Below are 54,877 nucleotides of genomic sequence, written 5' to 3' on the forward strand. Positions count from 1 at the left end.
TCACCGCGGACCTGCGCCACCACCCGGCCGCGGAGTTCATCGCGGATCGCGCCCACCGTCCTCCCGCGCTGCTCGACGCGGCGCACTGGGCCACCGAGTGGCCCTGGTGCGAGCTGGCCGCCGCCCAGCTCGACGAGATCTCCGACCGGCACGGATGGGACCTTCGCGTCCACGTCTCCAAGACGGTCACCGACCCCTGGACCGCCCACGCGGCGTCCTCCGCCACCACTCACAGCTAATGGGAGCCCCCAACTGAACGCCGCGCCCGCCGACCAGATCCGACTCCTCGACGTCCAGGCCCTCGACGTCCGCCTGCAGCAGCTCGCGCACCGGCGGAAGTCCCTGCCCGAGCACGCCGAGATCGAGTCGCTGACCAAGGACCACGCACAGCTGCGCGACCTGCTCGTGGCCGCGCAGACCGAGGAGGGCGACTGCGCCCGCGAGCAGACCAAGGCGGAGCAGGACGTGGACCAGGTGCGCCAGCGCGCCGCCCGCGACCAGCAGCGCCTGGATTCCGGCGCGGTCACCTCGCCGAAGGACCTGGAGAACCTCCAGCACGAGATCGCCTCGCTCGCCAAGCGGCAGGGCGACCTGGAGGACATCGTCCTCGAGGTGATGGAGCGCCGCGAGGCCGCGCAGGAGCGGGTGGCGGAGCTGACCGAGCGCGTCGCCTCCGTCCAGTCGAAGATCGACGACGCCAGGGCGCGCCGCGACGCGGCCTTCGAGGAGATCGACGGCGAGGTCGCGTCGGTGACCAAGGAACGCGAGGTCGTCGCCGCCTCGGTGCCGGCGGACCTGCTGAAGCTCTACGACAAGCTGCGCGAGCAGCAGGGCGGCATCGGCGCGGCCAGGCTGTACCAGCGGACCTGCCAGGGCTGCCGGCAGGAGCTGGCGATCACCGAGCTGAACGAGATCCGCAAGGCGGCGCCCGACACGGTGGTGCGCTGCGAGAACTGCCGTCGGATCCTGGTGCGCACGGCGGAGTCCGGCCTGTAGGAGCGACAGGAAGCGACCAGAGGCGTACCAAGAGGCGACGAGAGTCGATAAGAGGCGTACGGCGTGCGGGAGTTCATCGTCGAGGCGGACGGCGGTTCCCGGGGCAACCCGGGGCCCGCGGGCTACGGCTCCGTGGTGCGGGACGCGGCGAGCGGCGAGACGCTCGCGGAACGGGCCGAGTTCATCGGCACGGCCACGAACAACGTCGCCGAGTACCGGGGACTGCTGGCCGGACTGCGCGCGGCCCACGCGCTGGATCCGGACGCGCGGGTACGGGTGCGGATGGACTCCAAGCTCGTCGTGGAGCAGATGTCGGGCCGCTGGAAGATCAAGCACCCGGCGATGAGACCCCTGGCGATGGAGGCGGCCGCGGTCTTCCCGGCCGGGCAGGTCACCTACGAGTGGATTCCGCGTGAGCAGAACAAGCACGCGGACCGGCTCGCCAACGAGGCGATGGACGCGGGGGGCCGGGGGGAGCAGTGGGAGCCGGCCCGGTCGGCGGCGGAGTCGACCGCCGGCACCACGGTCGCTGAACCGGAGGGGCCGCCGGGGGATGTGGGCGCGGGTGCGGCGCGGGCGAGGGCGGCCTTGGCCTTTGCCGCCTCGGCGAAGGGCTCCGCACGCTCGGCGAAGGCTCCTGCGGGCTCGGCACAGGCTCCGGCCGGCCCGGGGGAGCGGGAGGCGGCCGACATCCGGGCCGCTCGCAACGTCGCCTCGGCGCCGCCCGACCTCGGCGCCCCCACCACGCTCGTGCTGCTGCGGCACGGCGAGACCCCGCTCACCCCCCTCAAGCGCTTCTCCGGCAGCGGCGGCAGCGACCCGGGTCTCTCCGAGGTCGGCCGACGGCAGGCCGAGCTGGTCGCCGGGGTGCTGGCCGCGCGGGGGACCGTGCAGGCCATCGTCTCCTCACCCCTCGCCCGCTGTCGCGAGACGGCCGGTGTCGTCGCGGCCCGCCTCGGGCTGGAGGTCGGCATCGACGACGGGCTGCGGGAGACCGACTTCGGCGTCTGGGAGGGCCTCACCTTCGGCGAGGTCCGCGAGCGCCACCCGGACGACATGAACGCCTGGCTGACCGACCCGGAGGCCGCACCCACCGGCGGTGGCGAGAGCTTCGCGGCCGTCGCCCGCCGGGTCGCCGCCGCGCGGGACAAGCTGCTCGCCTCCCACGCGGGCCGCACCGTCCTCGTCGTCTCCCATGTGACGCCCATCAAGACCCTCGTCCGGCTCGCCCTCGGCGCGCCGCCCGAGGCCCTGTTCCGCATGGAGCTGTCCGCCGCGTCCCTGTCCGCGGTGGCGTACTACGCCGACGGCAACGCGAGCCTCCGCCTCCTCAACGACACGTCGCACCTGCGCTGACCGGGCGCCGCAAGGCCGCCGCCTCCCGGGCCAGTCCCTCGATCCGGGCCCAGTCCCGTCCGGCGATCGCGTCCTCCGGAACCATCCACGTACCGCCGACGCAGCCGACGTTGGGCAGGGCCAGGTACTCCGGGGCGTTCGCCGGTCCGATGCCGCCCGTCGGACAGAAGCGGGCCTGGGGGAGCGGCCCGGCGAGCGACCTCAGGAACGCGGTGCCGCCCGCCGCCTGCGCCGGGAAGAACTTCATCTCCCGTACGCCGCGTTCGAGGAGCGCCACGACCTCCGACGCCGTCGACACCCCCGGCAGGAACGGCACCCCGGAGCCCTGCATCGCCGCCAGCAGGGCATCCGTCCACCCGGGGCTGACCAGGAAACGCGCACCCGCCGTGACACAGTCGGCCACCTGCTCCGGCGTGATGACGGTCCCGGCCCCCACCACCGCGCCCGCGACCTCAGCCGCCACCGCCCGGATCGCCTCCATACCGGCCGGGGTGCGCAAGGTCACCTCGATCGCGGGCAGCCCACCGGCCACCAGGGCCCGCGCGAGCGGCACGGCGTCAGCGGCGTCCTGCACGACGACCACGGGGATGACGGGCGCGAGATCGAGCACCGGGTGGGCGGAGGGCGCGGAGGCCGGGGGCAGCGGCGAGGTCATGGGCGTCATCCTGCCCATGAACAGCATCCTGCGCAAAGGTCATTGCACATGATGCAACGTTGCGGTTTCTGCAACGCGCCACAGCTATCCGTCGGGTATGCCATACGCCGGGTATGCCATCCGTCGGGTCCGATCAGTGGATCTCCGTCACCACCACATCCAACGACCACGCCTTCCCCGCCCGCCCCGGAGTCTCGGCCTCCACCGCGTACCCCAGGTCCCGCAGCGCCTCCACCAGTTGCGCCGGATCCTTGGGCGCGGCCCCCGCCGTCAGCAGGGCACGGACGATCCGCCCCTTGGTCGCCTTGTTGAAGTGGCTCACGACCGACCGCTTCTCCACCCCGTCCACCACCTGGGAGTGCAGCACCCGCACGGTCGCCGTACGTCCCGCGACCTCCCCCTTCGGCTTCCAGGCGGCCGCGTACGCGGAGGACCGCAGGTCGAGCACCAGACCGTCACCGGACGCCTCGGGCAGGACGGAGGCCATCGGCGTCCGCCAGTACGCGCCCAGCGCCCCCAGCCCGGGCAGCCTGACACCCATCGAACAGCGGTACGAGGGGATCCGGTCCGTGACGCGGACGGCACCCCACAGCCCCGAGAACACGAGCAGCGACCTGGCGGCGCGCCGCTTGGCGGCAGCGTCCAGGGAGGCCAGGTCCAAGGCGTCGTAGAGCACGCCGGTGTAGACCTCCCCGGCGGGCCGCGCCCCCGCGGTCCGCAGCCCCGCGTTCTTCGCGACCTCCGCGCGCTGCCCCTCGCTCAGCCCGAGCACCTCGCGCGCCTTGTCCTCGTCCCCTGTGCACAGCTCGACCAGCTCGGTCAGCACGGCCTCCCGCGCGGCGGTCAGCCCCGGCAGGGACAGCGACTCCAGCTTCAGCGGGGCACCGTGTCCGGAGGACGCCTTGCCTTCGGAGGGCGGCAGCAGGACGAGCACGGGTTTCTCCTCGAACCGGGTGGTGGGGGCCTGCGTCAGGTTACGGGGTGCAGCGGCGGATCAGCACAGACGGACGCCGCGGCACGGTCAAGGCGCTGGAGTCGCGCACCACGGGGCGGACCCATGACGATGCCTTCGGGAACCGCGGCGTGGCACGGCTGGGCCGTCGAGAAGGCGGGCCCGACCAGGGAGACCGTGATCACGTACGTCAACCCGGCGGTCGCGGTGGCGGCAGGCGCGGCATTCCTGGGCGAGCCGCTGACGACGGGCATCATGACCGCCTTCGCTCTGATCCTGGCGGGCTCGGTGCTCGCGACGGCGGGACCGGCCACCGCACCGAAGCGGGCGCCGCGCCCGGTACCATGGTCCACACGGCAGACGAGCCGGGCGGACGGCCGCGTGGAGTCCCCTTGAGGGGGTGCTCCCCGAGGAACGTCCGGGCTCCACAGGGCAGGGTGGTGGCTAACGGCCACCCGGGGTGACCCGCGGGACAGTGCCACAGAAAGCAAACCGCCGGGGACCTCGGTCCTCGGTAAGGGTGAAACGGCGGTGTAAGAGACCACCAGTGCCCAGGGTGACCTGGGCAGCTAGGTAAACCCCACCCGGAGCAAGGTCAAAAGGAGTGCTGTAACAGGCGCTCTGCGCGGACGATCGAGGGCTGCCCGCCCGAGTCCGCGGGTAGACCGCACGAGGCCGGCGGCAACGCCGGTCCTAGATGGATGGCCGTCACCGACGGGGCCGCGAGGCCCCTTCGGGACAGAACCCGGCGTACAGCCCGACTCGTCTGCCGCCATCTGCGGCTTTGCCTGGGAAAGGGCCTCCGACCCGTGTCGGAGGCCCTTTCCACCCGGTCCGGGACGACGAGGGCCGGACAGTGGAGTCCGGCCGCACCGGCGTGATCTGGGCGTCCGGCAGGGCGCTGCCGTTCGACCGCCTGTATGCGCGGGGACCGGCGGGTGGCCATCCGGTCACGGGGCCGCCGACTCGGTCGCACCACCTCGGCCGCTGGACCGGGACCGGTGCGCCGGAGATCGCGGGTCGGGGGAGCGGGCCCGCCAATTGCCTTTGAAACAGGGGTTGTTGCTAAGGGTGCGATAAATTCCGCGCGCGGTAATCAGGGGTTATCGGTGGGGAATTCGCGGCGTAGCGTGGTCATCGATCGGGGCGCCTTCGAATGTCCCGCTCCGGGCAGCGGCGTCCGGTATCCGCGCCGCGTCATGAACCTTCTCACCTGTTCCTCGCCCGAGGAGGCGTATATGTCATGAGCGCTACAACAATTCCAGCCCGGCATATCCTGCGCGTCGTGAAGGGGCACGCCGAACCCGACGAGCTCGCCGCGCTCACCGCGGTCCTGCTGGCCCGCGCCGCCGCGCCGGCGCCGGATCCGGGTGATCGCGCCAGGGCGAGGCCCCGATGGCGCCGGCTGGAGCGTGAGCTCTCCTTCCGCGCCCCGCACAGTTGGCGTGGTTGACGCGGAAGTGGCGAAGCGGCCGCGGGCATCGAACGCCCGCGGCCGCTCCTCGTGTCGTCCGCTCCGCCGGGTGAGGACCGCCCGCCAGGTGACCAGGTGACCAGGTGATCAGGCGATCACCAGGTCGTCCAGCGGAGTGCGGCAGGCCGGCGGGAAGGCCGCGGACCGGCGGCGCAGCGGCCGCGGTCCGGCCGACCCGGGCAGCGGATCCAGTCCGGGCAGCGCGAGCAGTACCGGCGGCCGGGTCCAGTCCTCGGGCTGGACCGCCATGTCGAGCCGGACATGCGTTCCGCCGGTGATCTGCACCGGTCCGACGATGCCGACCAGCAGGGGATGTCCGCTGGTGAACGCGTTGGCCGTGTGGTCGCCCAGGGCGACGGCGTGCAGGTACCACACGCCGGGCGGCACGTTGTTCAGGGAGAAGGTGCCGGGGCCGTCGAGCATGCACCAGGCCGCCGGCTGTCCCTGGACGACAGGGCTGTCGAAGGCGCCTATGCAGAGGGGGGACAACGGTGTCCCCAGGACGTGGGCGGAGCCGGAGACGGAACTCACGGGGCCCGCCGGTGCGACCGGCGGGAGGACTCTCGGCTGCTCGGAGCATTCGCCCTGAGCGATGCGGCGGTAGTGGGTGGGGGAAATGCCGACGGATGCGGTGAACCGGCGGGAGAACGTGCCGGTGCTGCTGTAGCAGACCTGCGCCGAGACGTCGGCCACGTTGAGACGGGATTCGGCCAGCAGGCGCTTCGCCTCGTGCAGGCGGACCGCGCTGAGGAAGCGGCCCGGCGTCACACCCGTGATGCGGCGGAATACGCGAAGGAAGTAGAACTTGCTCACCATCACAGAGCGGGCAAGGTCATCCAGACCGAGGGGTTCGTGAAACCGCTCGCGGATGGTGATGACCGCGCGCTGTGCGAGGTGTTCCATTTCTGAGGGCTCCCTGATGTCTGATCGCTGGGCGATGTGGAGGAAAGTTCGACGGGTGGAGCTTCGTTCTCAATCCTTCAATGTCGTGGGCGGTCATGTCTTCTTCGTCCTTGTGGACCTTGAGCAGTTCGTACCGAACTTGAGTGGGGCAGGTTATGAGGGCGTCAATGACGGTTTGGTTGAATGCATGAACAAGGCGGCACGGCATGGCGAAAGGAAGCTGTGAAGAATCGGCCACGCCGGCGCGAAATCATCGCTCCGGGGACCGGGTGGGCGTGGCCGGATCGCGTGCGGTGGCGAGGTCGGGTGATCGGCCGAAATGGAGCGGGAATCAGTGCGAACGGCGACTGAGCGCCTTCCGCTCGCCGTGTCCGGAACGCACGGCGGATATCAGGCCGGGATGGCCGGATTCACATGGTTCACTGCGGTCAGGTGCTCGGACATCGCCCACAGCGCCGCCGCGGTCTCCGGGGCGTGGACCGTCTTGTGACCATGGCGCGGCGCCGGTGCGCCCCGCACCTGGGAGGGGGGCCCGAAGGGGCGAGGTACGAACCGCCGGGCAGATCCGGCACCGTGGCCACGTAGAGCGAGGGCCGGGCGCCCTTGATGGGCTCTTTCGCGGGCAGGGCGATGACCGGCGGGACCACGGCCCGCCAGCGCCGGCCGTGCTGGGACGCCTTGGTGAGCTCACCCGTGTCCGTCAGCCCCGGTATCGCGATCACGCCGCGCAACGGCAGCCCCTCCGCGGTGGCCCAGCGGTGCAGTTGCGCCGAGGAGTAGACGTTGGCGCGCTTGGACCGGGCGTAGGCGAGGTGGAGGCGGTAGTGGCGCTCGCCGTTGAGGTTGTCCAGGTCGCCCATCCGTGCCTCGGTCCAGGACGTGCCGTGTTTCGAGGAACTGACCATGCCGATCGCTCTCCCGTCCGTTGACCCGCCGAACTGATGGTGTGCTTCCGGGTGCTCGACTCCGGCGGCGGAACGGGAGAAGGAAAAACTTTGCCTAAATGAGATGCGTCAGCCCGAAAAGGCGAGCGATATGCGCCACTTGGCCAAATCGTTCGCTGGGCCGTCAGGGGCCCTCCTCAGGGCCGTCGCATTCTCCGGACACGCTGCATCCCCCGTTGCAAATCCGCCGGACGCCAGTGAGCCTCGCACAGGGACGGCGTCCGCGCAACGCCCTTACTGAGGTGCGCGTTTCGGCCACCACCGGGGCTGAGCAATCCGGAAGAAGACACCGCTCGGTGCGGCGCACCATACTCGGATGCGCCGCCGGGCCAGGACGGTGACGGGCATTCGCCGAGGAGGAACGCATGGGCGTGATGGGTGAACACGCGGTGGTGATTGGCGCTTCGATGGCAGGCCTGGTCGCCGCGAAAGCACTGGCGCCGCGGTTTCGCCAGGTGACGGTATTCGAGCGGGACACCCTTCCGGACCAGGCCGAAAATCGTCGCGCCGGTCCGCACGGCGGGCATGCCCCCGCCCTGCTGATCAGTGGCCGGCCGGCGCTCGAAAAGCTCTTCCCGGGTCTCACCGACGAACTGGTCGAGGGCGGCGCCGTCCTCTTCGATCGCGGCCACGACCTGCTGTGCCATCAGATGGGGGCGCCGCGGGTGCGGTTCGCCGGCGGCGGACTGGGGGTCAGGCTCAGCCGCGCCCACCTCGAACACGCCGTACGTGGCCGGGTGGCGGCGCTGGAGTACGCCGGCATCCGGGACCGCACCCCGGTGCACGAACTCGTCCTGGACCGCGGCCGGGTCACGGGCGTGGAGCTGGGTGAGGGCGAGCGCATACCGGACGACCTCGTCGTCGACGCGACGGGCCGGGGAGGTGGCGGGCCCGCCCCGACCCTCCAGCGGCACGGCTTCCCGGAGCCCGAGGTCGACACCGTGAAGATCGACGTGGGCTACACCACCCGGCTGCTGCACCGCAGTCCGGGCGACCTGCACGACGGGGCGCTGCTGTACCTGACGAGCGCCGTCCCCTGCGGGCCTCCTGGCCGTCCAGGGGCTTCGCGCACGCCGGCAGGCCGGCCATCTCCGGGGCATGCAGCCCTGCTCGCAGCCCGCCGCTCGCCGGCCCGCCGCTCGGCCTCGGGACCCGCCGACCGACCAGTCGCCGCGCGCGGGGCGCGTTCCGGGCCCGTACCGCATACGGTACCCCGGTAACAGAAGGCGACGAGCGACATGCCCGAGCGGACGGGACAGGGCACGGTGGGGGGGTCCGGCGTCTCCCACGAGGGGATCGCGGTCATCGGCATGGCCTGCCGGCTGCCCGGGGCGGCCGGCCCGGAGGAGTTCTGGAGACTGCTGCGCACCGGCACGGACGCGGTCACCGACGTCCCCGACGGACGCTGGGACATCCCCTCCGCCGAACCCGCGGGCAGGACGACCGGACCCGGCCCGGTCCGCCGCGGCGGCTTCCTCGACGCGGTCGACCTCTTCGACGCCGACTTCTTCGGGATCTCCCCGCGCGAAGTGGAGGTGATGGACCCTCAGCAGCGCCTCATGCTCGAACTGAGCTGGGAGGCACTCGAACACGCCGGTGTGGTGCCCGCCGCGCTGCGCGGCAGCGACACGGCCGTCTTCGCCGGCGCCATGGCCGACGACTACGCGCTCCTCCTCCACCGGTACGGCACCGCCGCCACCACCCGGCACACCCTGACCGGGCTGCACCGCAGCATCATCGCCAACCGCGTCTCGTACACACTCGGCCTGCGCGGCCCGAGCATCGTGGTCGACACCGGGCAGTCCTCCTCGCTCGTCGCTGTGCACATGGCCTGCGACAGCCTGCGCGGTGGCGAGTCGAGCCTGGCCCTGGCGGCCGGCGTGAACCTCAACCTGGCCGGCGAGACCACCCGTGCCGTCTCCGCGTTCGGCGCGCTCTCTCCCGACGGCACCTGCCGTACCTTCGACGCGGACGCCAACGGATACGTACGTGGTGAGGGCGGCGCCGTCGTCGTACTGAAGCGGCTCGCCGACGCCCTGACCGACGGCGACCGCGTCCACGCCGTGCTCCTGGGCAGCGCAGTGAACAACGACGGCGCCGGTGAGAGCCTGACCCGGCCCAGCGCCGACGCGCAGCGCGAGGTCGTATCACGGGCCCACGCGCGCGCCGGGGTGCGCGGCGCGGACGTGGCCTATGTGGAACTGCACGGCACCGGCACGAAAGTGGGCGACCCGGTCGAGGCCGCGGCGCTGGGCGAGGTCTTCGGGCCGGACCGCCCCGCACACGCCCCGCTCGCCGTGGGATCGGCCAAGACGAACGTGGGACACCTGGAGGGGGCGGCCGGCATCGTCGGCCTCCTCAAGGTGATCCTGAGCATCGACCACGGCGAGATCCCGCCCAGCCTGCACTATCGGAGCCCGCACCCGAAGATCGCGCTGAGCGACCTCGGACTGCGCGTCCAGGACAGGCTCACCGACTGGCCGCCGGGACGACGCGGCCGGATCGCGGGGGTGAGCTCGTTCGGGATGGGCGGCACCAACTGCCATGTCGTGGTGGGTGATACGGCGGCGGTCGTACCGGACGGGGCAACCGACGGCCCTCTCCCGGAGCGGACCGCCCCGGTCCTGCTCCCCGTCTCCGCCAGGACTCCCGCCGCCCTTGCGAAGCAGGCGGCCCGGCTCCACGCGCATCTGACCGAGCACCCGGACCTGCACCTGACGGCCGTCGAACGCACTCTCACCCTGGGCCGGACCCACTTCACCGAGCGGGCCGCGGTCATAGGACGGGACCGCACCGAGGTGTTGGCGGGTCTGGAGGCGCTGGCGGAGGGGCGCGGGCATCGCGCGGTGGTGCGCGGGCAGGCCGGCGAGCGGCCCAAGGTGGCGTTCGTTTACTCAGGGCAGGGCAGTCAGTACCCCGGCATGGGCCACGACCTCTACCAGACCTATCCCGCCTTCGCCGCCGCCTTCGACGAGGCCTGCACGGCCCTGGATCAGCATCTTGAGCATTCCCTGCGGGAGGTGATGTGGGGCGCGCACACCGACCTGCTCGACCGCACCGACTACACCCGACCCGCCCTGTTCGCCTTCCAGACCGCCCTCACCCACCTCCTCGCCACTCTCGGCATCACCCCCACCCTCGTCGCCGGACACTCCGTCGGCGAGATCGCCGCCGCCCACACCGCCGGCATCCTCACCCTCCCCCACGCCGCACGCCTGCTGACCACCCGCGGCCACCTCATGCACACCACACCACCCGGCACCATGGCTGCCCTCAACCACCACCAAGCCGGCATCCCCTTCGTCAGCAGCGTCACCGGCACCCCCACCCATCCCGACCCAACCTACTGGCCCCGCCAACTACGCCAACCCGTCCGCCACGACCACACCACCGACACCATCACCCAACACACCACCCTCAGCCTGGAAATCGGCCCCGACACCACCCTCGCCGCCCACACCGCACCCACCCAACACCGCACCCACCCCCAAACCACCGCCCTCCTCACCGCACTCGCCACCCTCCACACCCACGGCCACCCCATCAACTGGCCCCACCAACCCACCCAACCCCCCACCCCGCTGCCGACGTATCCCTTCCAGCGTCGACGGCACTGGTTCGTCGCCCGCGCTGTCGGACACCCCGCACCGCCGGTACCGAGTGCGGAGAGGGCCGCCGACAGGAACGACACCCCCGATGTGCGCTAGCCCGGGACCGTACGGCAGACCGTGCCGGCGCCATACCCGACCCCCACCAGGGCCGAGTCGATGCCTCGCGAGCCCCGCCCGAGCCCTGCCCGGCGTCGTACGCCGGGCAAACACCGAGCCGCTCCGAGGGCCGGGCACATCACGGTCGCCCGGGCCCGCAGCCGTCCTACGGCTGAGTCCATACCCGTCCTCACCGGTCGCCGCAGTCGACTCGGACGCGGATGCGCAGGTCAGACGCTTGCCGAGCGGTCTCGACCAGCTGAGCAATCTAGGCGATGACACCACCTGGGTTCGCAGCTCAATCTGAGGAGGGCGATGGGAAGCCGCCGGGCCGTGGTCCCGGTCCTCCCGTCCGCACAGCAAGTCAGCAACTCGGCACCGAGTCAGGCCGAGGTGGCACCTCGCGAGCCTTCCGGCCTGGAGAGAGACGGGGGAGCGTCATGCGGGTGCAACTGCTGGGTCCGGTGCGGGCATGGCGGCAGGGCGCCGAGGAGATGGTGCTCGGCCCGCCGAAACAGCGCGCGGTACTGGGGCTGCTGGCCAGCCGCGCCAACGACGTCGTACGCGTCGAGGAGATCATCGACGGGGTGTGGGGTACCGACGTACCCAGGACCGCGGTCAACGGAGTCCATACCTACGTCGCCGGACTCCGGCGCGCGCTCGATCCCCGGCGCGTCAGCCGGGAGTGCGGCGGCATCCTGGTCTCCTCCGCGGGCGGGTACGCGCTGCGCCTCGACCCGGAGGAGGTGGACGCGCACCGTTTCGGCCACTACCACGCGCAGGCCCGCCGGCTGCGCGCGGCCGACGACGTCCAGGGCGCGCTCGGCCTGCTCGACACGGCACTGTCCCTGTGGCACGGCGAGGCCTACGCCAACGTCCCCGGTCCGTTCGCCGCCCTGGAACGCGCGCGCCTGCAGGAACTGCGGCTCGCCGTCACCGAGGAATGGGCGGCCGACCTGCTCACCCTCGGGCGGCACACCGAGGCGGCGCACGTGCTGTCCGACCTGGTCGCCCGCGAGCCGCTGCGCGAGAAGCTGCGATGGCTGCTGATGCTGACGCTGTACCGCAGCGGCCGGCGAGCCGACGCACTGCGCGTCTTCCGGGAGACGCGGATGCTGCTGCGCGACGAACTCGGCATCGAACCGGGCCCGGACCTGCGCAGCCTGCACGAGCAGATGCTTGCCGACCGCCTGAGCATCCCCGCCGGGCCCGGACCCGCCGAGGAGCCCGACGCCGGACTGTGGACGGCGGCCCGGCCCGCCGCACCCCCGGCCGGCGACGCGCTCGCCACGCAGCCCGGTCCCGATGTGTGGTCGAGGGTGCGCCCTGCCCAACTGCCCGCCCTCGCCCGGGGGTTCTTCGGGCGCTCGCTGGAGATGACGCAACTGCGGCGGCTGATGGTGGAAGGCGACGAGCTGCCCCGCGGCCGGACCACCATGGCGGTCGTCTGCGGCGCCCCCGGTGTGGGCAAGAGCGCCCTGGCCCTGCGCGCGGCCCATGCCGCCGCCGACCACTTCCCGGACGGCCAGCTCTTCGTCGACCTGTGCGGCACCAGCGCCGACCGGGAGCCGCTGACCTCCATGGAGGCGCTCGGCCAACTGCTCACCAGCCTCGGAGTGGAGGAGTCCCAGCTGCCCGCGGACCTGCCGGGCCGCACCGCCCTGTACCGCAGTCTGCTCTACGGCCGGCCGGTGCTGCTGGTGTTGGACGACGCCTTCGACGCCGAGCAGTTGCGGCCGCTCGTCCCCCAGGGGCCGGCCTGCGTCCTGGTCACCAGCCGCTGGCGGCAGAGCGGTCTGGTGGCCCGGGACGGCGCCCACCGGGTGGAGTTGCTCCCGCTGTCACCGGAGGAGTCCGTCGACCTCCTGACCTACCTCGCGCCCGAGCGGGTCGCGGACTCACCGGAGGCCATCGCGCTGCTGGCCCGGCTGTGCGGGCATCTGCCGCTCGCGCTGCGCATCACCGCCGAGGCGCTCGTGGCACGTCCCCGGATGTCGGCCGGCGAGCTGGCGGAGGCGGTGTCCGGCTGCCGTATGGAACGCCTGGACGTGGTGGGAGACGCGGCGGCCAGTCTGCGTGCGGTCTTCGCGCGCTCCTACCGGGCGCTGCCCGCCGAAGTGGCCCGGATGTTCCGGATGCTCGGACTGTACGAGGCCCGCGCCATCACCCCGGAGATCGCCGCGCGCCTGTCGGGCACCAACGTCGTCCGGGCGCGCCGCCAGTTGGAGGCGCTCGCCGAGGCCCATCTACTGATGAAGGGCGAGGGAGGCTCCTACCGCTTCCACGATCTGATCGGGCTGTACGCCGCCGAGTGCGCGGAGGAGGAACCCGGGCCCAACCGGACCGCGGCCCTCGCCCGCGCCCTCGCCCTGCAGGGTGACGACAGTCCGCCCGCGTGCCACGCGTACCGCGGCCAGGACCACGCTCACCAGCGGCTGCTGACGGGCCGTGACCGACGCTGAAGACCGCTGCCGCCGGGGCCCGGCCGGACGTCCAGACGGCGTCCAGAGCCTCTGCAGACCCGGACCGCAGACTGAGGACACCAGCGCTCGAGAGAACGATGCCCGCGGCCTGCGGGCCGTCCCGGCTCTCCCAGGGGAAGGTCTACGAATGTCATCCACTCTCTTCGGCGTCCCCAAGCAACTGACCTCCGAACTCAGCGGCCGCCACCCGACGTTCCACATCAGCCTCGACGACCTGATCCCGGGCTGAAGCCGGGCGACGGACGCCGCTGCGTGAGCGGCAGCGCCCGGACCCGTCACCGCCGTCCCCCCGACGCGACGCGATTGAGGCTGCACTGCGCATGACCAGCCATCAAGTGGAATTACTCTTCCTGGATCTGGCGCTCATCCTGGTGCTGGCCCGTGGTCTGGGCGCCCTCGCGACCAGGATCCAGCAGCCACCGGTCGTCGGCGAGATCCTCGCCGGCATCCTCCTGGGGCCCACCCTGCTCGGCGGGGCGGTCTCCGACCGCCTCTTCCCGACGGACGTGCGCCCCCTGATGACCGCCCTGGCCAACATAGGCGTGGCCCTGTTCATGTTCATCGTCGGCCTGGAGCTGGAACACCGGTTCGTGCGAGGCAGCACACGGGCCACCGCCGGAGCGGCGCTGGGCTCCACCCTGGTGCCCTTCGCCCTCGGCATCGCCCTCGCCTTCTACCTGCTGAACGACCACCACACCGACCAGCGCGCCGCGTTCGTGGTTTTCGTGGGCCTGTCCGTGTCGGTCACCGCCTTCCCCGTCCTCGCCCGCATCCTCGCCGACCGGAACCTGCCCCGGACCGCGATCGGCGGCCTCGCCCTGGCCACGGCCGCCCTGGTGGACGTCGTGGCCTGGACGGCCCTGGCCGGTGTGCAGGCCGTCGTCGGCGGCGCGGACGACTACTGGAGAGTGGCCCTGCTCATTCCCTTCACCGGCCTGCTGATCGGCCTGCGGCCCGTGCTGCGCCGACTGCTCCGGCCCGGCGGCCGGGGCGCCCCGGTCAGCCGGCTCGGCCTCACCGTGGTGCTCGTCGGCGCGCTGCTGTCCTCGGCGGCGACCGAGGCCATGGGGATGCACTACATCTTCGGGGCCTTCCTGTTCGGCGTGGTGATCCCGCGCGACGGAGCCGACCTCATGCGTGACGAGATCATCGACCGCACCGGCCAGATCACCTCCCTGCTGCTGCCGGTGTACTTCGTCGTCGCCGGCCTCAAGGTCGACCTCAGGGGAGTGGGCGCCGACGGACTCCTCGAACTCGGTGTCATCCTGCTCGTCGCGGTGGCCGGCAAGTTCCTCGGCACCTACACCGGAGCCCGCTCCCAGGGGCTCCCCGGCAGAGCCTCCGCGATCCTGGCGGCCCTGATGAACACCCGCGGCCTGACCGAACTGGTCATTCTCGGCGTGGGCCTCGAACTCAAGCTCCTGGACGGCCGGCTGTACTCCCTCATGGTCGTCATGGCGCTGGTCACCACCGCCATGACGGGACCGCTGCTGACCTTCATCGGTCCCGAACGCGCCGAGGTGCCCGTCGGCCCGGCGCCCTCCCCGAAGGGCGAGGAAGTCGGCACCGCCGGAGGGAGGGACCGTGCGGCTGGTTGAGCGCGGTCGCGAACTGACCGCCCTGGGCGAGGTGCTCCACGAGGCGGCCCAGGGCCGCGGCAGCATCGCCGTCGTCAGCGGCGGCATCGGCTGCGGCCGCACCGAACTCCTCGACGCCGTCCGCCGCAAGGCCGCCGACGCGCAGTACGTCGTCCTCGGGGCCACCGGCTCCTGGGCGGAGCGCCACGCGGCGGGCGGCGTGCTCGGACAGCTGCTGCGCTACGCCCAGCTACCCGCCCTGCACGCCGAGACCGTGTCCGCCGCGCTGGCCCGGGCCCTGGGCAGCGGGACGGCGCGGGAGGGCGCACCCGACGCCCTGGAGCAGTGGCCCCCTGATCCGGCCACCGCGGCCGCGCTGCACCGGCTGTCCACCGAGCTGGTGCGGATCGCCCGGCGGGTGCCCGTGCTGGTGTGCGTCGACGACGTCCAGTTCGCCGACCTGCTCTCCCTGCACTGGATCCTCCAGCTCGTCCGTGTGCTGCGCGCCTTCCGCATCGCCCTGGTCCTCGCCGAGTGCACCCTGTCGAAGTCGGCGCACCCGCATCTGCACGCGGAACTGCTCCGGCAGCCCAACTACCGCAGGATCACCCTGGACCCCTTGAGCGTCGACGGTGTCGCCACGGTGTTGGCCGAACGTGTCGGAGAGGAGCGGGCCCGCCTGCTGGCCGCCGAGAGCCACCGCATCAGCGGCGGCAGCCCGCTGCTGGTCCGGGCCCTGGTCCAGGACCAGCCGCAGGCCCTCGCGCTGCCCGGCGGCCGCACCGCCGAACCGGTCGTCGCGGACGCCTACGCCGACACCGTGCTCAGCTGCCTCCACCGGGCCCGCCCGCCCGCCCTGGCTCTCGCCCAGACCCTGGCGGTCCTCGACGAACCCGACACCGGCACCGCGCTGCCGGCCCGGCTGCTCGACGAGGAGCCGGCCACCGTGGAGCACTGCCTCGCCGCCCTGAGCGCGGCGGGACTGGTCGCCGGCGTGCGGCTGCGCCACCCCGTCGCCCGTGCCGCCGTCCTGCACAGCCTGTCCGCCACCGCCCGTCGCGCCCTGCACGGGCGGGCCGCGGAGGCGCTGTCGCAGGAGGGCGCGAGCGCCCTGCGGATCGCCCCGCACCTGCTCGCCGCCGAGGGCGACTGCCCCTCCTGGGCCAGGCCCGTCCTGCGCGAGGCCGCCGAGCGGTATCTCGCCGTCGACCGCGCCGTCGAGGCCCACGCCTGCCTGTCCGCGGCCCTGGCCGGCTGCCAGGACGACGGTGAACGGGTCGCCCTGCGCGCCCAGTTGGCCGCCACCGCATGGCTGCTCAACCCCTCCCTCAGCGCCCGGCACCTGGGTGAACTGGCCGACGCGCTGCGGGAGGGGCGGCTCCCGGACCGGCATGCCCTCACCCTCGCCAAGCACCTGCTGTGGCACGGGCGTTTCGAGGAGGCCGTCGAGGCGATCGAGCGGATGGGGCGACCCGGCGAACGGGCCGAACCGGACCCCGCGGCCGCCGCGGAGGTACGGGCGGCCCGCGAGGTGCTGTCGGCGACCTATCCACCGCTGGTGGAGTCCGCCGCGCTCGCCGGGCCCCGGGCGGCGGACGGCGATCCGAGGATTCTCGGTGCCACCGCGCTCACCCGGGTCCTCGCCCACGGCGCCGACTCCGCCGCCGTGGGGGACGCGGAGGCGGCGCTGCGGGCGCTGCGCCTCGGCAAGAGCACCCAGGAATCCCTCCTGTGCGCCGTCGCGGCCCTGTTGTTCGCGGAACGGCTCGAAGCCGCGGCCGGCTGGTGCGACCACTGGCTCGCCGAGGCGCGCACGCGCGGAGTGCCGCTGTGGGAGGCGGAGTTCGCCTCGCTGCGGGCCGGCATCCGGCTCCGGCAGGGTGACCCGGTCACCGCCCGGGCCCAGGCCGAGAAGGCCCTGGCGCTGGTTCCGGCGGAGAGCTGGGGGGTGTGCCTGGGCGGTCCCCTGGCCGCCCTCGTCCAGGCGGCCACCGAGACCGGTGACGTCAAGGCGGCCGAGGAGTACCTGGCCGTTCCGGTGCTGGACGGGATGTACTCCACCCGGTTCGGCCTGTGCTTCCTGCACGCCCGCGGGCGGCAATACCTGGCGACCGGACGTCCCTACGCCGCGCTCGACGACTTCATGTGGTGCGCCGAGCTGATGCGCCGCTGGGGGATCGACCAGCCGGCACTCGTGCCCTGGCGCACCGAGGCGGCCCGCGCCCACCTCGCGCTCGGCGACGGCGACCGGGCTTTGGCACTGGCCCGGGAGCAGCTCGCCATGGTCGGCTCCGAGCGCACCCGCACCCATGGGCTCACGCTGCGCGTGCTGGCCGCCGCCGAGTCCGGCACGGAACGGATCGCCCTGCTCGGCGCGGCGGCGCGGATCCTGCGCGGCGCCGGAGACGACCTGCAGAGCGCCGGTGCCCTGGCCGACCTCGGACGCGAGTACCTGAGCGCGGCACGGCCCGCCCGGGCCAGGCCCGTGCTGGAGCTGGCCGCGCAGCTCGCCGAGCGGTGCGGCGCCCGGCCGCTGGCGGCGACGCTCGCCGCGGACCTCGACCGGCTGGAGCCGGCAGGCGGCAGGCCGCCCACCGCCACGGCCGCCGCCCCGGCGGGCGCGCTCGCCGCCCTGAGCGGCGCGGAGCGCCGCGTGGCCGCCCTGGCCGCGGGCGGTCATACCAACCGGGAGATCTCGGAAAAGCTGTGCATCACCGTGAGCACGGTGGAACAGCATCTCACCCGGGTCTTCCGCAAACTCGGCGTCAGGGCCCGCAGAGAGATTCCCTCCCACATCGCGCTCGAGGCGGCCGAGTGAAAGACGGTCCACGCCGGCCCAAGAGGTGAGGGAGACATGCAGACATGACCGTGGCACCGCACCGGAAAGAGCTGTACGACGTGGCCGTACTCGGCAGTGGAACGGCCGGTGGGACGCTGGGCGCGGTACCGGGCCGCAACGGCGTGAACGTCCTGCTGCTGGACGCCGGAACCCATCCCCGTTCCGCCGTGGGGGAGTCGACGATTCCGTACACCTCGGGAATGACCCATCGTGGACCGCGCGACGGAGGCCGCCGCGGTCGGACGGGAGCGCTGCGCGTGATCCCCTTCATCCGTCCCCGCCCGCTCCAGGACCCCGCGGTCCGCCTGGTGGTCTGCCCTCACGCCGGGGGGTCGGGCAGCGCCTACTTCCCGCTGGCCCGACTGCTCCCCGACGACTGGGACGTCCTGCTGCTCGACCTGCCCGGCAGGGGCAAACGGCACTCCGCGGAGCCGCTGCGGGACATGACCGCGGTGGCGGCCCTGGCCGCCGGCGACATCGCACCGTGGGCGGGCCCCTCACTGGCGCTGTTCGGGCACAGCATGGGGGCCGTCGTCGCCGTGGAAGCCGCCCGTCTCCTCCAGGACCGGGGCCTGCCGCCGACGTGGGTCGGCGTGTCGGGGCGGCTCGCCCCGCCCGACGTGCCGCCCTCGCCCGAACTCGATCCGGCGCTGCCGGACGACGAACTGATGGCCGGGCTGGCCGCCATGGGCGGCATACCCGACCGGTTCGACGAGGTGCCCGAGTTCCGGCGGCGCTTTCTGCGGGTCGTGCGTGCCGACCTCGAGGCCCTCGGCCGCCACCGCCCCGACCCGGCCCGCAGTCCCCTCGCCGCCCCCCTCACCGCCTTCGGGGCGGCCGGCGACGACCTGTCCTCGTCCGAACGGCTCGGCACCTGGGCGGCGGAGACGGCGCGGACCTTCCGCCGGCACACCTTCGAGGGCGGCCACTTCCACTTCCTCCAGGACGGATTCGCAGCCCTCGCGCGCGTGCTGACAGCGGAGGTCCGCCACGCCCTGTGGCTGCGCCAGTCCGCCGTGGCCTGAGGCATCCGCTCCCCATCCGTAGGAGACAGCGACATGGACCGTGACAGCATCCGGCTGAGGCCCGACGATCAGGCGCCGCCCCGCGCCACGGCGTACCCGCAACCCCAGGACCCCGTCGACCTGCGCGGACTCATGACCGGTTTCCCGACCGGGGTGTGCGTCGTGACCGCTCTGGACGGCGCCGAGCCCTGGGGGATGACATGCACCTCGCTGTGCAGCGTGGCCCTCGACCCGCCGACGCTCCTGGTCTGTCTGCGGGAGGGCAGCCCCACCCTGGCCGCGGTCCGCGCGAGCGGCGCCTTCGCCGTCAACCTGCTGCACGACGAGGCGCAGCCCTCGGCCGAGCTGTTCGCCTCCGGCGCGGCCGACCGCTTCGACCGCGTGCACTGGGAGATGCCCGTGGACGCCTGCGGACCGCACCTGGTCAGGTCGGCGCACACGGTGGCCGACTGCGTGGTCAGCGACTCCAGCCGGGTCGGCGACCACGTCGTCACCATGGGCCGGGTGCGCCGGACCACACGGCTGCGCTCCCAGCAGCCGCTGCTGTACGGGCTGCGCCGCTACGCGACCTGGCCGCAGGCCGTCGACGACAGCCACCGCTACTTCGACCACCTCGACTGACCCCGACGCGCCCGTCGCCACCCTCGTCGACGCGGCCGGCACCGGGGTGCGCCGACTGGCCGGGGTGCTGCGCCGACGCCGGGGACCGGTTGCGCCGAGGCCGCGGGAGGCGAGCCATGTCCGGTCGCGGGCCTGATGTGTAGTGTGGTTAGACATGAAGGCGGAAACCCTGAGAGGGAACCTGGAAGGGATGCTGCTGTCGGTGCTGGAGCCCGGACAACTGCACGGCTACGCCGTGATCGAGGAGCTCAAGCGGCGCAGCGGTGACGCGATCAACCTGCCGACGGGGACGGTGTATCCGGCACTGCACCGGCTGGAGTCCGCAGGTCTCGTGGGCAGCGAGTGGTCCCGCCACAACGGCCGTCGCCGCCGCAACTACTACCTCACCGCCGCCGGCCGCCGCGCACTGGCGGACAAGCGTGCCGACTGGCGGGAGGTCTCCTCGGTCATCTCCGTCGTCCTGGGAGGCGAGGCCTGATGGCCGCGGCGGGGGTTCTGGAGGGGTACGCCGACCGGCTGGCGCAGCACCTCGTCGGCTCGCACTCCCGCCGGGCCGCCATCCTCGACGAGGTGATGGACGGCCTTGAGTGCGCGCTCGAGGGCAACCTGGACTCCTGCCCCGACGCGGAGGAGGCCGCGCTGCGGGCCGTACGGGAGTGGGGGCCGCCGGGCGAGGTCGCGCGGGCGTACAACGACGCGACGCTGCGGCTCAGCGCGAACCGCCTGTCGCTGCGGGCCGTGTGCGTGCTGCCGGTGCTCGCCGTGACCTGGGGGTGGGCCCTGCTCGGCGGGCCGCCCGGCCCCTGGGCGGTGCGCCATCCACCGCTGCTGGTGACGGGGCTGTCCCTGATGGCCTTCGGCTGCGTGATCTGTGTGGCCGGGGCGTTCTCCGGGCTGCGCAAGGGCACCGGCATGCGGGCCGCGGTCGGCCGGCGCGACCACACCGTGACCACGGGCGCGCTCGCCGCCCTGACCGGTCTGCTGTGCACGCTGGCTGCCCTGGTGCTGCTGCTGCTCAACCGCGGGCTGAGCCACCCGGAGTCGCTGGACTGGCCGATGGTGTCCATCCCGGCCGCGCTGACCGTCCTGTCCACGCTCTACTTCGGCCTGCATCTCAAGCGGTTCGTCTCCGTCGTACGAGGAGTGGGCACCGTGTAGCGCGCTGCGCCGGGCGGACGCCCGCCCGTCCCACCAACTCCGAACTCCCTGTGCGGGGTGGCTTCTTCGGTCGCTCCGCACAGGGAGTTCCGCGTTCGGGGGCGGGGTTGCGAACGCGGTGATCAGGTCGCTACCTTGGGCACCGATAAGTAGCGTGGCTACAGGATAGTGTCACTACAGGAGGTCGGTGCCGTGGAGCGCATGACACGGTGGGTGCTCGCTCACCGGTGGCCCGTGGTCCTGGTGTGGGTGGTGCTCACCCTCGCCGGAGGAGCCCTGTCGAGCAGCACGATCGACAAACTCACCTTCGAGTCGCGGCTCCCGGACAAGCCGGCCCAGCAGGCCAACGACGCCCTGGCCCAGCGCTTCGCACGGACCGGCGGCAAGAACGCCCCGCTGCTGCTGGTCGTGACCGTCCCTCAGGGCACCACCGCCGACAGCTCCGACGTGCGTCGGCAGTGGGGTGACCTGGTCGCCAAGGTGACCCCGCGGGGCGGCCGCAGCGTCTCCTACGCGAGCACCGGCGACGCCTCGCTGCTGTCGAAGGACCGGCGCACGACCGTCGCGCTCGTCTACCCGCCGGCCAACTTCACCAACGCGCCCTACGACCAGTCGCTCCCGGCGATCAAGAAGACCGTCGAGCAGACGAGGATCGCCGGCGCCCAGGTGGAGCTCACCGGGCAGCCCGTGCTCTCCGGCCGCGACAGCGGAGCCCAGCGCAGCCCGATCTACGAGACCCTGATCGGCGCCGTGGGCGCGCTGCTCGTGCTCGCCCTCGTCTTCGCCAGCGGCCTGGCGATCGTGCCGCTGCTGATGGCTGCCGCCGCCATCCCCACCACGTTTCTGCTCGTGCGCGGGGTCACCGGCCTCACCGACGTCTCCTTCATCGTCCAGTACCTGGTCGCCCTGATCGGCCTCGGCGTCGCCATCGACTACGCCCTGCTCGTCGTCACGCGGTGGCGCGAGGAGCGCAACCGGCCCGGTGCCGACGGCTCCGAGCCCGAGGCCCGCAAGGAGGCCGTCGTGCGCTCCGTGGCCAGCGCCGGCCGGGCCGTCGCGCTGAGCGGCGCCACCGTGGCGATCTCGCTGGCCGCGCTCGTCGTCCTGCCCGTGCCCTTCCTGCGCAGCGTCGGCTACGCCGGACTGCTCATCCCGCTCGTCAGCGTCGCCGTCGCGCTCACCCTGCTGCCCGTGCTGCTCTACTCCTGGGGCGACAAGCTGGACCGGCCGCGCCGCATGCACCGTCCCGACAGCGGGATGTGGGCCAGGATCGCCCGTCTGACCACGCGCCGACCCGCGGTGTGCGCCCTGCTGAGCGGCGCGCTGCTGCTCGCCCTGGCCGCCCCGGTGCTCTCGCTGCGCCTCGGGCAGCCGGCGACCGCCACGCTCGCCCAGGGCGGACAGCCGGCCAAGGCCTTCGCGCGGATCGTCGACGCGGGCTTCGGCGAGGGCATCGCACGCCCCGTCGAGGTACTCGTGGACGCGGGCGGCGCGGAGGCGATGAAGACGAAGCTGAGCGGCATCGACGGGGTGGCGGGCTCGGTCGCGCCGGCCGACTGGACGCGCGGCGGCCGACGGGTCGTCGACGTGTGGACCACCGCGGACCCCTCCAGCAGCGGCGGACGCGACGCGGTCACCAAGGTCGCCGACACCGCACGCGAGACCCCCGGAGCAATGGCCGGCGGCGGCCCCGCGCAGGACGCCGACTTCATCGACGCGGTCTACGGCAAGCTCGGGCTCATCGTGCTCTTCGTCGGACTCGTCACGTTCATCGTGCTCGCCCGCACCCTGCGCTCGGTGGTGCTGCCGATCAAGGCGCTGGTGCTCAACGCCCTGTCCACCTGTGCCGCCTACGGCGCCGTCGTCCTCATCTGGCAGAAGGGCTACGGCAGCGAGGCGCTGTTCAACACCCCGGCGGTGGGCGCCATCACCATCTGGATCCCCATGGCGGTGTTCGCGTTCCTCTTCGGACTCTCCATGGACTACGAGGTGTTCATCCTCCACCGGATCCGCGAGACCCACCTCGACCTGAGCGCGCGGGGCGAACGGGCGACCGTCGTGCCGTCGGTGGTCACCGGCATCAGCCGCACCGGCCGCCTCGTCACCTCCGCCGCGCTCATCCTCTTCCTGGCCTTCACCGCCCTGGCCAGCATCCCCATCACCGACGTGAAGGTGTTCGCCACCGCACTGGCGGCGGGCATCATCATCGACGCCACCGTGGTCCGAGGCTTCCTCACCCCCGCCCTGGTGACCCTCCTGGGCCGGTCCAACTGGTGGTTCCCGCGCTCCTTGGGCCGGCTGCTCGTCACATCCCCCGCCGTGGCGGCCGGCCCAGGGTCCATGCCCGCCGGGGGCACGATCCCCGGGCAGCAGGGCGCCACGGAGGCCGCCGAGGACTCCGCCCGGACCACCGGGCCGCGGCAGCAGGGCCGCGTGTGACGTGCGAGCCACCGCTGCCCCGGCGCGGTGGCTTGCGCACGCTTTCTCGCGCCTTCATCGGTGTACGCCAAGGTGGTCGGGCGGACGCGGGGCAGCGCACCGCCGTCCGAAACCCGACGACTGGGAAGGGAACCGACACGTGTCCAAGCACAGGCCGAGTTACGACGTGGTGATCCTGGGATCGGGCATCGCCGGATCCACCCTGGGCGCCGTCCTGGCCCGCAGCGGTGCGAAGGTGCTGCTGGCCGACGCGTCCACCCACCCGCGGTTCGCCGTGGGAGAGTCGATGATCCCCCAGCTCGTCGCCTGGCTCCAGGTGCTCGCCGAGCGCTACGACGTCCCCGAGTTCGAGGCCCTGGCCGACGCGACCACGATCAACGAGAAGGTGAGCAACACCTTCGGCCGCAAACGGCACTTCGGGTTCATGCTGCACCGCCCCGGACAGGAGCCGGACCCCACCGAGGCGCACCAGTTCGTCATCCCGGACGCGCTCACCTCGGCGAGCCACCTCTTCCGGCAGGACAGCGACGCCTATCTGTTCCGGGTGGCGGTGGCGCACGGCTGCGACACCCGCCAGCAGTGGCGGGTGGAGCGGGTGGAGTTCGACGCCGCCGGGGCCACCCTGGCCGGCACCGACGGACACCTGGTGCGGGCCCGCTACGTCGTCGACGCGAGCGGGTTCCGCTCCCCGCTGGCCGAGCAGCTGGGCCTGCGCCAGCAGCCTGCGCGGTTCCGGCACCACTCGCGCTCCCTGTTCACGCACATGATCGGGGTGAGGCCCTTCGACGACGTCGTCCGCGCCCCGGAGGGCACCCGGCCGCCCGTGCCGTGGCACGAGGGCACCATGCACCACCTCTTCGAGCGGGGCTGGTTCTGGATCATCCCCTTCGACAACCACGAGTTGTCCCGCAATCCGCTGTGCAGCGTGGGCGTGACGCTCGACCCGCGCCTGTACCCCAAGCCGCAGGACATCAGCCCTGAGGAGGAGTTCGCCCAGCTGGTGCGGCGGTTCCCCGCCGTGGAGCGCCAGTTCGAGGGAGCCCGCAAGGTCCGCGAGTGGGTGTCCACCGGCCGGCTCCAGTACTCCTCGGAGCGGACCATCGGGTACCGCTGGTGCCTGATGTCGCACGCCGCCGGCTTCCTGGACCCGCTCTACTCGCGCGGCATGTCCAACACCTTCGAGATCATCAACGCGCTGGCCCCGCGCCTGCTGGCGGCCCTCGCCGACGACGACTTCGACGAGGAGCGCTTCCGCCATGTCGAGGAGCTGGAGCAGGGGCTGCTCGACTACAACGACACGCTCGTCAACTGCTCCTTCATCGCCTTCTCGCACTTCCGGCTCTGGGACGCGGTCTTCCGGGTCTGGGGCAGCGGCAACACTCCCGGCACCCTGCGGATCAACAACGCGCTGCGCGCCTTTCGCGAGGACCGGGACGCGACCGTCTTCGAGACCTTGGAGAAGGCCCCGCACACGGGCCTGTGGTGGCCCGACAGCGACGCGTTCGCGGCGCTGCTGCGCGGAACGGAGCAGGCCTGCCTGGACTACGAGGCGAATCGTATCGACGGCGACACGGCCGCCGACCGAGTACTGCGCCTCGTACAGGAATCCGAGGCGGTCTCCCCGGGATTCGGATGGAAAGACGTCGACCGCCGGTTCATCTACCCCGGCCGGGACGAGATGAGGGCTTTCCTGGAATGGGCGGCCGCGTCCCCGCTTCCCGAACTCAGCTCCCTCGGTCAGGAGACCCTGGCCGCGCTGCGCCGCGCGGGCGCGGCCTCCCAGGGCGTGGCGGGAAGCCGGTGAGCGGGATGACCGTGCCTCGGGGAGCGAGCGTGCAGGAGGCCAACAAGGCCCTCGCCCGGTACTGGTTCGACGAGGGCTGGACCCGGGGCAACGTCGACGTGGCCGACCGCGTCTTCGCCCCCGGGTTCGTGCTGGGCGGCGAGCGCGTCGGCCCCGACGGCCCCAAGCGGAGCGTACGGCGACGCCACGCCGCCTTCGCCGGCCTCACCGTCGAGGTCGGACTCCAGATCGCCGAAGGGCCCTGGGTCGCCACCTGGTTCACCACCCGTGCCACGCACGTGGGGGAGTTCGCCGGAATCGCACCCACCGGACAGTCGATCACGTCCGAGGGGGTGCAGTTGTGGCGGGTCGAGGACGGTCTCGTGGTGGAGGACCGCAATGTGTTCGACCTGTGGAAGGTCGTCTCCCAGCTGCGCGCTACGAGCCGGAATGAATGATGTTCTGCTCGTACGCGAAAATAACCGCGTGCACGCGGTTGCGGAGCCCCAACTTCTCCATTACTTTCTGGATATGGGATTTGACGGTGCTCTGGCTCAGCGTCAGTTCCGCGGATATTTCGGCGTTCGTGTATCCGCGGGTGATGAGTCGGAAAACCTCGACTTCCCTGACCGTGAGCTTTTCCAGCGGCGAATTCTCCGGCCCTGGCCGGGCCGTGGGAATGAGCAAGGACCGCCCGGTGGCCATGATGCGCACCGCGGCGGCCAGCTCCTGGGAGCCGCTGCGGCTGGACAGCAGTCCCTTCACCCCCGGCAGCCGCACCCGGTCGGCCGCCGCCGTGTCGTTGAGCAGGACGAGCATGGTCGGGGCCGCCGGCAGCGGCGGTTCGGCCCCGGCGAGCGCACCGACGCGGCGGACGGCCTGCGCCGCGTCGGTGCCCGTATGGGAGTTGATGACCACGACGTCCGGCCGCAGCTGCCGATAGCGGGTGGCCGCCGTGTCGCCGTCCGGGGCGTCGCCGACCACCTGGAGATCGGGGAACTGCTCGAGAATGGTGCGCAGTCCGGTCAGGGAGATGGGGTGCGAATCGACGAGCAGGACAGTGGTGCGAGCCGAGCCTGACATGTATTCCCCCGGAAGTTGGCCAGTGCGGACCCTGCAGACAGAATAGGCTGGCGGGCGTCGGTCGGAACCAGATCGACACTTATCCCAGATTGGCGAATTCGCGCCCGCTCGGCGGCTGCCGGAGAAGGCGCGAACGTGCGGGTACGGAAGCCGCCCGCGGCGGTCGGCCCGGCGCGCCCGGACCGTGATTGCGGTGTCCGGGAGGGCGGAGGGAACCACCGTGCAGACGGGTGTGCGCGCTCCCGGCCCCGGGAGATGTTCCGCCCTGCGGCCGGGAGCGGTGCCTTCGGGTGCGGGTTCAGTCCTTGCGGGCGATGACGGCCGTCGTGAGCGCGGGCAGGGGCACGGTCCGCTCCACCGTGAAACCGGCACGGGTCACCCACGCGCGGCACCGGGCCGGTGTGAAGCCGCTCGCCTGGGCGGACTGCATCATCATGATGAGGCTGAGCAGCAGGCTCTCCGGTCGCTCCCGCTCGTCGTCGAGCATCGTGTCGTAGACGACGAGCACGCCGCCGTCGCGCACCGCGGCATGTGCCCGGCGAAGCAGGTCCAGGCGACGCTCGTCGGGCCAGTCGTGCAGCACGCTGCCGAGGATCACCGCGTCCGCCCGCGGCAGTTCGTCGACGAAGAAGTCCCCGCCCACGAAGTCCAGCCGGTCACCCAGCCCCCGCTGGGCCACCAGCTCCTCGAAGTGCGCCTTCATCGCGGGCCGGTCGAGCACCGTTCCGGTGAGCGAGGGGTGGGCCGCGGCCAGTCGCGCGGCCAGATTGCCCCGTGCGCCGCCCACATCGGTGAACGTGCGGTACCGGGACCAGTCCAGTGCGTGCACGAGCCCGTCCGCGACCGCGGAGCTGAAGCCGTCCATGGCCGACAGGAACAGGCGCAGTCGGTCCGGATCGTGGAAGATCCGGGTGAACGGCACCTCGCCCGCGGTGTTCTGACCGCGGGCGTTCCCGGTGCGCAGCAGCCCGGTCAGCGCCTGCGGGTCGGCGCCCATGAGTTCGCCGGTCATGCGCAGGAAGCCGCCCACGAACCCGTCCCGGTCCGGCAGCAGGTGCCGGGCCGCCGCCGGGCTGTTGCCGTAGTGGCCGTCGTCCGTGCGCGTCAGCAGCCCAATCGTGGCCAGCGCGTCGAGGAAGTCACGGGCGGCGCGCGGGTGCAGCGCCAGGTCGGCGGAGAGCTCCGCCGCGTCGCGCGGCCCCTCGGCCAGGGCGGTGAAGACGCCCAGTTCCATGGCCGTGGTCAGCAGCCTGCTGCGGAAGAAGGACCACCCGACGAACATCACGTCGTACGGGTCCTGAAGTGCGTTCCGCGAGCCGGCCGTGGGCCCCTGCGGTGTGGTGCCGGCACTACCCGGCCCAGGCGTGGTCATCCGCTCACCCTCACTCTCTCGTCGCGTGGCTGTGCTGTGCGCCCGTGGTGCGGGGGAGAGCCGCACCACGGGCAGCGCCGGCATGTCGTACCGATGGGGATCACACCGCCTGGCGCTGCGGCCGCATTCCGGCGGATTCGACGCGTGGTGTGTGCCTGCGGCCCATTCGGGCGCGCAGCCAGAGTTCCAGCGGACGCTCGTAGAACTGATACAGCAGGGCGCACACCGCAGTGGTGACGGCCAGGGCCAGAAGCGCCCATCCGGCATGTGACCAACTGGGCTGCACCGGCATCATGTAGAACTGGATGACGGTCTTTCGGTCGAATACCGCGGAAGCGATTTCGAAGAGCACCGTGAAATGGATCAGGTAGAAGGCGTACGACCATTCTCCGAGGGAAATCATGGGCCGGCTGCTCAGCCAGGAGGACCGGCCGGACAGATCCCGCTGGGCGACCGCGACCACCACCAGGGCGTACAGCGGCGCCGTCACCTGGCCGAGCGCGTCGTACACCACGAAGGCGCGCCAGGTTTCGTCGCGCAGCAGCCACAGTGCGAACAGCCCCGCGGCCAGCAGGATGGACGCGGCGCCCGTCCCCAGCGGCGAGCGCCAGCCCTTGCGCACGGCGGCCGCGGCGACGACGCCGAGCAGGAACTCCCACACCCGGGCGATCGGCGAGTACGTCCCGAAGATCAGCCCGTCCATGCCGCTGAAGGCGGGGCGCGGCGACGGGGGATAGGCCTGCCAGAGCCAGATCTTGATGCCCCAGCCGATCAGCACCAGCACCACGGCGGCCCCGGCGAGCCGGCGCAGCGAGCGGCGCCGGGTGAACCCGGCGAGGAACGGAAAGACCGCGTAGAAGAAGGCCTCGCACGCCAGGGACCAGGTCACCGGGCTGGTGCCGCCGAGGATCCAGCTGGGCACCCACGCCTGGAAGAGCAGGACGGCGGAGACGGCCATCATGACGGTCTTGTCGGTCTGGCTGTCGGGGATGTCCGACAGCTGCAGGGCGAGCGGCAGCAGAGCGCCGACCGCGAGCATCGGCCAGATCCGCGCGAACCGGCGCCCGTAGAAGGCACCCGCCCGGTCGCCGTCGAGGTGGGTCCAGGTCAGCACGAAGCCGGACAGCACGAAGAAGAAGGTGACCCCCGAGGCGCCCAGCTTGAACACGGCGTCGGTGTGCGGCAGCGGCATCAGGGTGGTCACGTGGTTGAGGAAGACGGCCAGCGCGGCGATCCAGCGCAGGCCCGTCAGGGAGTTCAGCCGGGTGCCCGGCCCGGGCCCGGGCCCGGACGCGGTGGCGGGGGAAACCGGTGGGGATTTCGGCCGCGAGGCGGAAGAAGTCATGGCACCAGCCATTCGATGACGACGGGGTGAGCGGACTGATTCTCGGCCTCGGAATTCAGGGAGCCGGCGCCGGAGTGCGCCGAGCGAGGCCAAAGCGTGCCACAGCATTGCAGCACCCGGCGATGAACCCGTCGTTAAGCGGTCATAAAATTGACGCCGACCGGTAATGGGCAAGTGTATTCCCCTTTTGATGCGCGGTCACGGCGGTTAGTCTCGGGGGAAGCGACCGAATTTCCGGACCGAATCGAGGGGACGTCATGCGGGAATTTCCGTATCGAACGGCGCTGGTCACCGGGGCGTCGAGCGGAATCGGAGAAGGGTTCGCGCGCCGGCTCGCGGCGCAGGGCGTGGACCTCGTACTCGTCGCGCGCCGCGGGGACCTGCTCAAGCAGCTCGCCGCCGAACTCGAGAGCAGTCATGGCGTGCGGGTCGAGGCGATGCCCGCCGACCTCACCGACGAGGGACAACTGGCCGCCGTGCAGGAGCGGCTCATCGATCCGGCGCGGCCCGTCGAACTGCTCGTCAACAACGCCGGTTCGAGCGACTCCGGCGCGTTCGCGGAGCTGCCGGCCGAGCGTGAGCTGCACACCGCCGTGCTCAACGCGGTGGTGCCGCTGCGTCTGACGCGCGCCTGCCTGCCCGGCATGATCGCCCGCGGTGCCGGCGGCGTCGTCAACGTCTCCTCGCTCGTCGCGGTGCTGCCCAAGCCCCGCTCGGCGACCTACGCCGCGTCCAAGGCGTTCCTGTCCTCCCTCGGCGAGAGTCTGGCCATGGAGGTCGCCCGGCACGGAGTCCATGTCACCACCGTGCACACCGGTCTGACCCGCTCCGGTTTCCACGAGGCGGCGGGCGTGGCCCCCGACACCCTCCCGAAGATCAACTGGCTGACGCCGGACGAGGTCGCCCGGTCCGGCCTGGAGGCGGTGGCAGCGGGCCGTCCGTCGGCCGTCCCGGGCCTCGCGTACCGCATCCGGCTGCCGCTGATGCGGGCCATGCCGCGCTCCGTCGTACGGGCCATCGTCCGCCGGGTGCACAAGGCGTGATCGCTACTGTCGGCCCACGCGCCCGCACGGCATGCTTCACCGCATACGGCGCTCTCCGCCCGGCTCGGCGCATTCCGGAAGCACAGTTGGAAAGGAACCTCCCATGGCCACGCAGCGCACCATCTCCCCCCGGCACCGGCTGCGCAACGGCGTCGTCACCCTCTCTCACCGCATCGGCCTGCCGTTCGGCCCGATGCATCTGCTGACCGTCCCGGGGCGCAAGAGCGGTGCGCCCCGCACGACGCCGGTCGCACCGGTGGTGGTGGACGGCACCTACTACCTGCTCCAGGCCTATCCCGGCGCCGACTGGGTCAAGAACGCCCGTGCCGCCGGGCGCGGGACGCTCACCCGGGGGCGCCGCTCCTGGGCCGTGCGGCTGACCGAGCTGCCGGAGCCGGAACGCGGCCCGGTTCTGCGGGAGTTCCCCGTCCAGAACCCGCGCGGAGTCGGCGCCTTCGTACGCAACGGCCTCGTCCGCTCCGGCACGCCCGACGGCTTCGCCGAGGCCGCGGACCGCTGCCCCGTCTTCCGGGCCACCCCCGCCGACGGGTCCTGACACCTGGCCGGCCGGCGCCGAGGCGCCGCGAACGGCGCGAACGGCGCGAACGCCGCGAACGGCGCGAACGGCGCGAACGGCGCGAACCGCGCGAACGGAGCGAGCGGGTGGCTCCCCGGGGACACCGGGGAGCCACCCGCTCGCTCGTGCTCCGCGACGGTGCCCCGGCACGGCCGGGGCACCCGCTCACTGCGGCACCGGCGCCTTCTCCTCGTGCGGCGCGGCCGGCAGCGCGACGCCCTGCGCATCGACTCCGGTGGTCAGATAGCGCAGCTCGTCCGGGCCCTCGTGACGCAGCCAGTGCGCCATCCGGCGCAGATCCTCCGGCTTGGGGTAGACGAACCGGCATGCCGGGTCCCGCAGCCCCAGGTGGTCCAGCACCACCGGAGCGTTCGCCACGGTCCGCAACAGCTCCCGGCCGGCGTCGCGGGCGCTGCGCTCACCCCGGTCGACGGCCTCGCAGACGCGGACCATCTCGTCGAACAGCGCCTTGTAGCCGTGGGATCCGGGCACCGGCAGACCCGGGTACGCGGCCTGCTCCATCACCCGCAGCACACCGTCGTCGCCGGAGTCCATGAACCGCTCGGTGAACCGGTCGAAGCGCAGGTTGATCGGCACCTCGGCGGCGCACCACACGCGGTAGACGGCGTTCCACAGGGCGTGGTCCGAGAAGGAGATGAACGAGCAGTTGACCAGCTCGTCGTTGTAACGGATCAGCCCCTGCTGGAGTTCGTCGACGTAGCGGAACCGCTCCTCGTCGAAGTCGTCGTCGGCGAGCGCCTCCAGCAGCCGCCACGCCAGCGAGTTGATGACCTCTCCGGTGTTGGTGAGGCCGCGCGAGTACAGCGGGTCGATGAAGCCGGCGGCGTGCGACATCAGGCACCAGCGATGCCCCACCGTACGCTCCGAGGCGTACTGGATGCGGTCCGCCGACACCCATGGCCGTACCGTCCGCGCCTCGGTGAAGAGGCGTTCCACGGCGGGGAAGCGCGCGGCGAACGTGCGGAACTCCTCCTCCGGGGTCATGTCGGCCGGCCTGGGGTACATCCGCTCGTCCAGGGTGAGACCGACGCTCACCAGGGGGTTCTTCGAGCCCGGCGCGTTGTTGAACGGGATGGACCAGAACCAGCCACGCTCGAAGAGGTGGTGCATGGTGCCCTCCACCCAGGGGATGGGCGGAGCGTCCTCCGGGCCGACCCGCAGACAGGCGTCGGTCGGCCGGACCCCGATCATGTGCGTGAACATCGAGCGTGAGTGGTGCTTGAGCGCCTCGGCAGGCTTGCGCAGGGCGAGCTTGTGCGCGACGGGCGAGCGGAAGCCGCTGGCGTCCACCAGGTAGCGCCCCTCGTGCCGCTCCCCACCCTTGCCGATCACGGCGACATGTCCCTCGGCCAGCTCGATGTCCTCGACCTGGAACGCCTGGCGGACGTCACAGCCGTAGCGGATCGCCGTGTGGAACAGGTAGGCGTCGGTGTCCTGACGGAACAGATGACTGGTCTGGAGCACCTTCGAGGGCGGACTGAACTGGAGGAACTCGGCCGGATCCGGCTCCTTGCCCTCCTCGTGCCGGATGAAGCCGAAGTGCCGCTTGGTCCCGCTGGTCGGGGCGATCTCGTCGCGGCAGCCCTCGTACGACGTGAGCGGCTCCAGCTCGGGCACGTCGTAGCGGCGGGCGAGCAGGCGGAACACCTTCAGCGTGTACAGGGTCGTCGATTCGCCGACGGCGAACCGGGGATGCACGCCACCGTCGAGCAGCAGGACCGAAACGCCCTGCCTGGCCAGAATGGCGCCCAGGGTCGAGCCGGCGATGCCCGATCCCAGGATGATCACGTCGTGACGGCGGGGCGCGACGGCTCGCGGTCGGGGGCGGTAGGCGGACAGCGGTCCGCGCATGAGGTCCTCCCTGGTCGATGGGGTGAGGGGTGTGCGGAGCCGGCCGCGGGGGGCGCGGCGGCGGGCCGGCGGAGCGCGCCGCGCACGGACCGGGGCACCGCGCCGCACCGCGGTGTCCCGGTACCGGTCCTGCCGGTCGCGCCGGGGACCGAGCGGGTGACCCGGCGGCGGTGGGGGACGCGCAGGCTCACCGTGGTCGCGGGCCGGTCAGTCCCGGCCGCCATGGGCGGCGGTCGGAGCGCCGGCGCCGCGGCGCACGCCGGGCGGCGGACCGCCCAGGTCGCCGTGGGCTCCGGGCGGCGGCTGGAACCCGCGGATCTGGTGGCTGTTGGCCAGCTCCTGCATCTTGGCCCAGTCCGGCCGCCCGTCCGCGACCAGCGCGGACAGGCCCCGGAAGAAGTGCTCCACCCCGCCGGGGGTGTGGATGACCAGCAACTGGCCCGGCTCGTCACTCACGTTGAGGAACCGGTGCGGCACCCCGCGCGGGCCGAAGATGACGGTGCCGGCCGAGAGGGTCTCGGTGACGCCGCCGACCTCGAACTCGTAGCGGCCCTTGTTGACGAAGAACGCCTCGTCGGCCGTCTCGTGCACGTGCAGCGGCGGACCGCTGCCCGGCTGGGTGGTGATCTGGTAGAAGCTGTACAGCCCGCCGGTGTCCTCCTTGTTCAGCAGGAACCGGCCCTCCTCGCCGAACCAGCAGACGGGGTCGACCTCATCCCGGCTGACCACTTTTCGCTCGGGCTTCGACACGTTGTTCCCTCCTCGGGGTCGCGCGAGCCGTCCTGGAGGGCTCGCGGGAGTCGTCAGGCGTCGTTCAGAGCCGCGGCCGGCGCCGCCGGGGACGACGGACAGCACACCAGCGGCCGATAAAGAGCCGGATAAACAGGGGAAAAGCAGGCCGTCAGGCGAGCGCCGTGCCGCCGTCCGCCAGCAGGCAACTGCCCGTGAGGTACGACGCCCGGGGGGAGGCCGCGAACGCGATGAGCTCGGCGACATCCTGAGGCGTCCCGTTGCGGCGCACCGCGGCACGCTCGGCGGCCGCGCGGCGCTGCTGCTCGGGAATGTGCGCCGCGAGCTCGGTCAGGATCAGGCCGGGCTCGACCGCGTTGACCCGGACACCGAGCGGCCCCACCTCCAGGGCGAGGGTCCGCACCGCCGCCTCGACGCCCGCCTTGGCGACGGCCAGCGGCAGGAACCGCGGCGCGGGCCGGCGGGCGAGCGCGGCCCCGACCGCCACGATCGACCCCGCACCGCGCTCGGTCATGCCGGGCAGCACGGCGCGCGCGGTCAGGAACAGCGCCTTCAGCTGCCGGTTGACGACGTGCTCCAGGTCTTCCCAGGTCAGCTCGGTCGCGGGTGCGATGCGCGCCTCGTGGGCCGCGAGACCGGCCGCGTTGAGCACCAGCACGTCCACCGGCCCCAGTTCACCGGCGGTGGCGGCGAGCATGTCCTCGACCTGCCGGGCGTCGGTGACGTCGGCCTGGACCGCCACCGCCTCGCCGCCGTCGCGGCGGATCTCGTCCACCACGTCCTGCGCCCGGTCGGCGCCCTTGTGGTAGTTGACGGCCACTCGGGCGCCCCGGGCGGCGAGCAGCCGCGCCGTGGCCGCGCCGATGCCGCGGCTCGCGCCCGTGACGAGCGCGACGCTGCCCTCGAACTCACGGGCGCCGCCCCCGGCGCCGGTGCCCGGCGGGTGCCCTGTGGTGTGTGCGGAAGTCACCGGATCATCTCCTCAACTCACCTGCCATCGATTCGTCGTCGGTCCTGCGGGCCCGCTGCTCATCCCCAGGCCAGCCAGCAACCGCCGAGGGCGGCGCAGAAGCCGGCGACGGCGCAGGCGGTCCGCAGGCGGTTGGCCCGCGCCCAGTCGGCGCGCAGCGCGCCCCAGCCGTCCGGGATCTCACCCGCCTCGGCCCAGGCGTCGATCCGCCGGTTCATCCGCACGTTGCGCAGCTCGGACACCAGCGCGACGCCCACCACCGAGGCCAGGGCGCAGGCGAAGGTGGCCTTGGCAGCGGAAGTGGGGGCGAGGAAGGACAGCCCCAGGCCGGTGGCCAGCGCCACCTTGTTGACCGTGGGCATGAGCGGGTCGAACCCGGGGTCGAGCAGCCGGTGCACCTCCGACCAGGTCTGGCGCGGCAGCCGCAACAGCATCGGCACCACGGCCCGTTCCACCGCGACCAGGGCGCCGGCCAGCACCCCGGTGCACAGGACGAACACGGCGGCCAGTACGGCGGACAGCATGACGCGCGCTCACCCCGTCCCGCCGGGGACGGCGCCCACGGCAGCGCCGGCCGGCGGCACCGGGCCGCGCTCCAGGCGCCCGTCCAGCATCAGCCCGTAGCTCTGGCCGCGGGCCACGCTGTCGAAGAAGGCGTACATCATCAGGTCCCGCAACCGGCACAGCGGCGCGCTGTGCACCAGGCCGAGGGTGCCGATCCGCCAGGACGTCGTCACCATGTCGGCGGCCCGGGACGCGCGGCTCTCCTCGAAGGCGCGCAGGGCCCGGGGCACGTCCGCGGGCCGGGTCCGGCCGAGCACCGCGGCGAGGGCCACGCCGCTCTCGATCGCCTGCCCGGCGCCCTGGCTCAGGTTGAGCGTCATGGGATGGGCCGCGTCACCCACCAGCACCACACGGCCGTGCGCCCAGCCGCCGCGCGGCGGCCGGTCGTGGATCGCCACCGGCAGGATCGCCTCCTCCTCGGTCGAGGCGATGATCCGGCCGACCGGATCCGGCCACCGCCGGTAGGCGGCGGCCAGCGCGTCGCGCCGGCCCCGGCGGACCGTGTCGATGCCCGCCGACGCCCGGTCGCTGGTGATCGCGTCCCAGTAGACCTCCTTCTCATTGAGCCGGCAGTAAAGGAAGCGCAGCCCGCCCCTGCCCCACAGGTTGAAGAAGGTGCCCGTGGGCACGAGGGTCTCGCCGGGCAGCCGGGTGATGGCCTGCCAGGCCGTGTAACCGGCGTAGCGCGGCGGCGGCTCGAAACCGCGGCGCATCTCGGCGCGCACGGTCGAGCGCAGCCCGTCCGCACCGATCAGCACATCGCCGCGGGCCGAGGAGCCGTCGGCGAAGTGCGCGGTGACGCCGTCGCCGTCCTCGGTGTAGCCGGTCAGCCGGGATCCGAGGCGCATCCGGTGCTCGCCCACGGCCTCGGTGAGCACCGTGTGCAGGGAGGAACGCCGCAGGGCGCACGCGGGCGCCCCGCAGCGCTCGGTCGGTCCGTCCAGGTGCCAGCGCGCCAGCCGCCTGCCGGTGTCCGAGCGGAACTCGTGGAACCGCATCCGGACGGAGTCCGCGGCGACGGCCTCGTCGAGCCCGATCCGGCGCAGCGCGAGAAACGCGTTGTGCCAGAGCATGAAACCGCCGCCGGTCAGCAGCAGCCCAGGGCTGCGGCGCGCCTCGAACACCTCCGTCTCGATGCCCTGCCGCAGCAGGCCCGCCGCGGTGGTGAGTCCGCCGATGCCGGCACCGATCACCAGTGCCTTGCGGATGGTCGCCATGGCGGTTGTCCGCTCAGCCGTGCGACGGGACGCTGTCGAGCCGGGTGCGCAGATCGTAGATCCGCCGCTCGATGCCGCCACCGCTCCAGTACGGGAACATGGGCGCGGCCGTCTCCCGGTGTGTGGGGGCGTCCTCCCAGGCGCGGAAGGCCTGCTCGCTCTCCCACTCGGCGAGCAGGATGTAGCGGCCGGGCTCCTCGGCGTCGCGCAGCAGCTCGTCACGGATGTGGCCGGGGGTACCGCGGACCACGGCGGCGACCGAACGGTACGCCTCCTCGAAGGCCTTCCGGTCCTTCTCCTCGATCCGGGCGGACACCATGACACGCACGGGCATGACGGTCACCTCTCCTGGGTGGGTCGGGCGGGGATGTGTGCGACGGTCTCGAGGACCCGCTTGCGGGCGGAGGCGCGGAACGTCTCCAGCCGGCCGCTGAGCTCCTCGCGTTCGGGACTCTTCTGGAAGGCCTCCAACGAGGCCCGGTCGGCCCAGTCGGCCATGATCAGGTGGATCTGCGGATCCTGCGGGTCCCGCAGCAGGGTCTGTCCGACGCTGCCGGGCAGTTCCGCCGCCGCCCGGGCCGTCTCCAGCCAGGTGGCGCGGAACTCGCCCTCGTAGCCCTCGCGGACCCGCATCTCCAGTACGGTGCGCAGCATGTGCGCGGCTCCCTCGTGGTCGGTTGGTGCGTCAGATGCCGCCGTCGGCGTCGAGCGTGGCGCCGGTGACGTACCGGGAGGCGTGCGAGACGAGGAACAGCACCACGTCGGCGATCTCCTCGGGACGGCCGAGCCGGCGCAGCGAGATCATCTGCTCGTAGCGCGCCCGGCCCTCCTCGGTCACCGCCTTCATCTGGTCCGTCTCCACCAGGCCCGAGGCGATGCAGTTGACCCGCACCCCGCGCGGCCCCAACTCCTTGGCCAGCGCCCGGGTCAGGCCCATCACGCCGGCCTTGGACGCGACGTAGTGCGCCGCGCCGGGCATGCCGTGGTGGGCGACGGCGGAGCTGATGTTGACGATCGAGGCGACCTCGGCCAGGTACGGCAGCGCCGCGCGGATCACCTGGTACATCCCGGTGAGGTTGGTGTCGAGGATGCGGTGCCACTCCTCGGGTGCCAGCTCCTCCAGCGGCAGGTGGCTGATCACCCCGGCGTTGTTCACCAGGGCGTCCACCGGACCGTGCGTCTCGTGCGCGGTCGTCAGCAGACGCCCCACCTGCTCCGGGTCGGCGATGTCGCAGCGCACCAGGGAGCTTTGCGCGCCCTGCTCGTCCAGCTCACGCCGGAGCGAGTCGACCTGCCGGCCCTCCTGCACATGGCAGGCCGTCACCGAGGCGCCCTGCGCGGCCAGCGCCAGCACCGTGGCCCGGCCGATGCCCCGGGTGCCGCCGGTGACCAGCACGTGCCGGCCCTTCAGCGCGAAGTCGACGGGGCTCACCGGCCCACCCCCGCCCGGGTGCGGTTGCGGGCCGCCGCTTCCACCCGCTCCTTGATCAGCGCCAGCTGGACCTTGGAGTTGGCGTTGATACGGGCCGCCATGCCCTCGTCGTCGAGGGGGGCGTCCTGCTTCATGTGGAACTCCTGGACCCAGCGCATCTCGACGCCGGCGTCGGTCTGCCGGTAGTACCAGTGGATGTTCATGAACGCGAACGGCCCGGGCTCGACGCGGTGGGCCCGGACGTACTTGTTCGCCCGGTCCATGACCCGCTCGGAGACCCAGCTCCACACCTTGCCGTCCTCCTCCGGGTGGAGGGCGAGCCGGAACCGCACGGTGTCGCCGTCGCGGTGCAGGATCTCGGCGGACGCGTACTCGCTGAACAGCCGCGGCCAGTTCGCCACGTCGTTCGTCATGTGCCACACGATGTCGAAGGGCGCGTCGATGACGATGCTGTTCTCGGTACGGGCCGCGGCCGGCTTCAGCTGGTCGTTGATCAGGGCGTGGATCTCCGGGAAGCAGGTGACGCCCTCGGCGTCGAGCCGTATGTCGTAGCGGTTCTCCACCTCGGTGAGGACGTTGAGCAGACCCAGCGAGTCCACCCCCATGTCCTCGATGGTGACGTTCCGGTCGTCCGTCTGGAGCACCTCGGCGGGAATTCCGGTGCAGCGCTGGACGATCGTGAGGAACTCCTCGTAGGTGAGAGGCGGCACGGTCATGGATGCCGGTCCTTTCGTCAGTGGGCGTGGAAGCGGGGCAGGGTGATGCGGCGCGGGGTGGGGACCGTCATGCGGCCACGGCCCGGACGACCAGCGCGGAGTTGAAGCCTCCGTACCCGCGGGCGATCACCAGGGCGGTGCGCAGCGGTGTCTCACGCGGCTGCGTCACCAGATCGATGGGGTGGTCGGCGGCCGGGGTGACCCGGGCGCCGGTGGGCGGGACCACCTGCTCGCGCAGCGCGAGCAGCGCGGTCACCACGTCGAGCGGGGCACCGCCCGCGTACAGCCGGCCGTAGCCGGCCTTCGGAGCGGTCACCGGCACACCGCGCGTACCGAAGACCTCGGCGAGGCATTCCGCCTCGGCGCGGTCGAGCTCCGGGGTGCCCGCCGCGTCGGCGAACACCACGTCGACGTCCTGCGGTCCGATCCCGGCGTCCGCGAGGGCCAGGTGCACCGCGCGCCGCAGTGCCGTGGTCCCGGACGTGGTGCCCGGCGCGGGGTCGAACGTGGCCCCGTGCCCCGCGATCTCGCCGTAGGGCCGGTCCACGCCCCGCTCACGGGCGGCGGCGTCGGCCTCCAGGACCAGCAGCGCACCGCCCTCGCCGGGGACATGGCCGCAGGCCCGCGCATCGAACGGCAGATAGGCGCGGTCCGGGTCGCCGCTGCCGCTCAGCCGTCCCGACGTGGTCTGACAGGTCAGCGCGTACGGACTCAGCGGCGCCTCGGTGCCGCCGGTGAGGACGACGGCGGCGTCCCCGGCCAGCACGGCACGCCGGGCCTGGGCGATGGCGTCGAGCCCACCGGCCTGCTCGGCGACGACCACCCCGCAGGGGCCCTTCATACCGTGCCGGATCGACAACTGGCCGGTGGTGGCGGCGTAGAACCAGGCGATGGACTGGTAGGGGCCCACATGGCGCGGCCCCTTGGACCACAGCGCCTCGATCTCGCGCTGCCCGAACGCGTTGCCCCCGGACGACGAGGCCGTGATGACACCCAGGTCGAACGCCTCGAACTCACCGGGCCGCAGGCTCGCGTCCCGCAGCGCCTCCTCGGCCGCCAGCAGCGCGAACTGGCTCCACCGGTCGGTCTGGATGACCAGCCGGGCGTCGACGCCCGGCACCGGGTCGGCCATTGGCACCTGACCGGCCACCCGCACCGGGAAACCGTCCGCGTCGAACCGGGTCAGCGGGCCCAGCGCGTTGCGCCCCTGCCGCACCCCCTGCCAGAAGGACGCGGCCGTCGTGCCGGCGGCGGCGACCGCCGAGATGCCGGTGACGACGGCGCGTGCCGCCGCCGTGACGGTGTCAGGCATCGCGCACCGCCGTACGGGGAGCCGTCAGCACCATCGCCGTCTGGAACCCCCCGAAACCGCTGCCCACACTCAGCACGGTGTCGGTACGGTGCTCCCGCGCCGTCAACGGCACGTAGTCCAGGCCGAGTTCCGGATCGGGGTGGTGCAGGTTGGCGGTGGGCGGAACGGTGTCGGACTCGATCGCCAGGGCGCAGGCGGCCAGTTCCAGCGCGCCGATGGCGCCCAGGGAGTGGCCCACCATCGACTTGATCGAGCTGACCGGCACCCGGTACGCGTGCTCGCCGAGCGTCGCCTTGAAGGCCGCCGTCTCGTGCCGGTCGTTCTGCCGGGTGCCCGAGCCGTGGGCGTTGACGTAGTCCACGGACTCGGCCGGCAGCCGGGAGCGGTCCAGCGCGATGCGTATCGCCTCGGCCATTTCCGCACCGTCCGGGCGCAGTCCCGTCATGTGGAAGGCGTTGCTGCGCTGGGCGTACCCGGCGACCTCGCAGTACACGCGGGCCCCGCGGCGCCGCGCGGCACCGGCCTCCTCCAGGATCAGCACCGCGGCGCCCTCGCCGAGCACGAAGCCGTCGCGGTCCCGGTCGAAGGGACGGGAGGCGTGCTCGGGGTCGTCGTTGTTGGGCGAGGTCGCCTTGATGGCGTCGAAGCAGGCCACCGTGATCGGCGACACGGGCGCGTCGGTGGCTCCGGCCACCACCACGTCGGCCTGCCCGTCCTCGATGAACTGGGCCCCCTGCGCCACGGAGTCCAGCCCCGAGGTGCAGCCCGTGGACACCACCCGGACCGGCCCCTGGGCGCCGGCCGCCCACGCCACCTCCGCGCCCAGCGCGCTGGGCACCAGCGCCCGGTACAGGTGGGCGTGGGGATCGGAGGCGTCCACCACCCAGCGGCTGCCGGCGTCGCTGACGCGCACGTACTCCCGCTCCAGGGTGATGGTGGACCCGACCGCGCTCCCCACCGAGACACCGATGCGATGCGGCGGTACCTCGTCGGCGGCCATGCCGCTGTCGGCGAGCGCCTCCCGGGCGGCCACGACCGCGAACTGCGAGCACCGGTCCATGCGGTGGATCTCGTCGGGCGTCAGACCGGCCGTGACGGGGTCGAAGTCGCACTCCGCCGCGATCCGCGAGCGGTAGCCGGAGGCGTCGAAGTGCGTGATGCCGCGCGTCGCCGTACGGCCCTCGGTGAGCAGCTTCCAGAACGCCTTGGTGCCGATGCCGCCGGGGGCGACCACGCCGATCCCGGTGACGACGGCCTTGCGGTGACTCATACGGACTCCTGATCCGGCAGCGGCTCCGTGTCCACATGCCCCAGTTCGGGCCGCGGTGCCAGCGGGCCCAGCTGGAAGACCAGGAAGGCGGGTTCCGGTCCGTGGTTCTCCAGCCGGTGGCGGACGTTGATCTGCAGGTGCAGGGCCTCGCCGGCGACGAGCGGCACGGGTTCACCGTCGATCCGCGCCGTGATCTCGCCCCTGACGAGGTAGAGGAACTCCTCTGAGTACGGGTGGTAGTGCTCGGTCACCACCTCGCCGGGCTCCAGGGTCAGCACCCCCATGAAGCCGGAGGTGGTGCCCGCTGTGGCCGGGCTGAGCAGCGTGCGCAGATCCCCGCCCCGGCGGCGGTTGGGCGCGACGTCCCTTGCCGCGATCTTGGTCATACGGTCGCTGGCGGCCACGCCAGCCTCCTCTCGTCGTGCCGCGCTCCCCCCGGTCCCGGCGTCCTGGTCGTCGCCGACGCGGGCGAGAGCCGTGCCGTGGTCAGCTGTCCGCTCGCCAGGTGTAGAACTCATGGGCCATCGCGTCCTCGGGACTGCGCCAGGTCTGCGGGTCGTACGCCGTGATGTGCGCGCTCAGTTGATCGTTGACGTCTCGGAACAACGGGTGGTCACGCACCTCGGAGAGCGAGTCACGGACTTCGTCGTCCGATGCGATGTAATGCATGTAGAGGTCGTGGAAGCGAAAGAGCCGCCGCTCCCGAACCCCGATCATGCGGGGCAGGTCGCCGGCGTCCGACGCGGCGAATATCCGCTTCACCTCGGCCGCCGAATCCGGCTTCATACGGGCGACGATGAGGGTGCTACGCATTCCGGTTCCCTCCGTTGTGGGCGCGCCGCTCGTCGGGCGGCCACTGAAGCGTCACGCACGGCCGTAAAGCGTCGATGAGGTCGACGAAAAACCGACGCCGAATGGGAGCGCACCGCCGCGTCCGACGCCGGGGCCGTGAGCGCACGGTGCGGCCGCCGTATCCGGCCGGGCAGCGGTCGCGCTCTCCTGGATTGCCCAGTCCACGCGGCTCACGGCCCGGCACCGTCCCCGGGCACCACCGCCCTGATCAGCGACGATGCGCGTCCGCCCGGTGCTGGAGTACCGGAGAACCGGCCGAAAGTACGCCCCGCCCCCCTCCCTTGGGCCGTAGGCGATCCGAACACCGCCTCGTTAGGCTCCCGGTCACCGCACCGCTTGTACTCCGAGTCCTGTGAAGTGCTCCGAACGACATGACCAATGCGGTATTCCCAGGGGGTTGAAGTGGACAGTCTCACCGTGGCCGACGCCCGGCGGAAAAGGCCGGGAGCCATTGACGGAGCGGTGCTCCGTGAGGTGTGCGGGCGGTTTGTGACCGGAGTGGCGGTGATTACCTTCCAGGGGCCCGAAAGAGAGCCCACGGGGTTGACCGTGAACTCCTTCACCTCGGTTTCCCTGACGCCTCCGCTCGTGCTGTTCTGCGTACACCGCGATTCCCGCGCGCTCACCGCGGTACGGGACGTCGGGGCGTTCGCGGTGAACATCCTCGCCGCCGACCAGAGGGAACTGTGCCGGGCGTTCGCCACCCGCGACACCGCCCGCTGCGCCGGACTCGCCCACCGGACCGGGACCACGGGCTCGCCGGTGCTCGCCGACACGCTGGCCTACCTCGACTGCCGGGTCCACGACATGGTCCCGGGCGGCGACCACGAGATCGTGCTCGGCGAGGTCGTCGACCTCGGGCTGCTGCGCGAGGATCCGCCGCTGGCCTTCTTCCGCAGTTCCCACCCACGGCTGGAGACCCTCGCATGACCGCCGTCGTCGATCACGTGCCGCCGCGCGCGGGTGGCCAGGACACCGCACCCCGCACGGTCGCCCTGCGGCTGCTCGGCCCGCTGGAGATCGTCGTGGACGCCAGGGAAGTCCCGCTCCCGCAGCGCAAGTTGCGGCAGCTGCTCGCCACGCTGCTGGTCCGGCCCAACGCCACCGTCTCCAACGACACGCTGATCAGCGAGCTGTGGGGCGACCACCCGCCGGCCACCGCGCTGGCCGCGGTGCGCGTCTACGTCTCCCAGTTGCGCAAGTTCCTCATCCGCCACGACCTCGACGGCCGGTGGTGCACGCTGCGCACCCGCCCGCCGGGCTACCAGCTCCAGGTCAACGACGGTGTCCTGGACACGGTGTGCTTCGACCGGTTGTGCGCGCTGGCCGCCGAGTCCGCGGAGGCCGGCCACCACGAACTGGCCTCGCGGCAGTACCGGGAGGCACTCGCGCTGCGCCGCGGACCGGCCCTGCAGGATCTCAGGGAGAGCCCGGCGCTCGCCGGAACCGCGCTCCAGTACGACGAGGCGTGGATGACCGCGCTCAAACGCCGCATCGACCTCGACCTGTCCCTCGGGCGTCACCTGGAACTCATCGGCGAGCTGCGGCGCCTGGTCGCCGAGGAGCCACTGAACGAGGGGTTCTGCGCCCGGCTGATGGTGGCCCTGCACCGCAGCGGCCGCAGCGGGGACGCCCTGGCCGCCTACCGGGGCACGCGCGCCCTGCTCATCGAGGAACTGGGCATCGAACCGGGGCTCGAACTGCGCATGGCCCACCAGACCGTCCTCACCGACGACACCGCCCTGCGGCTCCGGGCCCGGGCCTCGGCCTGACCGTAAGTGAAGCAATTCCGGATAAGACAACGCCGTCCCACGGTGCAAGACTCGCGGTGGTCGCGCCTTGCGGGGTGCCGCAGGCATGTGGTCCGGGCGCGCCCGCCCATCAGGAGAGTGTCGAGGACGGGACGGCCGGCGGTGCCGTAGCACGACGAGGCTGCGCGGTATGCCGTGGGCCGCCGTCGTGCGATCCCGCCCAGAGAGCGGAGTGATGACGAACGAGTCCCCCCGGCCGCGCGGCGCGCGTGCCCGCGCGTTACACCGTGGCGCGGCCACGCTGCTGGCCCTGACGATGCTGCTCCAGGTCGGCTTCGGCGCAGGCTATATCAGCGGCGACTACGACTCCATGGACATGCACCGCCTCAACGCCCGTGTGATGGTGGTCGTCGGGCTTCTGACGTTCATCAGCGCCCTCTGGCTGCGGCGCGTGGGAGGGCCCGTGCGGGCCGTCGCGACCTCGGCGGCGATGGTGGTCGCGCTGGTGCTCCAGATGGTGCTCGGCGTGGAGCGCGTGGTCGCCGTGCACGTGACCCTGGGCGTGCTGATCGCCAGCGCCGTCACCCTGCTCGTCATGCGGGCCTGGACGATGCCCGTCCCGACCGGTGCGCGCCGCCCCGCCGTGACCGGACGCGCCTCGGAGCCCGTTTCATGAGGCGGCGTCGGTTCCTCGGTGGCACCGCGGTGGGGGCGGCCGCGCTCGCCGCCGTCTCCGTGCCCCTCATCGGCAGCGCCGTGCGCGAGGCGGACGGTTCCAGCCCCGGCCGTGTCCTCACCTCCCGGGCCCGGCTGCCGAAGCCGTACGCGGTCCCGCTGCCGGTCCCCAAGGTGCTCGAACCGGTGCGCACCTCGGGCGGCACCGATGTGTACGAGCTGGCGCAGCAGGTCGCCGATCTGGAGATCCTGCCCGGACTGGGCACGCGCGCCTGGACGTACGGGGGGACGTTCCCCGGGCCGACCGTCGTCTCCCGAGCGGGACGGCGCACCCAGGTCCGGCACCGCAACCAGCTGCCGCAGCCCAGCGTGGTGCACCTGCACGGCGGCCACACCCCGACCGACAGCGACGGCTATCCCATCGATGTCGTCCTGCCCGCCGACGGCCGGATCTCCGCGGAGCAGGCCGCGAACGCCATGACGGCGGGCATGGCGGGCCACGACGGGGGCGGCCACCACGGCGGGCACACCGGCGTGGCGGGGATGGCGCGCGGTGAGCGCACCTACACCTATCCCATGAACCAACGGGCGGCCACGCTGTGGTACCACGACCACCGGATGAGCTGGACGGGCCTCGGCGTCTGGCGCGGCCTCGCCGGCTTCCACCTGGTCCGCGACGACGAGGAGGAGCGGCTGCCGCTGCCGCGGGGTGACCGTGAGCTGCCGCTGATGATCACCGACCGGGCCTTCGAGGAGGACGGCTCCTTCCGCTATCCCCTCGTCGACCCCTCTCTCGCGCGGCCGGGCGTCACCGACTCCTACATGGACGGCGTTCTCGGGGACGTCATCCTGGTCAACGGCGCTCCCTGGCCGGTGCACCGCACCGAGCGGGCCCGCCACCGGCTGCGCATCCTCAACGCCTCCAACGCGCGCCCCTACCGCCTGGCGTTCGACCCGCAGCCGCCCGGCGGCGACGCCTTCGTGCAGATCGGCAGCGACGGCGGACTGCTGGAACGGCCGGTACGGCACGACGCCGTTCACCTGGGCCCCGGTGAACGCTTCGACGTGGTCGTCGACTTCTCGCGGTGGAAGGCCGGCACGCGGGTACGGCTGGTCAACACGCTCGCCGACGGAACGGGCGACCACGTCATGGCGTTCGACGTCACCGGAGGATCGGTGACCGACGACACCCGCGTCCCGGACCAGCTCTCCCGCATCGAGCGGCTCGACGCGGGCAAGGCCGTCACCACCCGCCACTTCCACTTCCGGCAGGGCAAGGACGGCTGGACCATCAACGACGACACCTACCAACCCGGCCGGCCGCTGGCCCGGCCCCAACTGGGGCAGCTGGAGATCTGGCGGTTCACCACCAGCCTCCACCACCCCGTGCACGTCCATCTGAACCACTTCCAGGTCGTCTCGCGCAACCACAAAGACCCCGGTGCCTACGACGTCGGCTGGAAGGACACGGTGGATCTGCCACCCACGGATGCGGTGGAAGTCGCCGTACGGTTCACCGACTACGCCGGGACCTACCTGCTCCACTGCCACAACCTGGAGCACGAGGACATGGCGATGATGGCCGATTTCGTCGTCGAATGACCGTACCGACCGTCGCACACTTCGCCGGTGCGGGTGCCCGCCACCCGGGAAACACCCGCGCCGGCGGACCTTACGTGATGCCGGTGGCCGTATCGGCGTTTTATCTGGGCTTTTTCCGGCTGAGCCACGATGACCGCATGCCTCATCGCCTGCGTGGCCTGCTGCGAATTCTCCTGGACGGTTTCATCGCCTACGGCGTGGCCTACTTCGTCATACCGGAGCCGGAACTCGTCGAACCCGCACCAGGGCATCCCGAACGCCTTTGCCCCGACACACCACTGACCGGAACCGAGCGGGCTCTGGCCCGTCAGCTCGCGGACGAGGAAGGCCTGGATCTCCTCAGGTGGAGAAGTCGGGGATGAACGCCCTGGGGCACGGAGAGGAAAAGCGGACGGCGGTCGGCGCCCCGTCAGGCCGCCGTGGTCGCGGGCGCGGAGCCCTGCTCCGTCTCCCGGCCGCCACGTCCCTCCTCGAACCGCCCCACGGCCGTGATCACGAGCAGGACGAGCGCCGCGATCGCCGTCGCCGTACGCAGCTGGTTGTACAGGTCCCAGCGGTGCAGGAACTCGGCGTGATCAGAGGGCGCCGAGGTCACGGCCCACTCCTTGATCCGGGCGTTGATCGGCACGTTCCCGAACCTCGTGATGAGGAGGGAACCCAGGGTCAGCAGCGACGCCCCGCCGGCCAGTTGCCGCTCCCGTCCGCGGGTGAGTACCGCCAGTCCCAGCGAACTGAGCATCGCCGTCACCATCGCGGTCTGCATGACGGGCGAGTTCATCTTCATGAGTTCGGCATGGAACGACAGCCGCATCTCCAGGGGCACGGCCCAGAATGTGGGGGCGAGATTCACCGCTCCATAGCCGAACGCGCCGGCGAGAAGGCCGGTGGCGGTCAGCGCGACCCCTTTCACCAAGCGCACTCGCATGACGTCTCCTTCCGCCGGAATCGCATCGGATGCGAGCCGGAGGGATGTCCCGAAATCTCCGCCGGGTCCGGCATCCCATCCGATCTCGTCGCTCACGATATCGGGCTGCCGGGCACAACCGGAGCGCGGCGGCGAGAAAGCGTCATTTTCCGACATCTCTTCCTTGCCTCGGCGGTCCCCGCAAGAAGTTCCCCCCTCTGGAGGTTCCATGTCTCTCGAAGAACGGGCCGGCGCGGGTGCCGGGGCCGGGCCCGCCCCGCGTCCCACCCGTCACCCTGGCCTGGCTCTGCTGGTCATCGCCGCAGGGGAGCTGATGGTGGTGCTCGACGCCACGATCGTGAACATAGCCCTGCCCAGCATCCAGACCGGCCTGAGCATGTCGGCCGGCAGCCTGTCCTGGGTGGTCAACGCCTACGCGCTGGCCTTCGGCGGTCTGATGCTGCTCGGTGGCCGGGCCGGTGACCTGTTCGGCCGCCGCCGCGTCTTCCGCTTCGGCATCACCCTGTTCGTCGCGGCCTCGGCCCTCGGCGGCCTGGCACCCAACGCCGGTCTGCTGATCGGTGCCCGGGCCCTCCAGGGTGTCGGCGCGGCGGTCGCGGCACCGACCGCGTTGTCGTTGATCGCGACGAACTTCGCCGAGGGCAAGGAGCGCAACCGGGCCATGGGCGTGTACGCCGCCATGGCCGGGGTCGGGTCCACGGTGGGTCTGATCCTCGGCGGTCTGCTCACCCAGTACCTCGACTGGCGCTGGGTGCTGCTCGTCAACGTCCCCATCGGCGCCGGTGTACTGATCGGCACGGTGATCCTGGGCGAGGCCGACCGCGCGCAGGGCAAGGCGGACGTCGTGGGTGCCGCGGCGGGGACCGCCGGCCTGCTCTCCCTGGTGTACGCGATCACCCGCGGCGGTCAGGACGGCTGGGCGGACGCACTGACCGTGACCTTCTTCGTCGCGGCCGCGGTGCTGCTCACCGTGTTCCTCCTGACCCAGGCACGCGGCGCGCATCCCATGCTGCCGCTGCGCATCCTGCACGACCGCAGCCGCGCGGGCACGTACGCCACCATGTTCCTGGTCGGCACGGGCATGTTCGCCACCTTCTACTTCCTGACCCTCTACATGCAGCACGTCCTCGGCTACGGCGCGATCCGCACGGGCCTCGCCTACCTCCCGTTCAGCGTCGGGGTGGGCATCATGGCGGGCGTCGCCTCCCGCCTGGTGGTCAAGGTGCCGCCGCGGGAACTGGCCGCTCCCGGGCTCGCCGTGGCGGCGGTCGGCATGATCTGGCTGAGCCGGCTGACCCCGCACTCCTCCTACTGGGGCACGCTGATGCCGGGCATGTTCGTGACCGCTCTGGGGCTCGGCGCCACCTTCGTGCCGATGACGCTCGGCGCGGTGCGCGGCGTGGCGGAGAACGACTCGGGCAGCGCCTCGGCGCTGCTCAACACCGCTCAGCAGGTGGGCGGCGCGCTGGGGCTGGCCACGCTGGCCACGCTGGCCACCACGTTCGCCGACCGGCGTGTTCCACATGCCGACGGGACGTATTACGCGGGCCTGCGCCGGCACGACCTCGGCCTGGTCGCCCGGGCCCAGGACGCCATGACCCACGGCTACACCCGCGCCTTCATCGGCTCGGCCGCCGTCTTCGCGGTCGCCATGCTGATCGCAGCCGTGGCCATCAACGCGGGGCCGCAGGGGGCGGACACGACCTGAGCGCGGGGCCGGCGCCGTACACGGCGGCGCCGGCCCGTCAGGGCGCCGGCTCTCCTCACCTTTCCCCGACCGCGTCGGCGGGGGCGCGCCGGGCTCTCCCGGGCGCCTCCGCCATGGGTTCCCCCGGCGGGTGTGGGTACACGGGCGGAGGGCCCGGGAACCGCGGTCCCGCACCGGGTCGAGACACTCGAACCACCCCGTCGGGAGAGCACGATGGAACTCGTCGAGGAAGCTCCCCATCGCTTCCGTATCGCACAGCGCGGGGACATGCGGGTACCCGGAGTCGTGTTCGCCTCCCGGGCACTGCTGAGCGACGCCGAGCAGGCGCTGGGGCAGGTCGTCAACGTCGCCACGCTGCCCGGCATCGTCGGCGCCTCGTACGCCATGCCGGACATTCACTGGGGGTACGGCTTCCCCATCGGCGGCGTCGCGGCGACCGACGTGGACGACGGCGGGGTGGTGTCACCGGGAGGGGTGGGCTTCGACATCTCCTGCGGGGTGCGGCTGCTGGTCGCGGACTGCGACCGCGAGGGGCTTCGACCCGCCCTCGAGGCGGTCATGGACGGCCTCGACCGGGCGATCCCGCGCGGCGCGGGACCCGGCGGGGTGTGGCGGCCGAGCGGCCCCGGAGAGCTGGAACGCGTCCTGGAGGGCGGAGCCCGGTATGCCGTGGAGCAGGGCCACGGCGAGGAGCGGGACCTCGCCCGCTGCGAGGACGGCGGCGCGGTCGACGACGCCGACGTCGGGCAGGTGGGTCCGCGGGCCCGCGAGCGGGGCCTCGGGCAGGTGGGCAGCCTGGGATCGGCCAACCACTTCCTGGAGGTGCAGCAGGTGGCCGAGGTGTACGACGAGGCGGCCGCGGACGGGTTCGGAATCACCCGCGGCCAGGTGACCGTGATGATCCACTGCGGGTCCCGCGGACTCGGCCACCAGATCTGCACCGATCATGTGCGGGCGATGGACCAGGCCATGGCCCGGTACGGCATCGCCGTGCCCGACCGGCAGCTGGCCTGCACCCCGGTGGAGTCGCCGGAGGGGCAGGCGTACCTGGGTGCGATGGCCGCCGCCGCCAACTACGGGCGCGCCAACCGCCAGCTGCTCACCGAAGCCGCCCGTCGGGTCTTCCGCCATGCCGCGAACATCCGGCTGTCCCTGGTGTACGACGTGTCGCACAACCTCGCCAAGCTGGAGACCCATGAGGTGGCGGGGCGGCGGCGCCGGCTGTGCGTGCACCGCAAGGGCGCGACGCGGGCGTTCCCGCCCGGGCATCCCGATCTCCCCGAGGACCTGCGGGGGCAGGGGCAGCCCGTGTTGATTCCCGGGACCATGGGCACGGCCTCGTACGTCCTGGCGGGGGTGCCCGGTGGAGGCGCGTTCTTCTCCACCTGCCACGGCGCGGGCCGCAGGATGAGCCGCCACCAGGCCGCCCGCGCGATCACCGGGAGGGAGCTGCGGGCCAGGCTGGAGCGGGACGGCATCGCGGCGCGTCCGCTGTCGTGGCGCGGCCTGACGGAGGAGGCCCCGGAGGCGTACAAGGACGTCGGCGAGGTCGTGGCGGCGAGCGAGAGTGCCGGGCTGTGCCGCATCGTCGCCCGGCTGGTGCCGCTCGGCGTGGTCAAGGGCTGAACCCACAGGTCGACGGCTGCCGACGGCTGTCGTCGACCGGCTCACACGTCCACGATCGCCGTGCACGACCACCCGTACGGGTCCGGTCCCATGTGCAGACCGTGCCACGACACGCCCTTCGGCACGGCACCGGTGATCTCCACGTCCGACAGCCCGGTGACCGTCAGGCGCACCTCGAGCCCGTCGTCGTCGGCCTCGGCCTCCACGTCCACGGGTACCTGGCCGTGAACCTCCAGCCGGTAGACGACCTCCTCCAGCAGCGCGGCCAGCAGATCGTCGTCGTCGTTCTCGGCCAGCCGCACGCGCTCCACGGCCGTGGGACGCGCCGTGGACAGGTCCGCGAAGGCGTCCACCAGCCCCGTCGCCGCCTCCGCCAGGCAGCTCTCCCGGCTGACTCCCCACGCCTCGATCCGCACATCGGCGGTGTGCGGCACCGTCCGGTGACCGCTCGAGCCCTGCCGACGCATCGACCTGTCGTCGTCCGTATCGCCGACCATGCCCACCGTGTGCCCCGCTCGGCCGCTTCCACACGGCCCGCGACGTGCAAACCGCGCGGCCCCGGGGCGTCGAACACCCCCAGGGCCGCGACCAGGTCCGCCACGCGCCTCACCCCGTGGCGAGCGCGGTCCGCTCCTTCCCGTCGCCCGCGGCCTCCGCCGCGCTCTCCTCCGCCGTGCGCCCGCGCAGCGCCGTCACCACCAGCAGCGCCGAGAACAGGGCGGCCGAGCCGCACACCACGAACCCGATCGAGTAGCCGTGGCCGAGTGCGTCCAGGGCGTAGGAGCGGGCCGCGCCCGGCGGGGAGGCCGGGGGCACCGAGTTGAGAGCGAGCGGGCCGCCCTCCGTCAGCACCTCGTGCGCCGCCGCCTTCGACTCCGCGCTCAGCGAGGAGGCGCCGGCCAGCGAGGAGGTGACCCGGGCCGCGGCCTGGCTCAGCGCCACCGCGCCGATCACCGCGGGGCCCAGCGTGAAGCCGAAGTCGCGCAGCAGGTTGGTGGCCGCGCTCGCCATGCCCGCGAGCGGCACCGGGACCGTGTTGACGGCTGTCGCGGTGATGGACGAGACGGTGAAGGCGAAGCCGATGCCGACCAGCCCCAGCGGCAGGATGAGGGAGGTCAGGTTCTGGTCGGCGACGTCCAGCCCGGCGGCGAGGAAGTCGCCCGCGGCGATCAGCGCCAGACCGGCGGTGAGCAGCGCCCGGGCGGGCAGCCGGTGCAGCAGCCGCGAGGTCAGCGGTGTGAGGACCGGCGTGATCCCGTTGAGCAGCAGGAACGCGAAGGCCGTACGCATCGGGCTCTGATGCTGGATCGGACCGAGCCGGATGCTGGCCGCGTACGCCGTGCCCAGGAAGCTGAACATGCCCACGACCGCGACGACCGAGGCGATCGCGAAGGAGCGGTTGCGGAACAGGTCCAGGCGCAGCAGCGGGGAGCGGGCGCGGCTCTCGGCATGGACGAACAGGCCGATGAACACCGCCGCGATCACGAACGCCACGATCACCGGGGTCGAACCCCAGCCGTCCGCCGGGCCCTGGATGACGGCGTACAGCAGTGCGAACAGGCCGACTCCGATGGTGATCTGACCGCCCACGTCCAGCGAGCGGCCCTCCGGCGCTCGGGAGTCGGCGGCGAGCCACACGCTCACCAGGCCGCTGACCGCCGCCAGCACCGCCACCACCACGAACGCCGAGCGCCACGAGCCGTAGGTGCCGGTGATGCCGCCGAGCAGCGGGGCGAGGAAGCCGCCCGCTGACAGGCTGGAGGCCCATACGGCGATGGCGCGCGCCCGCTGGGGGCCGGTGTGCGTGCCGGCCGCGATCATGGCGAGCGAGGTGGGGAAGAGCGCGGCGGCGCCCAGACCGGCCAGCGCCTGGCCCACCCACAGCTGGTGGATGCCGGAGGCGCCCGCGGCGACGACCTCACCCGCGCACAGCAGCGCGGCACCGCCGACCAGCAGCCGTTTGCGGCCGAAGAGGTCGCCGAGGACGCCGAAGGAGAGCTCCAGGACGGCGACGGGCAGCAGGAACGCGTCCGAGATCCAGGTCAGCTGGGAGCCGACGGGGTGGAGGTGTTCCTGGAACAGGCCGTTCAGGGTGGCCGGCATGGCGAGGCCGATCTGGGCGAGGCAGACGGCGAGACAGCCGGCGACGAGCGTGCCGAGCGGGAGCGACACGCGCGGGGGAGCGGATGCGGACGGGGGAGCGGATGTGTCGGACATGAGCGGGTCCCAACGTCAGTGGTGGGTGGAGTGCGCCGGGCGGTCGCGGCCGACCGTCAGACGGGCCGGGCGGTACGGGACATAGGCCGCCCCGTCCAGACCGAGCGCGGTCGCGGACCGCTGGAGTGCGGCCGGGGTCGCCGCGTCGTCCCAGTGGCCGGTGGTGACGCGGTGGTCCAGTGCGTGCAGGGCGGCCACCGTCTCGGCGGTGGTGAACGTGCAGTGGCCCTGCCGCTGGACGTAGGCCTGACGCAGCAGCGCCCCGTCACCGGCCGCCCGCACCCGGTCGCCGAACCGCCGCTCCTGCTCGACCGGGACCAGGTTGTCGGCGACGGTGTGCACGTCCAGCAGGGGCACGCCGAGGCCCTGGCCGGCGGAGGAGGTGCGCTGCGCGGCGCGCACGGCGGCGGGGTCGGCGGTGATCGTGGCGCCCCGGGTCAGGGAGTCCAGGTCGGCGCCCAGGTCCAGCCCGGCTGCCCCGTACAGGGCGCGGACCTGCGGGGCGTGTACGGAACCGGCGAGCAGGCGGGCGTAGTCGACGCCCTTGTTCCAGGAGTTGTTGCCGCCGGCGGACTGCTCGATCGCGTACCGGCCCCCTTCGACGAAGGACAGGATGCCCTGCGCGAACCACGCGTACTGCTGCTCCTCCTGCCCCGACCAGTCGGCCGGCGCGGGGGCGGTCTCACCGGGCGCCCACGCGGGCAGGTTCAGGAAGGCGGCGACGAGCGCGATCCGGGCGCGGCCCTGCGGGGTGGCCTGGGCGGCGGTGACGGCGTCGGTGAGCTTCTTCGCGGTGGCGGCCGCGTCGGTGGCGGAGCCGAAGCGGACCAGGCCGACGTCCTGCCCGGGCAGGAGCAGCCGGGCGATGGTGTACTCGGCGTCGAGCTGGTAGTTGTCCAGGTCGGTACCGCCCGCCACCAGGCCGCACAGCCCGAGCGCGCCGTCGACGCGGCCGGCGCCGTCACGGGCGATCTGCGCGTTGACCAGGCCGCCCATGGACTGGCCGACGGAGAGGGTGCGCCGTGGGGTTCCGATCTTCGCGGTCACCGCGTCGAGCGTGGCGAACTGGTCGCGTTCGGCGCTGTTCAGGGCCCACATCGAGCCATGGGGGTCGTACGACGACCCGGCCGTCGCATAGCCCTCGGCGAGCAGCTCGGTGCGTACGGCGTCGGAGGGGGCGTCCCGGGCGACGGTGGGGCCGAAGCCATGGCTGAACAGGAGCAGGGTGCCGTTCCAGCGGGCGGGGACGTCCGCGATCCAGGTGGCGCCGTCGGCGAGGGTGCCGGTGAGGTGGGTGGCTCCCGGGTCCGCCTGGGCGGCCGGTGCGGGCAGGGTGGTCAGGACCGCGGACGCCACCGTGGCCAGGGCGGCCAGGGCGATGCGGAGTCGAGTACGGGGACGAGTGCGGGGACGAGTGCGGGCGCGCATGCGTCGGCTCCTGTCTGGGCGGCTCGGGAGCGGGAGGACGGATCGTGCGGTGCGGATACTCAGTGCACTGAACGTCAGGGAATGTAGGGCCGAAATCTTGCGGGCGTCAATGGAATGCACAACATCACTTCGGATGCCTGCCGCAGGGGGCCCGAGTGGGCGGGGAGCCGAAAGACGGGCCCTACTCCGCCGGAACCGTCTCGATCAGCAGGCGCGCCGCGTCCCTGGCGGGCGCGTCCAGCAGGGCGTGGACCGCACGGAACGTCTCCTCCGCCCCGACCGCGGGCCAGTCGCCCGGAAGATGCCGTACGGGCAGCCGGGGGTCGCTGCGGATCACCTGCAGCCACTCGGCGGTCAGCCGCAGCCGCAGCGCGAGGGCGTCCTGCGCGGTGACGTCCGCGCCGCCCGAGGCGAACGGCCGCCAGGACGCCTCGAACTCCCGGTAGCGGACGGCCAGTTCCGGCAGGTCCCAGGTCTCGTCGATCATCCCGGCGATGTCCGTGCCGGCGTCCGCCCGGGCCCGGAACACCTTCACATGCGCCTCGAGCCCCAGCTCGGCCACGATCCCGGACACATCGACCTCGCCCGGCGCGATCCACAGCCCGCTGAACAACGCCCCGAACCCCGCCCAGGTCAGCTGCGACCGAAGATCGTGCCGCTGGCGCTGCCAGGACTCCGGGAGCGAGAAACCGAGGAGGGTCCAGGTGCCGTCCCAGTCCCGGTTGACCGCCCCGGTCTTCCAGATGCGCCGCTCCCCGTCGCGCAGGATCGCCTCCGAGCGGTCGGTGAGGCCGACGTACGTCCGCCGCCCCTCACGGCGGCGGGACAGCAGACCGCGGGCGACCATCCGGGTGAGGGTGGAGCGGGTGGCCTGCTCACCGACCCCCGCGCGCCGGAACACCTCGATGACGCTCCCCGTGTACACGCACACCCCGCGGCCCAGCACCTCGTCACCGAGGAAGCTGAGCAGCAGGGACTGGGGGCGAAGGGCCGGGGTGGTCACGCGGATACAGTACGAGGCCGCGTCGTTCCTGACACACCTTCACTCGGCGGAGGAGCCCAGCGAGCGTGCCCTGACCCCCTCCAGGTGCGCCGTGAACACCTCGCGCGCCTGAGGGGTCAGCGTGCGCAGTGCCACCAGCGCGGTGATCACCACGTCGCACAGCTCCGCCTGCACGTCCTGCCAGCTGTGCGACGCGCCCTTGCGTGGGTTCTGGCCGGTCGCGCCGATCACCGCCTGCGCGACCTCGCCGACCTCCTCGGACAGCTTCAGCACGCGCAACAGCAGCCCGTCCGCGCCGTCACGCGCACGGTTGGCGTCCAGCCACATGTGCAGCCGGTCGATCGACTCCCAGAGGTCCGCGGACGTCACCTGATCGCTCATGCCCGCAGACTGTCATGGCAACGGTCACTCCTCGAAGAGCGCCTCCTGCTCGCCTTCCGTCTGCTGCCGCAGCCGCTTGGCCCGCGCCCCGACCACCAGCGCCGTCCCGGCCGCCGTCACGGCGAACGCCGCGGGGACCATCCAGTCGCGGTTGAAGGCGTGACCGAGCAGCGAGTCCAGGGAGAGCCGGCCCGGTCCCGTGACCGCCAGGCTCGCCGCCGTCAGGCCGAGGGACGCCGGGTACTCGTAACCGCCGGCCTGGGCGAAGAACCCC

General features: G+C 72.4%; 53 protein-coding genes, 1 other RNA gene and 3 pseudogenes (2 of these 57 only partly in view). 27 read left to right on the top strand and 30 right to left on the bottom strand.

The genetic code is table 11. From position 1 onward, the window contains the following. The 3 genes from ACFYZJ_RS03315 to ACFYZJ_RS03325 form a co-directional block, all read left to right on the top strand. On the top strand, nucleotides 1–239 hold the 3' end of the coding sequence (locus ACFYZJ_RS03315) for a Nif3-like dinuclear metal center hexameric protein (protein ID WP_388562328.1). It extends 613 nt beyond the left edge of the window; 239 of the gene's 852 nt are visible here — the last part of the coding sequence; its start codon lies beyond the left edge, outside the window; it ends in the stop codon at nucleotides 237–239. A gap of 13 nt (nucleotides 240–252) precedes the next feature. Further along, nucleotides 253–996 (top strand): zinc ribbon domain-containing protein, encoded by a 744-nt coding sequence (locus ACFYZJ_RS03320; protein WP_388563351.1) that lies wholly within the window; start codon nucleotides 253–255, stop codon nucleotides 994–996. A 63-nt stretch (nucleotides 997–1,059) separates the two neighbouring features. Further along, nucleotides 1,060–2,352: a bifunctional RNase H/acid phosphatase gene (locus ACFYZJ_RS03325; protein WP_388562330.1), complete on the top strand. Its 1,293-nt coding sequence runs from the start codon at nucleotides 1,060–1,062 to the stop codon at nucleotides 2,350–2,352. Here the strand turns inward: ACFYZJ_RS03325 and eda are convergent. From eda to ACFYZJ_RS03340, 3 genes are all read right to left on the bottom strand, one after another. Further along, entirely contained in the window at nucleotides 2,327–3,007 is a 681-nt protein-coding gene (gene eda / locus ACFYZJ_RS03330; RefSeq protein WP_388563353.1) for a bifunctional 4-hydroxy-2-oxoglutarate aldolase/2-dehydro-3-deoxy-phosphogluconate aldolase, read from the bottom strand. The two genes, ACFYZJ_RS03325 and eda, sit on opposite strands and share 26 nt — an antisense overlap. A 133-nt stretch (nucleotides 3,008–3,140) precedes the next feature. Further along, the gene (gene yaaA / locus ACFYZJ_RS03335) at nucleotides 3,141–3,941 is read right to left on the bottom strand and encodes a peroxide stress protein YaaA (RefSeq protein WP_388562332.1); all 801 of its coding nucleotides are present in this window, start codon (nucleotides 3,939–3,941) and stop codon (nucleotides 3,141–3,143) included. 35 nt (nucleotides 3,942–3,976) lie between these two features. Continuing rightward, nucleotides 3,977–4,312 (bottom strand): hypothetical protein, encoded by a 336-nt coding sequence (locus tag ACFYZJ_RS03340; protein WP_388562334.1) that lies wholly within the window; start codon nucleotides 4,310–4,312, stop codon nucleotides 3,977–3,979. Nucleotides 4,313–4,320: 8 nt separating this feature from the next. On the opposite strand from ACFYZJ_RS03340, the gene rnpB reads away from it, so the two are divergent. Continuing rightward, nucleotides 4,321–4,728: RNase P RNA component class A (gene rnpB, locus ACFYZJ_RS03345), an RNA gene on the top strand. 474 nt (nucleotides 4,729–5,202) lie between these two features. Beyond that, a complete protein-coding gene (locus ACFYZJ_RS03350) occupies nucleotides 5,203–5,412 on the top strand; it encodes an acyl-CoA carboxylase epsilon subunit (RefSeq protein WP_388562336.1) in 210 nt (69 codons plus the stop codon). Nucleotides 5,413–5,520: 108 nt separating this feature from the next. On the opposite strand, the gene ACFYZJ_RS03355 is transcribed toward ACFYZJ_RS03350, so the two are convergent. Next, a complete protein-coding gene (locus ACFYZJ_RS03355) occupies nucleotides 5,521–6,336 on the bottom strand; it encodes a helix-turn-helix transcriptional regulator (RefSeq protein ID WP_388562338.1) in 816 nt (271 codons plus the stop codon). 16 nt (nucleotides 6,337–6,352) lie between these two features. Here ACFYZJ_RS03355 and ACFYZJ_RS03360 point away from each other — a divergent pair, with 16 nt between their 5' ends. Next, nucleotides 6,353–6,562: a hypothetical protein gene (locus ACFYZJ_RS03360; RefSeq protein WP_388562340.1), complete on the top strand. Its 210-nt coding sequence runs from the start codon at nucleotides 6,353–6,355 to the stop codon at nucleotides 6,560–6,562. A gap of 202 nt (nucleotides 6,563–6,764) precedes the next feature. Here ACFYZJ_RS03360 and ACFYZJ_RS03365 read toward each other — a convergent pair whose 3' ends face one another. Beyond that, nucleotides 6,765–7,241 carry a hypothetical protein gene (locus ACFYZJ_RS03365; protein ID WP_388562342.1) on the bottom strand — a complete coding sequence of 159 codons (477 nt, stop codon included), beginning with the start codon at nucleotides 7,239–7,241 and terminating at the stop codon, nucleotides 6,765–6,767. Between the two features lie 404 nt (nucleotides 7,242–7,645). Between ACFYZJ_RS03365 and ACFYZJ_RS03370 the strand changes: the two genes are divergently transcribed. The 12 genes from ACFYZJ_RS03370 to ACFYZJ_RS03425 all read left to right on the top strand — a co-directional run bounded on the left by ACFYZJ_RS03370 (nucleotide 7,646) and on the right by ACFYZJ_RS03425 (nucleotide 25,370). Then, on the top strand, nucleotides 7,646–8,500 hold the full coding sequence (locus tag ACFYZJ_RS03370) for an NAD(P)/FAD-dependent oxidoreductase (RefSeq protein ID WP_388562344.1): 855 nt from the start codon (nucleotides 7,646–7,648) through the stop codon (nucleotides 8,498–8,500). An 18-nt stretch (nucleotides 8,501–8,518) separates the two neighbouring features. Beyond that, complete coding sequence (locus ACFYZJ_RS03375) at nucleotides 8,519–10,987, top strand: type I polyketide synthase (protein WP_388562346.1); 2,469 nt, start codon at nucleotides 8,519–8,521, stop codon at nucleotides 10,985–10,987. Nucleotides 10,988–11,427: 440 nt separating this feature from the next. After that, a complete protein-coding gene (locus tag ACFYZJ_RS03380; RefSeq protein ID WP_388562348.1) occupies nucleotides 11,428–13,449 on the top strand; it encodes a BTAD domain-containing putative transcriptional regulator in 2,022 nt (673 codons plus the stop codon). A 341-nt stretch (nucleotides 13,450–13,790) separates the two neighbouring features. Beyond that, entirely contained in the window at nucleotides 13,791–15,068 is a 1,278-nt protein-coding gene (locus ACFYZJ_RS03385; protein WP_388562350.1) for a cation:proton antiporter, read from the top strand. Beyond that, nucleotides 15,055–17,865: an AAA family ATPase gene (locus ACFYZJ_RS03390; RefSeq protein ID WP_388562352.1), complete on the top strand. Its 2,811-nt coding sequence runs from the start codon at nucleotides 15,055–15,057 to the stop codon at nucleotides 17,863–17,865. The genes ACFYZJ_RS03385 and ACFYZJ_RS03390 overlap by 14 nt, the downstream gene beginning before the upstream one ends. A gap of 44 nt (nucleotides 17,866–17,909) precedes the next feature. Next, nucleotides 17,910–18,911: a thioesterase II family protein gene (locus ACFYZJ_RS03395; protein WP_388562354.1), complete on the top strand. Its 1,002-nt coding sequence runs from the start codon at nucleotides 17,910–17,912 to the stop codon at nucleotides 18,909–18,911. A gap of 33 nt (nucleotides 18,912–18,944) precedes the next feature. Beyond that, nucleotides 18,945–19,532: a flavin reductase family protein gene (locus ACFYZJ_RS03400; protein ID WP_388562356.1), complete on the top strand. Its 588-nt coding sequence runs from the start codon at nucleotides 18,945–18,947 to the stop codon at nucleotides 19,530–19,532. Between the two features lie 154 nt (nucleotides 19,533–19,686). Next, nucleotides 19,687–20,010, top strand: a complete 324-nt coding sequence (locus ACFYZJ_RS03405) for a PadR family transcriptional regulator (protein ID WP_388562358.1) — start codon at nucleotides 19,687–19,689, stop codon at nucleotides 20,008–20,010. Further along, nucleotides 20,010–20,690, top strand: coding sequence for a hypothetical protein (locus ACFYZJ_RS03410; RefSeq protein ID WP_388562360.1), 681 nt, complete (start codon nucleotides 20,010–20,012; stop codon nucleotides 20,688–20,690). Before ACFYZJ_RS03405 ends, ACFYZJ_RS03410 begins: the two co-directional genes overlap by 1 nt. Nucleotides 20,691–20,891: 201 nt before the next feature. Next, nucleotides 20,892–23,129 carry an MMPL family transporter gene (locus ACFYZJ_RS03415; RefSeq protein ID WP_388563355.1) on the top strand — a complete coding sequence of 746 codons (2,238 nt, stop codon included), beginning with the start codon at nucleotides 20,892–20,894 and terminating at the stop codon, nucleotides 23,127–23,129. A gap of 139 nt (nucleotides 23,130–23,268) precedes the next feature. Beyond that, complete coding sequence (locus tag ACFYZJ_RS03420; protein WP_388562362.1) at nucleotides 23,269–24,933, top strand: NAD(P)/FAD-dependent oxidoreductase; 1,665 nt, start codon at nucleotides 23,269–23,271, stop codon at nucleotides 24,931–24,933. 29 nt (nucleotides 24,934–24,962) lie between these two features. Further along, nucleotides 24,963–25,370, top strand: a complete 408-nt coding sequence (locus ACFYZJ_RS03425; protein ID WP_388562364.1) for an ester cyclase — start codon at nucleotides 24,963–24,965, stop codon at nucleotides 25,368–25,370. On the opposite strand, the gene ACFYZJ_RS03430 is transcribed toward ACFYZJ_RS03425, so the two are convergent. From ACFYZJ_RS03430 to ACFYZJ_RS03445, 4 genes and pseudogenes are all read right to left on the bottom strand, one after another. Further along, nucleotides 25,351–25,995 (bottom strand): response regulator transcription factor, encoded by a 645-nt coding sequence (locus tag ACFYZJ_RS03430; RefSeq protein ID WP_388562366.1) that lies wholly within the window; start codon nucleotides 25,993–25,995, stop codon nucleotides 25,351–25,353. The genes ACFYZJ_RS03425 and ACFYZJ_RS03430 overlap by 20 nt on opposite strands. 298 nt (nucleotides 25,996–26,293) lie before the next feature. Then, a pseudogene (locus ACFYZJ_RS03435) lies at nucleotides 26,294–26,923 on the bottom strand (methyltransferase); the annotation flags it as partial. Nucleotides 26,924–27,055: 132 nt separating this feature from the next. Next, nucleotides 27,056–27,451 (bottom strand): annotated as a pseudogene (locus ACFYZJ_RS03440) (methyltransferase dimerization domain-containing protein); the annotation flags it as partial. Between the two features lie 16 nt (nucleotides 27,452–27,467). Beyond that, entirely contained in the window at nucleotides 27,468–28,712 is a 1,245-nt protein-coding gene (locus tag ACFYZJ_RS03445; protein ID WP_388562367.1) for an acyltransferase family protein, read from the bottom strand. A gap of 257 nt (nucleotides 28,713–28,969) precedes the next feature. On the opposite strand from ACFYZJ_RS03445, the gene ACFYZJ_RS03450 reads away from it, so the two are divergent. Further along, a complete protein-coding gene (locus ACFYZJ_RS03450) occupies nucleotides 28,970–29,755 on the top strand; it encodes an SDR family NAD(P)-dependent oxidoreductase (protein WP_388562369.1) in 786 nt (261 codons plus the stop codon). 103 nt (nucleotides 29,756–29,858) lie between these two features. Continuing rightward, complete coding sequence (locus ACFYZJ_RS03455) at nucleotides 29,859–30,311, top strand: nitroreductase family deazaflavin-dependent oxidoreductase (protein ID WP_388562371.1); 453 nt, start codon at nucleotides 29,859–29,861, stop codon at nucleotides 30,309–30,311. A gap of 186 nt (nucleotides 30,312–30,497) precedes the next feature. Here the strand turns inward: ACFYZJ_RS03455 and ACFYZJ_RS03460 are convergent, their stop codons facing one another. The 14 genes and pseudogenes from ACFYZJ_RS03460 to ACFYZJ_RS03525 form a co-directional block, all read right to left on the bottom strand. Further along, nucleotides 30,498–32,204 (bottom strand): NAD(P)/FAD-dependent oxidoreductase, encoded by a 1,707-nt coding sequence (locus ACFYZJ_RS03460; protein WP_388562373.1) that lies wholly within the window; start codon nucleotides 32,202–32,204, stop codon nucleotides 30,498–30,500. Nucleotides 32,205–32,411: 207 nt separating this feature from the next. Next, complete coding sequence (locus ACFYZJ_RS03465) at nucleotides 32,412–32,954, bottom strand: cupin domain-containing protein (RefSeq protein WP_388562374.1); 543 nt, start codon at nucleotides 32,952–32,954, stop codon at nucleotides 32,412–32,414. A gap of 151 nt (nucleotides 32,955–33,105) precedes the next feature. Next, the gene (locus ACFYZJ_RS03470) at nucleotides 33,106–33,924 is read right to left on the bottom strand and encodes an SDR family NAD(P)-dependent oxidoreductase (protein ID WP_388562376.1); all 819 of its coding nucleotides are present in this window, start codon (nucleotides 33,922–33,924) and stop codon (nucleotides 33,106–33,108) included. A gap of 59 nt (nucleotides 33,925–33,983) precedes the next feature. Then, a complete protein-coding gene (locus ACFYZJ_RS03475) occupies nucleotides 33,984–34,448 on the bottom strand; it encodes an anthrone oxygenase family protein (protein ID WP_388562378.1) in 465 nt (154 codons plus the stop codon). A 9-nt stretch (nucleotides 34,449–34,457) separates the two neighbouring features. Further along, on the bottom strand, nucleotides 34,458–35,705 hold the full coding sequence (locus ACFYZJ_RS03480; RefSeq protein ID WP_388562380.1) for an FAD-dependent monooxygenase: 1,248 nt from the start codon (nucleotides 35,703–35,705) through the stop codon (nucleotides 34,458–34,460). Nucleotides 35,706–35,718: 13 nt separating this feature from the next. Then, nucleotides 35,719–36,039 (bottom strand): antibiotic biosynthesis monooxygenase family protein, encoded by a 321-nt coding sequence (locus tag ACFYZJ_RS03485; protein ID WP_388562381.1) that lies wholly within the window; start codon nucleotides 36,037–36,039, stop codon nucleotides 35,719–35,721. A gap of 5 nt (nucleotides 36,040–36,044) precedes the next feature. After that, nucleotides 36,045–36,359 carry an antibiotic biosynthesis monooxygenase family protein gene (locus ACFYZJ_RS03490; RefSeq protein WP_388562382.1) on the bottom strand — a complete coding sequence of 105 codons (315 nt, stop codon included), beginning with the start codon at nucleotides 36,357–36,359 and terminating at the stop codon, nucleotides 36,045–36,047. 31 nt (nucleotides 36,360–36,390) lie between these two features. Beyond that, complete coding sequence (locus tag ACFYZJ_RS03495; RefSeq protein ID WP_388562383.1) at nucleotides 36,391–37,137, bottom strand: SDR family oxidoreductase; 747 nt, start codon at nucleotides 37,135–37,137, stop codon at nucleotides 36,391–36,393. Further along, a complete protein-coding gene (locus ACFYZJ_RS03500; RefSeq protein ID WP_388563357.1) occupies nucleotides 37,134–37,619 on the bottom strand; it encodes an SRPBCC family protein in 486 nt (161 codons plus the stop codon). Before ACFYZJ_RS03500 ends, ACFYZJ_RS03495 begins: the two co-directional genes overlap by 4 nt. 57 nt (nucleotides 37,620–37,676) lie before the next feature. Then, nucleotides 37,677–37,853 (bottom strand): annotated as a pseudogene (locus ACFYZJ_RS03505) (phosphopantetheine-binding protein); the annotation flags it as partial. Between the two features lie 67 nt (nucleotides 37,854–37,920). After that, nucleotides 37,921–39,165, bottom strand: a complete 1,245-nt coding sequence (locus ACFYZJ_RS03510) for a ketosynthase chain-length factor (protein WP_388562384.1) — start codon at nucleotides 39,163–39,165, stop codon at nucleotides 37,921–37,923. Beyond that, nucleotides 39,158–40,435 carry a beta-ketoacyl-[acyl-carrier-protein] synthase family protein gene (locus ACFYZJ_RS03515; protein WP_388562385.1) on the bottom strand — a complete coding sequence of 426 codons (1,278 nt, stop codon included), beginning with the start codon at nucleotides 40,433–40,435 and terminating at the stop codon, nucleotides 39,158–39,160. Before ACFYZJ_RS03515 ends, ACFYZJ_RS03510 begins: the two co-directional genes overlap by 8 nt. Then, entirely contained in the window at nucleotides 40,432–40,821 is a 390-nt protein-coding gene (locus ACFYZJ_RS03520) for a cupin domain-containing protein (RefSeq protein WP_388563359.1), read from the bottom strand. Before ACFYZJ_RS03520 ends, ACFYZJ_RS03515 begins: the two co-directional genes overlap by 4 nt. Before the next feature lie 100 nt (nucleotides 40,822–40,921). Continuing rightward, the gene (locus ACFYZJ_RS03525) at nucleotides 40,922–41,248 is read right to left on the bottom strand and encodes a TcmI family type II polyketide cyclase (RefSeq protein WP_388562386.1); all 327 of its coding nucleotides are present in this window, start codon (nucleotides 41,246–41,248) and stop codon (nucleotides 40,922–40,924) included. Nucleotides 41,249–41,776: 528 nt separating this feature from the next. Between ACFYZJ_RS03525 and ACFYZJ_RS03530 the strand changes: the two genes are divergently transcribed. The 5 genes from ACFYZJ_RS03530 to ACFYZJ_RS03550 all read left to right on the top strand — a co-directional run bounded on the left by ACFYZJ_RS03530 (nucleotide 41,777) and on the right by ACFYZJ_RS03550 (nucleotide 45,677). Then, nucleotides 41,777–42,217 carry a flavin reductase family protein gene (locus tag ACFYZJ_RS03530; protein ID WP_388562388.1) on the top strand — a complete coding sequence of 147 codons (441 nt, stop codon included), beginning with the start codon at nucleotides 41,777–41,779 and terminating at the stop codon, nucleotides 42,215–42,217. Continuing rightward, nucleotides 42,214–43,059 (top strand): BTAD domain-containing putative transcriptional regulator, encoded by an 846-nt coding sequence (locus tag ACFYZJ_RS03535; protein WP_388562390.1) that lies wholly within the window; start codon nucleotides 42,214–42,216, stop codon nucleotides 43,057–43,059. Before ACFYZJ_RS03530 ends, ACFYZJ_RS03535 begins: the two co-directional genes overlap by 4 nt. Nucleotides 43,060–43,273: 214 nt before the next feature. Further along, nucleotides 43,274–43,714 (top strand): hypothetical protein, encoded by a 441-nt coding sequence (locus ACFYZJ_RS03540; protein WP_388562392.1) that lies wholly within the window; start codon nucleotides 43,274–43,276, stop codon nucleotides 43,712–43,714. Beyond that, nucleotides 43,711–45,315, top strand: coding sequence for a multicopper oxidase family protein (locus tag ACFYZJ_RS03545; protein ID WP_388562394.1), 1,605 nt, complete (start codon nucleotides 43,711–43,713; stop codon nucleotides 45,313–45,315). The genes ACFYZJ_RS03540 and ACFYZJ_RS03545 overlap by 4 nt, the downstream gene beginning before the upstream one ends. Then, complete coding sequence (locus ACFYZJ_RS03550; RefSeq protein ID WP_388562396.1) at nucleotides 45,312–45,677, top strand: DUF6059 family protein; 366 nt, start codon at nucleotides 45,312–45,314, stop codon at nucleotides 45,675–45,677. Before ACFYZJ_RS03545 ends, ACFYZJ_RS03550 begins: the two co-directional genes overlap by 4 nt. Nucleotides 45,678–45,724: 47 nt before the next feature. Here the strand turns inward: ACFYZJ_RS03550 and ACFYZJ_RS03555 are convergent, their stop codons facing one another. Then, entirely contained in the window at nucleotides 45,725–46,240 is a 516-nt protein-coding gene (locus ACFYZJ_RS03555; RefSeq protein ID WP_388562398.1) for an anthrone oxygenase family protein, read from the bottom strand. Nucleotides 46,241–46,448: 208 nt separating this feature from the next. On the opposite strand from ACFYZJ_RS03555, the gene ACFYZJ_RS03560 reads away from it, so the two are divergent. Continuing rightward, on the top strand, nucleotides 46,449–47,948 hold the full coding sequence (locus tag ACFYZJ_RS03560; protein ID WP_388562400.1) for an MFS transporter: 1,500 nt from the start codon (nucleotides 46,449–46,451) through the stop codon (nucleotides 47,946–47,948). A 213-nt stretch (nucleotides 47,949–48,161) separates the two neighbouring features. After that, complete coding sequence (locus ACFYZJ_RS03565) at nucleotides 48,162–49,574, top strand: RtcB family protein (protein ID WP_388562401.1); 1,413 nt, start codon at nucleotides 48,162–48,164, stop codon at nucleotides 49,572–49,574. Nucleotides 49,575–49,615: 41 nt separating this feature from the next. Here the strand turns inward: ACFYZJ_RS03565 and ACFYZJ_RS03570 are convergent, their stop codons facing one another. From ACFYZJ_RS03570 to ACFYZJ_RS03595, 6 genes are all read right to left on the bottom strand, one after another. Then, a complete protein-coding gene (locus tag ACFYZJ_RS03570) occupies nucleotides 49,616–50,071 on the bottom strand; it encodes an archease (RefSeq protein ID WP_388562403.1) in 456 nt (151 codons plus the stop codon). A 109-nt stretch (nucleotides 50,072–50,180) separates the two neighbouring features. Further along, nucleotides 50,181–51,791 (bottom strand): MFS transporter, encoded by a 1,611-nt coding sequence (locus tag ACFYZJ_RS03575; RefSeq protein ID WP_388562405.1) that lies wholly within the window; start codon nucleotides 51,789–51,791, stop codon nucleotides 50,181–50,183. Between the two features lie 15 nt (nucleotides 51,792–51,806). Further along, nucleotides 51,807–53,219 (bottom strand): alpha/beta hydrolase, encoded by a 1,413-nt coding sequence (locus tag ACFYZJ_RS03580; protein ID WP_388562406.1) that lies wholly within the window; start codon nucleotides 53,217–53,219, stop codon nucleotides 51,807–51,809. Between the two features lie 181 nt (nucleotides 53,220–53,400). Then, complete coding sequence (locus tag ACFYZJ_RS03585; protein WP_388563361.1) at nucleotides 53,401–54,228, bottom strand: PaaX family transcriptional regulator C-terminal domain-containing protein; 828 nt, start codon at nucleotides 54,226–54,228, stop codon at nucleotides 53,401–53,403. Nucleotides 54,229–54,261: 33 nt separating this feature from the next. After that, complete coding sequence (locus ACFYZJ_RS03590; protein WP_388562408.1) at nucleotides 54,262–54,603, bottom strand: MazG-like family protein; 342 nt, start codon at nucleotides 54,601–54,603, stop codon at nucleotides 54,262–54,264. Nucleotides 54,604–54,627: 24 nt separating this feature from the next. Further along, on the bottom strand, nucleotides 54,628–54,877 hold the 3' end of the coding sequence (locus tag ACFYZJ_RS03595) for a DoxX family protein (RefSeq protein ID WP_388562410.1). The gene runs 296 nt beyond the window's last position; only the last 250 of its 546 coding nucleotides appear in the window; the start codon falls outside the window, past its right edge; its stop codon occupies nucleotides 54,628–54,630.

The sequence above is a fragment of the Streptomyces sp. NPDC001848 genome (assembly GCF_042891915.1).
GTDB lineage: Bacteria > Actinomycetota > Actinomycetes > Streptomycetales > Streptomycetaceae > Streptomyces.

Excerpts from the sequence above, each read along its gene's own strand:
- ACFYZJ_RS03540 (WP_388562392.1), top strand. The coding sequence starts at position 43,274 with ATGACGAACGAGTCCCCCCGGCCGCGCGGCGCGCGTGCCCGCGCGTTA.
- ACFYZJ_RS03375 (WP_388562346.1), top strand. The coding sequence starts at position 8,519 with ATGCCCGAGCGGACGGGACAGGGCACGGTGGGGGGGTCCGGCGTCTCC.
- ACFYZJ_RS03430 (WP_388562366.1), bottom strand. The coding sequence starts at position 25,995 with ATGTCAGGCTCGGCTCGCACCACTGTCCTGCTCGTCGATTCGCACCCC.
- ACFYZJ_RS03385 (WP_388562350.1), top strand. The coding sequence starts at position 13,791 with ATGACCAGCCATCAAGTGGAATTACTCTTCCTGGATCTGGCGCTCATC.
- ACFYZJ_RS03395 (WP_388562354.1), top strand. The coding sequence starts at position 17,910 with ATGACCGTGGCACCGCACCGGAAAGAGCTGTACGACGTGGCCGTACTC.
- ACFYZJ_RS03520 (WP_388563359.1), bottom strand. The coding sequence starts at position 40,821 with ATGACCAAGATCGCGGCAAGGGACGTCGCGCCCAACCGCCGCCGGGGC.
- ACFYZJ_RS03570 (WP_388562403.1), bottom strand. The coding sequence starts at position 50,071 with ATGGTCGGCGATACGGACGACGACAGGTCGATGCGTCGGCAGGGCTCG.
- ACFYZJ_RS03480 (WP_388562380.1), bottom strand. The coding sequence starts at position 35,705 with ATGGCGACCATCCGCAAGGCACTGGTGATCGGTGCCGGCATCGGCGGA.
- ACFYZJ_RS03560 (WP_388562400.1), top strand. The coding sequence starts at position 46,449 with ATGTCTCTCGAAGAACGGGCCGGCGCGGGTGCCGGGGCCGGGCCCGCC.
- ACFYZJ_RS03455 (WP_388562371.1), top strand. The coding sequence starts at position 29,859 with ATGGCCACGCAGCGCACCATCTCCCCCCGGCACCGGCTGCGCAACGGC.
- ACFYZJ_RS03510 (WP_388562384.1), bottom strand. The coding sequence starts at position 39,165 with ATGCCTGACACCGTCACGGCGGCGGCACGCGCCGTCGTCACCGGCATC.
- ACFYZJ_RS03535 (WP_388562390.1), top strand. The coding sequence starts at position 42,214 with ATGACCGCCGTCGTCGATCACGTGCCGCCGCGCGCGGGTGGCCAGGAC.
- ACFYZJ_RS03400 (WP_388562356.1), top strand. The coding sequence starts at position 18,945 with ATGGACCGTGACAGCATCCGGCTGAGGCCCGACGATCAGGCGCCGCCC.
- ACFYZJ_RS03360 (WP_388562340.1), top strand. The coding sequence starts at position 6,353 with ATGTCTGATCGCTGGGCGATGTGGAGGAAAGTTCGACGGGTGGAGCTT.
- ACFYZJ_RS03380 (WP_388562348.1), top strand. The coding sequence starts at position 11,428 with ATGCGGGTGCAACTGCTGGGTCCGGTGCGGGCATGGCGGCAGGGCGCC.
- ACFYZJ_RS03590 (WP_388562408.1), bottom strand. The coding sequence starts at position 54,603 with ATGAGCGATCAGGTGACGTCCGCGGACCTCTGGGAGTCGATCGACCGG.
- ACFYZJ_RS03365 (WP_388562342.1), bottom strand. The coding sequence starts at position 7,241 with ATGGTCAGTTCCTCGAAACACGGCACGTCCTGGACCGAGGCACGGATG.
- ACFYZJ_RS03415 (WP_388563355.1), top strand. The coding sequence starts at position 20,892 with ATGACACGGTGGGTGCTCGCTCACCGGTGGCCCGTGGTCCTGGTGTGG.
- ACFYZJ_RS03370 (WP_388562344.1), top strand. The coding sequence starts at position 7,646 with ATGGGCGTGATGGGTGAACACGCGGTGGTGATTGGCGCTTCGATGGCA.
- ACFYZJ_RS03485 (WP_388562381.1), bottom strand. The coding sequence starts at position 36,039 with ATGCCCGTGCGTGTCATGGTGTCCGCCCGGATCGAGGAGAAGGACCGG.
- ACFYZJ_RS03575 (WP_388562405.1), bottom strand. The coding sequence starts at position 51,791 with ATGTCCGACACATCCGCTCCCCCGTCCGCATCCGCTCCCCCGCGCGTG.
- ACFYZJ_RS03355 (WP_388562338.1), bottom strand. The coding sequence starts at position 6,336 with ATGGAACACCTCGCACAGCGCGCGGTCATCACCATCCGCGAGCGGTTT.
- ACFYZJ_RS03405 (WP_388562358.1), top strand. The coding sequence starts at position 19,687 with ATGAAGGCGGAAACCCTGAGAGGGAACCTGGAAGGGATGCTGCTGTCG.
- ACFYZJ_RS03445 (WP_388562367.1), bottom strand. The coding sequence starts at position 28,712 with ATGACTTCTTCCGCCTCGCGGCCGAAATCCCCACCGGTTTCCCCCGCC.
- ACFYZJ_RS03450 (WP_388562369.1), top strand. The coding sequence starts at position 28,970 with ATGCGGGAATTTCCGTATCGAACGGCGCTGGTCACCGGGGCGTCGAGC.
- ACFYZJ_RS03565 (WP_388562401.1), top strand. The coding sequence starts at position 48,162 with ATGGAACTCGTCGAGGAAGCTCCCCATCGCTTCCGTATCGCACAGCGC.
- ACFYZJ_RS03475 (WP_388562378.1), bottom strand. The coding sequence starts at position 34,448 with ATGCTGTCCGCCGTACTGGCCGCCGTGTTCGTCCTGTGCACCGGGGTG.
- ACFYZJ_RS03525 (WP_388562386.1), bottom strand. The coding sequence starts at position 41,248 with ATGCGTAGCACCCTCATCGTCGCCCGTATGAAGCCGGATTCGGCGGCC.
- ACFYZJ_RS03410 (WP_388562360.1), top strand. The coding sequence starts at position 20,010 with ATGGCCGCGGCGGGGGTTCTGGAGGGGTACGCCGACCGGCTGGCGCAG.
- eda (WP_388563353.1), bottom strand. The coding sequence starts at position 3,007 with ATGACCTCGCCGCTGCCCCCGGCCTCCGCGCCCTCCGCCCACCCGGTG.
- ACFYZJ_RS03490 (WP_388562382.1), bottom strand. The coding sequence starts at position 36,359 with ATGCTGCGCACCGTACTGGAGATGCGGGTCCGCGAGGGCTACGAGGGC.
- ACFYZJ_RS03545 (WP_388562394.1), top strand. The coding sequence starts at position 43,711 with ATGAGGCGGCGTCGGTTCCTCGGTGGCACCGCGGTGGGGGCGGCCGCG.
- ACFYZJ_RS03555 (WP_388562398.1), bottom strand. The coding sequence starts at position 46,240 with ATGCGAGTGCGCTTGGTGAAAGGGGTCGCGCTGACCGCCACCGGCCTT.
- ACFYZJ_RS03350 (WP_388562336.1), top strand. The coding sequence starts at position 5,203 with ATGAGCGCTACAACAATTCCAGCCCGGCATATCCTGCGCGTCGTGAAG.
- ACFYZJ_RS03550 (WP_388562396.1), top strand. The coding sequence starts at position 45,312 with ATGACCGTACCGACCGTCGCACACTTCGCCGGTGCGGGTGCCCGCCAC.
- ACFYZJ_RS03460 (WP_388562373.1), bottom strand. The coding sequence starts at position 32,204 with ATGCGCGGACCGCTGTCCGCCTACCGCCCCCGACCGCGAGCCGTCGCG.
- ACFYZJ_RS03580 (WP_388562406.1), bottom strand. The coding sequence starts at position 53,219 with ATGCGCGCCCGCACTCGTCCCCGCACTCGTCCCCGTACTCGACTCCGC.
- ACFYZJ_RS03515 (WP_388562385.1), bottom strand. The coding sequence starts at position 40,435 with ATGAGTCACCGCAAGGCCGTCGTCACCGGGATCGGCGTGGTCGCCCCC.